Here is a 54,891-nt window from a genome sequence, read left to right on the forward strand (position 1 = left end):
CGAGCGTGATGCGCGCCGGCCCGACCGCCACATTAACATCGACACCGGCGAGTTTCTCGATGGCGGTCTCCGCTTCCGCCCGAAGCCGCTCGGAGCCGATCCCGGAAGCTCCGACCAGATAGACAATGACCGCGGCCAGCAACACGAACGCGACCATGCCGGCGAACACGCGCGAAAGGATGCGGAAGCCGCGGCCGATCGACGCCTGGCCGAGTGGTGGAACGCGGCACGCGGATGGCAAAGCCCCCAGGTCGGTGATCTCGTCACGCCTGAACCGGATCTTCTCGTGCTGCGGTTGCTCCTGATCCACGCAATCTTCCGTTGTACAAATTCGCTCGTGGACGAATCCCCGGTCGACACTATATCGGTGTGGCGTCGCGCGTAACCTCAAACAAGGGCATCGATATGGCTGACCTCGACGTGGGCGATCTTGCGCCGCAATTCGATTTGCCCCGGGATGGCGGCGGCTCGCTCAGCCTGGCCGCATCTGCCGGCAAACCCGTGGTGCTCTACTTCTATCCACAGGACGACACAACAAGCTGCACCCAGGAAGCGATCAGCTTTTCACAGCTGAAACCGCAATTCGAGAAGGCAGGCGCTGTGGTGATCGGTCTGTCACCAGACAACGTCAAGAAGCACGACAAGTTCAAATCGAAATACAACCTCACCGTCGACCTCGCCGCCGACGAGGAGCGCAAGGTGATCGAGGCCTACCATCTGTGGGTCGAGAAATCGATGTATGGCCGCAAATATATGGGCGTCGAGCGAGCGACGTTCCTGATCGGCCGTGACGGTCGGATCGCCAGGATTTGGCGCAAGGTCCGGGTCAAGGGCCATGCCGAGGAAGTGCTGGAAGCCGTTCGCGCGCTTTGAGCGTGGCCAAGGCCCATACGAGCCGTCGTTACTGGTCGGGCGTTTGCGCCTTCGGCTGCCGCTGTGCCTGCCAGGATTTCGTGACATGGACCGCACGATCGGCCAGCGCGGCGAGATGGCCGCGCAGACCGCGCGCGCCGATCATCGACGACAGCCTGACTGATTGCGTGGCGAAGCGCCGCTTGAAATCCTCGCCGCCGCAGAGAAAATCGACTTTGGCAAGGCCACGGTCGAGCGACCACTGGATATAATCCATCATCAGCACCATGCCCGGCGAGGCTCGCTCATATTCGGGATCATAGGTGGTGACGAAAGCCATCATCGTGCCGTGCTGCTCGAAATTGATCGAGACGGCGATGATCGTGTTGTCGAGTTCCAGCACGAAGACGCGCAACAGCCCGAGTTCGGCCAGCACCGAAACCAGCGCGGCGAGAACGGGCGAGCCCTCGTCGAACAGGTCCGAGGCGCGGCCATGCCGGGCGAGCCAGAGGCGCTTCAGCACCGCGACGCGTGCGAGCACCGGCTCGCGTGGGTCATCCGCATCGAGCAGGCGCAAACGCAGTGCACCGGCTTCTTCCATGAACTTGCGGCCACGACGGTAGTTCTGTCGGGCTTTCTTGGACAGCGCCTCGAACCATTCCGCCCCACTTTGCCAGGGGCCGACGACACGGTAGCTGATTTCACTGCGGTTGTTGGGGCGAAGCGCCTTGCCATGGCGCGAGGCCGGATCCAGCAGCGCTCGGACACTGGCATTCGGCAGCAGGCGGTTGAGATAGACGAGGTCGAAGCCGCCCTGGTCAAAGACATGCTGCCAGAGGCGGGAGATCACCTGCGGATCGCTTTCGGGCGCAACCAGCGCGTCGCCATAGTCGCTGTGATCCTTCGCCGCCCATTCGAGCAAGCGGATGCCGGAGCGCTTGAACGTGGCGAGCGCGATCACGCCGTCGAGCCGCTCGCCATTCCAGGCAAGCCCGATCCTGAGCGTGCGCCGCTCCTGATGCGGGGTGGTGCGCCACCAGGCTGCGATCCAGTCCGGGTGCTGGAAGACAAGCCCGCCGGCTCGCTGCCAGAGCGCGGTCCAGGCCGGTGCGATCTCGGCCAGCCGCGCCGCCGATGTCACGACTTCGAAGGTGCGTGTCCGCGGGATCGCCAGCACGAAGGGACCGTTCATGGCCGTGTCCCTTCCGATGATCGCGAGGTCCTTGGCTTTGCGGGCCGGATGCGCCTGGCAATATGCCCCCACATCCGCTTCAACGGCATCACATAAAGGCCGGCGAGGGACTGGTAGTCGCGCACATTGCGGTCAACCAGTCCGAACTTGAAGTCCTCATCGGGTTTCGGCACGCACAATGTTCCGAAGAGTCGGTCCCAGAACGAGAAGAGCAGCCCGAAATTCTTGTCGTAGTGGCGCGGATCGGTGCTGTGATGCAGCTGGTGCCAATGCGGACACAGGACCACATTGTTGAGCGGGCCGAACGAAATCTTGAAATGCGTGTGCCTGACGAAATCCATCATCAGGATGTTGCGCATGACATAGACGTTGACGCCAAAGACGGTCAGTTCGGCAAGGTTCAGTGAAATCAGCGACCAGATGCCGAAGCAGATGCCGACGACGAGGCCATCCCAGGCGCGATTTATCAGCTCGTCGAGCGGGTGGACCCGGTCCTTGGTGATCCCGACCATCACCTCGGCCGAGTGATGCACCTTGTGCAATTCCCAGAGCACCGGATAGCGGTGCTGGGCGACGTGATAGAGATAGTAGGAAATATCGTAGGCGAGCAGCATGGTGATGGTGAAGATCAGCACCGTCACCGGGCCTGCCGGTCCCTCGACCAGCGGCGGCTGGAACTGGAAGAGTGTCGAAAACAGCCAGGTGGTTGCGTAGCCCACCGCCGAAACGAAGACTATTCCGGCGGGTAGCATCAGGAAGGGCATCAGGGCTTTCTTCGTGACCCAGAACAGCAGGTCGGCCCTCGCCGAGGGATGGGTAATGACCTCGTGCGGGATGACGAATTCGAAGAACTCCTTCCAGCTCTTCTCCTCGACCGTGCGCCAATAGGCGACAAGCGCACTGACAAAAGCAGTCAGCAGCAAAAGCCCGGTCGCCAGCAAACTGGTGCCCGAGATCTTGTCGAGGATCTTGCCAGCCAGATCGCCCAGCATTCCTGCCGCCATAGTGTGTCCCAAACCCCGGTACCGCTTCTAATCGAAAACCGTCAATTAAAAGCAATCGAAGACAGTTAAGGAAACCTAGACCTCGATCGCGACCGACAGGCCGCTTCGCTGGCAGCAGATTGGCGCTCATCGCCAATGATTTCACGGCATTACGCACGCTTCCTTGGCCATTTTCATACAACCCTCTACGCGCGCCGCGTGCTTTCGGCGTCGGGCGATCGATCCGGCAAGCCTTTGTTAACCCTAATAATGTGTAATCCAAGTTGTCGTGGTGTCGTAAACGAAAGCTTGGTCCCGTGAACGCAACCGGTCAGTCCGCAGTCTTCGGCAGGCGCAAGGAACCCCACACGGTCATCATCGCCCGCGGCAACGAGATCAGGCATTTCACGATCCGGCCTTGGCTCGCGGCATTCATCGGCTCAGCACTCGCCGCCATTGCCATCGGCTACCTCCTGGCCACCTCCTATCTCGTGCTGCGCGACGACCTGATCGGCGCCACCACCGCGCGCCAGGCGCGCATGCAGCAGGCCTACGAAGACCGCATCTCGGCGCTCCGCGCCCAGGTCGACCGCATCACCAGCCGCCAGTTGCTCGACCAGCAGTTGATGGAAAACAAGGTCAGCGAACTGATTGAACGCCAGACACAGCTCAGCCAGCGCCATGGCCGTCTCGGACCATTGCTCGAGCGCGCCGAGAACGAGGTGGGAGCAGCGCCCGCCGAGGATCCCGCGGCCGCCAAACCGGACAAGCACGCCGAGGTGACTGGCAGCATCAGCCAGCCCGCGCGGAATTACGCGGTCGCGAGCCTTGGCGCCGACCTGGGTGCTGCCGATGCCAGGCCGTTCTCCTTGTGGTCGACCCGCACCGATCCGCTGCCCAGCGATACAGCCGCCGATCGTGCCGACAAGCTGTTCGTCTCGATCAACCAGTCGCTGAAATCCATCGAGAACGAACAACTCACCCGCATCAGCACGCTTGCCGACAATGCCTACAAGAGCGCCGATGCCATCCAGGAGGCGCTGCAGGCGGCCGGACTGCCGGTCGACAGCGATTTCGGCAAGAACGAAAGCGATATCGGCGGCCCGCTGATCCCACTCGACAGTTCGATGATCTTCGACAGCAAGGTCAAGGAACTGGACGAAGCCCTGGACACGCTCGACCAGTTGAAGAAGGAAGCGCGCCAGCTGCCGCTTGCCAACCCCGCCCCCGGCCACTCCGTCACCAGCCCGTTCGGCGTGCGCACCGATCCCATCCTCGGCACAGCAGCATTGCATTCGGGCATGGATTTCAGGGCGCCCATCGGCACGGCGGCCAAGGTCACGGCGCCCGGCATCGTCACCAAGGCCGGCTGGAACGGCGGCTATGGCCGCATGGTGGAGGTCGACCACGGCAATGGCTTTGCGACCCGCTACGGGCATCTCAGCGAAATCGACGTGACCGTGGGCGAGAAGCTGGACGCGGGCGCCATCATCGGCAAGACCGGCAGCAGCGGCCGCTCGACGGGTCCGCATCTGCACTATGAAGTGCGCCACAATGGCGAAGCGATCGATCCCTTGCGCTTCCTCACCGTCGGCAAGAAGGTGGCCCAGTACCTCTGAGGCGCGCCAGTCCTGACCTGATTGGCACCCAATAGCTCTCGAATAGATCTTCCTGCTTTGATTTCCAGGTGAGCGATCGCCATCCGTGCGGGGCTTTCGGACGCCTGTTTCGCCTTTCTTGCCCCCAGCAGACGCATCATCCCCACGCGCCGGCAAGGCGACTGGTCCACGGCCTTAGGCCAGTCTAGGCCCGGTGCGGCTTGCAGCCTTCCTGGGCGTGATGTTGCTCTCGAATTATTTTTGAATTCCATTTGACTGAATAAATCTTTGGTGCGAACCTTGCGTCAATCGGGAGCGCAAGGCATGGCATTGCGGGGGACCAATCAAGAGTTCGGGCGGCCATACAACCGGCGCATCGTGCTCGAATCCATCCGCCTGCATGGGCCGATCGCCCGCGGCGAAATCGCCAGCCGCGTCGGGCTGACCGTCCAGACCGTATCGACCATCGTTCGCGAACTGGAAGAACAGGGCTACATCCTCTCCCTGCGCGAGGAGCCCAGGGGGCGCGGCCTGCCGCCGGCGACGCTGCGCATCAATCCCGAGGGCGGCTATGCCGTCGGCATCCATATCACCCCACTCGGTATCGATGCCGCTTTGATCAATCTGAGCGGCGACGTGATCGAGAGCATTTACCGCAAGGCCCCGAGCGCGACGCCCGACCATGCCTTCGAGCTGATCGGTGCGATGGTGATTGAATTGACCGGATTACGGGCCGGCGGACGGGTGCTTGGGGTCGGCCTGGCCCTGCCCGGACCGTTCGGCGTCGAATCCATGAGCTTCGTAGGCCCGACGACCATGACCGGCTGGAAGGATGTAGCGCTGCGCGAGCGGCTGGCAGCCTCGACCGGACTGCCGGCCTTCTTCGAAACCGATATGGTTGCGGCGGCCATGGGCGAGCGGCTCTACGGCCTCGGCGCTCAATTCTCCGACTATTACTATCTCTATTTCGGTGTTGGCCTCGGCGGCGTGATGGTTCATGACGGTTCCGTGCAGCGCGGCGCCTGGGGCAATGCCGGCGAGGTCGGACACATCCCTGTCGTTCCGGGCGGCGAGGCATGTCCCTGCGGCAACCGGGGTTGCCTCGAAAGATACCTCTCGCTCGAGGCGCTTCGGCGCTGGAACGGCACGGAGACCGACTGGGTCGCGGAAGTCGCGCCGATCTTTCACAATGCCGTCGCCGTCATCGAGAACCTCTTCGACCCCGAAACGGTCATCCTCGGCGGGCTGGCGTCCACCGACCTGCTCGAACGGCTGGCCGGGTCGACCGGCGGCCTGCACAACTCCGTCTCGGCGCGCAAGGACCGCATCGCGCCCCGGCTGATGGTCGCACGCGGCGGGCAACATTCGGTGTTGCGCGGCGCCGCCGCGCTTGCGGTCTCGGGAGTGCTGTCGCCGCGCTTCGGCCAGATGTTCGCCGCCGAGCGCGAGCGCGGCCGCGATCCTCTGACGGCCAAGGAGGTTGCCTGATGAGCGAACCGCTGCTGGTGCTCGACAACGTCACCAAGAACTATGGCGCGATCGAAGCGCTGAAGGGGATCAGCTTCTCCATCGGCAAGGGCGAGGTCGTGGCGTTGCTGGGTGACAACGGCGCCGGCAAATCCACGCTGGTCAAGATCATATCAGGCGGACTGGAGCCGACCTCGGGCCGCATGCTGTTCGAAGGCAAGGAGTTTCTCGCGAGGTCGCCGGCCGAGGCCAAGGCGGCGGGCATCGAAACCGTCTACCAAGACCTGTCGCTCTGCACCAATGTCGACGTGGTGGCGAATTTCTTCATGGGCCGCGAGATCACCAGGAAGGTGCTCGGCATTCCTGTGCTCGACGAGCGCGCCATGGAGGCAGTCGTCTCCAAGGCGCTGGCCAGTGCCGGCACCCGCATTCCGTCGCTGCGCACCAATGTCGAGCATCTCTCGGGCGGCCAGCGGCAAGCCATCGAACTCAACCGTTTTGTCCACTGGGGCGGCAAGCTGGTGCTGCTCGACGAGCCTTTCGCGGCGCTGGGCGTCGAGCAGACGCGGCGAGGTCTCGACATGATCCGCCAGGTGGCGAGCCAGGGCATCGGCGTCGTCATCATCACCCACATCATGCAGCAAGCTTTTCAGGTCGCCGACCGGATCGTGGTGATCCGGCAAGGCGTCGTGGCGGGCGATGTCGCCAGAAACAAAACAAGTCCCGATGCGGTGATCAACATGATCACCGGGGAGACGCTTGCCGGTGCCGGACCGGCGAGCTGAGGGACACAAAGAGGGGTCCGGCTCAACAGGAGCGAACGACATGAAGCGAATACTTCTTGCTGTCTTCGGTATCCTGGCACTGGCCGTTGCCACGCTCACGCCGGCATTCGCCCAGTCCAAGGGGACCGTCTACTATCTGGTGCCGACATTGCTCGATGAATTCCAGACCGGCTCGGTCACCGCGCTGGAGCTGTTCCTGAAGCAGGTCGGCTACGACATAAAGACGCTGAACGCCGACAACAAGACCGACGCGCAGCAGTCGCAGATGAACGACGTCATCGCGCTGAAGCCGGCGGCGATCATCCTGGCGGCGGTCGATTTCAATGCGTTGAAGCCGTCGATAGAGGCCGCGCGCGCCGCCGGCATCCCGGTGGTCGAGTTCGACCGCCAGATCACCTCGACGCCTTCCGACTTCACCTCGGTGGCGGGTACGGTCGAGATCGGCCATATCGCCGCGGACCAGGCCGAAAAACTGCTGAAAGCCAAGAACGGCTCCGTGAAGGGCAAGGTGCTGCAGGTGCTCGGCGATCCCGGCGATCCCTATACGCTCGACATCCAGAAGGGTTTCGAGGAGAAGATGAAGGCGTTCCCGGACGTCAAGATCATCTCGCTGCCGGCCATGCAGTGGGAGGCCAGCAATGCCGGCACCATCGTCGCCGACCAGATGCTGGCAAACCCCGACATCGACCTGATCTTCAGCCATGCCGCGCATCTCTCGGTCGCCGCCGTCGCCTCGCTCGAGGCCGCCGGCAAGAAGCCGGGCGACGTCATGCTGATGAGCTCGAACGGCGCTCCGGTCGGCCTCGACCTGATCCGAAAGGGCTGGCTCAATGTCGAAGTCGAACAGCCGCTCTACGCACAGGCCGCGGCCGTCGCCATGTTCATGGACAAGGTCGTCAAGAAGCAGGAGATCAAGCCCGGCGACTATGACGTGCTTGGCCTGAAGTCGGTCGTGACCAAGGAAGCTTGGGGTCCGAACATCAAGATCCCGGGTGCGGCCATCACCAAGGAAAACGTCGACAATCCGGCCTTCTGGGGCAACCAGAAGCCGCCGACGGACACCGTCAAATCGGTCGAATAGACCGTCGCGCAAGCCGCTCCGGGCCACTCAGGCCCGGAGCCACTCCGCCGCAATTCCAATCCGCGCAAGATCGTCACCGAAATCGAATTTTCGGGGTCATGCGCCAGCCGGATCAGTCCATGACCCTCCGCACCCGCCAAGCCCTGGAGTTCGCCCTCGACAACCTCGTCTGGTTCATGCTGGTCTTCGTGCTGGTGGTCTTTTCCATCTTCATCCCGAACTATTTCCAGCTCGGCATCTTCGCCAACATCATCGAGGCATCGAGCGTACTCGGGGTCATGTCGATCGGCCTGGCGCTGGTCATCATCGCCGGCCACATGGATCTGTCGGTCGAATCCGTCGCCGCACTCAGCGCCATGGCGGTCGGCATCCTGTTCTGCTCGTCGGGCATCGGCCTTGGCGTTCAACTGCATCCCGAATGGCTGATGGTCCCGGTATCGCTGCTGCTGGCGCTGACGGTGGGCGGCCTGATCGGCGCCTTCAACGGGTTTCTGGTCGTCAGGGTCAAGATGAGCGCCTTCATCATCACACTGGCGTCCTACATCTGGGTGCGCGGCCTGGTGCTGGTGATTTCGGGCGGCCGCTCGGCGCAGGATCTTGCACCGGCGATCCGCTGGTTCGGCATCCAGCGGCTGATCGGCCTGCCGCTCACCGCCTGGATCGCCATCGCCTGCTTCGTCGTCTTCTCGCTGATCATGGCCAAGACACCGTTTGGCAGGCACCTGGTGATGATCGGCGGCAACGAGACAGCAACGTTCCGGGCCGGTATCCGGGTGAACCGCAACCTCATCATCGCCTTCGTGCTTGCCGGCGCCATTGCCGGCCTTGCCGGCTGGCTGCTGGCCATCCGCACCTCGGGCGCCACCGCAAATCTCGGCGTCGGCCTTCTGTTCAACGCCTTTGCCGCGGTCGTCATCGGCGGTGTCAGCCTGAAGGGCGGTGTCGGCACCCTGCCCGGCGTCTACGCCGGCGTGCTTCTGCTCTCGGCCATCAACACGGCGATCAATCTCATGGGGCTACCGGCCAATTTCACCCAGGTCATCCACGGACTGCTGGTGCTGGCGGCCGTGCTGCTCGACGCATTCAAGCAAACCATTCGCCAGAGACTGGCATGACAGGACCGCTCGCATGACTGGACGATTGAAAGACAAGGTGGCGCTGATCATCGGCACCGCGCGCGGCATCGGCAAGGGCATCGCACTGCGCTTTGCCGAAGAAGGCGCAAGGCTGGTGGTGGCCGACAGCGAGGCTGAGTCCGGGCAAGCGACCGCGGATGAACTCGGCGTCCCCTTCATCGGCACCGACATTTCGCAAATGCGCGACGCCGAGGCCGCGGTGGCATTGGCGCTGAAGCAATACGGCCGCCTCGACATCATCGTGCAGAATGCCGGGATCTATCCCTGGCAATTGATCGAGAACACCAGCACCGACGACTGGGATCGGGTGATGGCCGTCAATCTGCGCGGCACCTTCAATGCCACCCGCGCAGCCCTGGTGCCGATGAAGGCGCAGCGCTCCGGACGCATGCTCTACACCTCCTCCATCACCGGGCCGCATGTCACCAGCCCCGGACACGGCCATTATTCGGCGACAAAGGCAGGCATCAACGGCTTCATCCGGGCAGCGGCGCTGGAATTCTCCGGCTACGGCATTACCGTCAACGGTGTCGAACCCGGCAACATCCTGACCGAAGCCATCCAGCAGCATCGCGGCGCCGCCTATATCAAGAACATGGAGGATTCGATCCCGCTCGGCCGGCTCGGCAGTCCGCGCGATGTCGCCAATGCCTTCCTGTTCCTTGCCTCGGACGACGCCAGCTACATCACCGGCACGACCATTGTCGTCGATGGCGGGCAATTGCTGCCCGAGGGCAAGGATTTCCGGATGGTGCCGCCTTGAGAACTCAGGTCTTTCGGGCGACGCGGAGAGATCAACTCAGAGGAGGCGTCAGCACGCTCGCCCGTTGTGGCCCGCCTCCTCGGATCCATGAAAAACCCGCCACGGGGGCGACCCGCGACGGGCTTTTGGAGTGGCTACATCCCGGGGGGAATCGACCGCTGATAGTATTGTGTACCGCGTGACCATTTCAGCCTATGGTGTGATCGCGGAAGACGGGGCCAGCCATCACCTGTTATTGCGCCGAAAAGCCCTCGCACCCTTGCCGAGCGACCTGGCAGCCTCGTCGGCGTCCTGCCAGCCTTTCAGCTTGATCGTCTTGCCCGTGCCCAGCACGGAGGACAAAAAGAACTGCTCGATCTCCCGGCGCAAATCCTGCGGCAAATGGTCGGCAGCGACGGGCTTGTCCGGCGCATCCTCCTTACGCGGGCAGAAAATATAACGATCGTTGCGGATGACCGCCCCATCAGGGTCTTTCTGCTTCACCCGCAATGCACCGAGCAGATCGCATTTGATGACCACGCCGGGTGCTGTCGCGGCCTGGTGGATCACCATCCCGTCGAGCGGATCACCATCCTCCCCGACGGTGGAAGGTACGAACCCCCAATCATAAGGGTATGTGTTGCCGATCGGCAGCGGCCTTGAATATTGAAAGACGCCCGTCTTGGGGTCGTAGGCGAGCTTGGCGGCTGCTCCGCGCGGCGTTTCGACGACAACGCGAAACAGCTTCCGCGACTTCGCAGGGAGTTTCAGGAAGTTTGTCATGGCTTGTGCATCCAGTGCCCAGATCGCAGTAGCACGCGCGAACAGGCAAAAGGTTCCCGCGTGGCCAACCGACGAACGGAACCTGGCGCCGATACAGATGTTCAACATAGGCGTTGAAGGGGAGAGTGCGATGGCTAAGGTTTCGCCGCATACGCTGAAAGGTATCGGCTATGTGGTCTCGATGGTAAGCGTCATTTTGCTGGCGGTGGTCAGCTGGAAAAGTGCCTCGCAAGACCCGCTGCTTGCGGCATGCCTGTTTGGCGGCGCCGCCACATCGATCGCGGGCATGTGCTGCCGCTGGACATCCTATGCTATCGAAAAGCGGCGGAACAAAATGTAGCGCCCCGGCCTTGTTCAGTCGATCTCGCGGGCAGCCTTGCCCCTGGTGGCACGCCGCACAAAACAAGGCCACTGAAATGGCTGATCAGGCGCGCCGATACGCAAACAGCATCCTGCCCAAGCTGCGCAGCCGAGCTTGGCCTTCACTCCATAACGATATCAAGCAAAGCCGCCTTCTTCGTGACGAGGGCTTTCAGATCCGCGTCAGAACGGTCGGTTCTCGTTCTCTGACGAAGCACTTCGACAAATTCGGCCATCGATAGAAAGGCACGGGGGTCATGCTCCGTGAGCATCGTATCGACCGCCTTGGCCACGTCGACGGTATCCGGTCCAACTGTCGTCTTCATTTGCCACCTCCGCGCAAGGTCGCCTTAGCGGTCAAGAAACTTCGAAGCCCCTGCTAACGTTCCCATCGGCGAAATCGCAACCTGCGAAAAGCCTGTTTACGGGAAGACGGCAGGGTCGGGAGGACGGGCGGAAGACCGCATGCATGGGAATTGAAAACGCACCTGGAAGGGCCAAATCGCATTTTCAAGACGACGCGGGATGGTGGGCGATGACGGGCTCGAACCGCCGACATCTTCGGTGTAAACGAAGCGCTCTACCAACTGAGCTAATCGCCCGCTCCGGCGCGGACCTTTAAGCGGTCGGGACCGGCTTCGCAAGGCCAAATGAACAGGTGACGCCCTGTCCGCAGGCCCGATTTGCGAACAAAACGCCGGCTGTCAAAAAACCTTCTCCAGTTTGTTGTTATGATGGTTTGGTGCGCTTGACACCCGGTGGCGAACCCCTTATCCAGCGCCCCAACGACGAACACGGCTGACACGTGCTCGTCAATGCGCGGGTGTAGCTCAGTTGGTTAGAGTGCCGGCCTGTCACGCCGGAGGTCGCGGGTTCGAGCCCCGTCACTCGCGCCATTTCCCTCAAGGATCGCAATCCTTGGCACAGGGAAATGCCGACATGAATTGTCAGAATCCACTTTCAGAAATGAAGTGCCAAGACGCGGGCTTTTGCGCCCTGCCGCTGTCGATGATCATTCGTCGCCGCCGCGCGAATCGTTGGCGGCAGACTGTTTCGCAGCCGGCTTCAAAAATTCAGCCACGCCCGCGCGGCAATCTGGCAAACGCGACGCCACTCCAATAGGCTGAAAAGCAGCTCCTGGAACGACTCGGGCTTGAGCCGCGTTTGACGTTGTGAATCCCACTTGCGGATTTGCCCACAAAGCGCTGGATTCATTTCGCAGGTAGCGGAGTTGCACTAGTAGGCTGCCTGAACGGCATGGAGGACTTATCGTGTCAATCGCACCAAACATTCCTATGCGCACATTATTCACGCTCATGTACCTGGGCGGCGCGGCGACGGTCGCTACCGCCCTTTTCCCGGCGACCGCGTCGGCCGACCGGTTGCAGCAATGCGCGCGCGAGGGCGGGCTCTGCCGTCTGCCGTACCCCGCCGAAGTGGTCTACGGCGCCCGGGGCCGCACGACCTCGCGCTATTTCGAGCGAGACGCGGTGCCGTGTTCAAATCGCGTTTTTGGCGACCCGGCGCCGGGCATCCCAAAGTCGTGTTTCATCGTGATGCGCGGCCGAGACCAGTCGGATGACAATTACGACGAACCCCGCCGCGAGAGATGGGCAGCCTGTGCCGATGAAGGCGATTACTGCGATTTCTATGGCCGCAAGGTGGTCAGGTACGGGGCACGCGGCCAATTCACGCAGGACGTGTTCCGCAACGGCGTCCAATGCGACAATGATACGTTCGGCGATCCCGCTCCCGGTCGCGAAAAGCGCTGCTACGTCAGGCAATAGCTGATCGGGCTATCGCTGGATGGACATCCAGGGCAGTTTGTCGTTTCACGGACGCGGCGAACTGCCCTGACTCTTTGTTTTGGCGCAATTCCCAGGGGAAAGCGCTACGCACTTTTCATGGGATTGCCCGGGGATTGGAACAGCCTGATGGTCCGGCTGGCCCGCGTGCCTCACCCCTTCGCCAGCAGTGCCTCGACCTCTTGCAGCGTCGGCATCGACGGCGCGGTGCCGGGTCGCGTCACCGAGATGCCGGCGACAGCGCAGGCGAAGCGCACCGCCTGCAGCGGGTCCACGCCTCGCGACAGCGCCGCGGCGAAGCCGCCGTTGAAGGCGTCGCCCGCGCCGGTGGTTTCGACCACCGGCCCGGCGCTGATGGCGGGGACATGCTCGGAGCGTCCCTTCGAGTGCAGAAGCGCGCCCTTGTCGCCGAGCGTGACGATGACCGTGCCGACGCCCTTTTCGAGCAGCTTGCCGGCAGCGGCCCGCGCCTCATCGACCGAAGAAACCTTCAGTCCGGTCAATTCCTCCGTCTCGGTCTCGTTCGGCGTGAGATAGTCGCAGAGCGCGTAGATTCGGTCGGGAAGCTTTGCCGCGGGAGCAGGGTTCAAGATGGTCGTCACCCCTGCCCCGCGCGCGATCTCCAGCGCCCGCATCGCGGCATCGATCGGCTGTTCGAGCTGGGTTACGAAGACGCCGGCACCACGAATCAAGGCGGCATTGGCCTCGATATCGGCCGGCGAGATCAGCATGGCCGCACCCGGGCTGACGATGATGGCGTTGTTGCCGCTGCCCTCCTCGACGAAGATGTAGGCAGCGCCCGTATAGCTGTCCGGCGTGTCGATGACGGCGCTTTTCACGCCGCCATCCTGCCAGGTCCGCTTGGCCATGTCGGCAAAGGCATCCACGCCAAGGCGGGTCAGGAAAGTGGTGTCGGCGCCGAGCTTGCCTGCGGCCACCGCCTGATTCGATCCCTTGCCGCCCGGGCCCAGCTTGAACGAATTGCCGAGGATAGTCTCGCCCATGCGCGGCTGGCGATCGGCGCGATAGGCGGTATCGGCGACGAAGACGCCCAATATGACGACAGGCTTTACGGCTGCCATATCACTACTCCGCATCCGGCGGTATGACGCCCTTGCGGAAGGCGAAGCAACCGTAAAAACGGCGTTCGCCGGTCTGGATGACGCAATAGGCCTGCTTGGCACGCTCGTAGAAGGCGTAGCGCTCGACCGGCAGCATCGGCCAGGACTTGCCCTCGGCGGCGTCGATTTCCTTTTGCACTTCCTTCTGCACGGACGGAATCTCGTCCGGCTTGCCGACGATTTCCATGCGCGCGGCCGCGTCGTCGACGAACGTATCCAGCGGATAAAGCGACAGCACTGCCTTCACCACTTCCGCGGCCGACGCATCGATGCGCAGCAGCCGGCCGAGTGCCGTCTGGCGCGCCACCGAATCGGAGGGGAAGTTGGTGTCGGCGATGATCAGGTCATCGCCATGGCCCATCGCCCGCAATGCCTGGAGCACGTCGGCATTGAGCAGCGGATTGATGCCTTTGAGCATGATGGTCCTCGTGAAGTCCGTTTGAGATCAGAGACGCTTGCCGGTCTCGGCATCGAAAAGATGAATCTGGTCGAGCCTGGGCTTCAGGGTCAGCGTGTCGCCGGGCTTGAAGTCGTGGCGCTCGCGAAACAGCGCCACCATCTCGCGGTCGCCAAAGCGCAGGAACACAAGCGTTTCCGAGCCGGTCGGTTCGACCACCGAAATCTTCGCCGGCACGCCATCGGGATGAATTTCCAGATGCTCCGGGCGCACGCCATAGACGACGGCCTGCCCGTCCTGCGCGGCATTGTCGGCAATCGGAAACAATGTGCCTGATATGTCGACGCCGGGCTTGCCGCCCTTGCGCACAACACCCTTGAGCAGGTTCATCGACGGCGAGCCGATGAAGCCGGCGACGAAGAGATTGGCCGGCCGGTCGAACAGCTCCAGCGGCGCGCCGACCTGCTCGATGCGTCCGTCGCGCATGACGACGATCTTGTCGGCCATGGTCATGGCCTCGATCTGGTCGTGGGTGACGTAGATCGTGGTGGTCTTCAGCCGCTGGTGCAATTCCTTGATCTCGGTGCGCATCTGCACGCGCAGCTTGGCGTCGAGGTTCGAGAGCGGCTCATCGAACAGGAACACCTGCGGATTGCGTACGATGGCGCGGCCCATCGCGACGCGCTGGCGCTGGCCGCCGGAGAGCTGCCGGGGATAGCGCTTCAGATAGGGGTTGAGGTCGAGGATGTCGGCAGCGCGCTTGACCCGCTCGGCGACCACGGCCGGATCGGTTTTCCGCAGCTTGAGGGCAAAGGCCATGTTCTGCTCGACCGTCTTGTGCGGGTAGAGCGCGTAGTTCTGGAACACCATGGCGATGTCGCGCTTTGCCGGCGGCAGATGGTTGACGACGCGGTCGCCGATGGCGATCGTGCCGCCGGAAACGGTCTCCAGCCCGGCCACCATCCTGAGCAGCGTGGACTTGCCGCAACCCGAGGGGCCGACCAGCACCACGAACTGTCCGTCAGCGATGTCGACGCTGACTTCGTGCAGAACCTTGACGGTTCCAAACGCCTTGGCCACCTTGCTGATCGCGACTTGAGCCATCTCTCCCCCATCGGCTCCAACTGGCCGTAGGCGCAGAAGCTAACCAACACGCCCTGTCAGGGCAAGTCGGTCTCTTGTAGACAAAACCGTTCTCGTTGACACGGCGTTTGGTTGCGAGAATAGTGGCAGGCGCTGGTCTAAATGTCGTTACCTGATCCGCAATCGGAACCTAAAATCGACGCAGGGTGGGGTCCTGCCTAATTCGTTTCCGAGCCGGGAGAATCGTTGGCGCTCCAACGTCCGACAGGTTGGCCACATCCATCACACCGATGTTTTGGGAGGAATTGCGATGAGAACAGGTCTTTACGAGAAACTGGTTCGTGCCGGCGCCACCAGGCGCGATATATTGAAGGGTGCGGCCAGCATGGCCGCGATCGCGGCGGCATCCGGCGCAGGGCTCGGCGCCTTGACGCGTCCGGCGTCCGCCGCAAGCGAACTGCGGTCGAAGATCCTGCAGATTCCCGGCGTTGGCAAAGGTCAGCCGACGGATGCCGATTTCCAGAAGGTCGGCGAACTCTGCCTCGAGGCGACCAAGGCCAATGTCAAGGAAGGCGAATTCGCCGGCGTCGAGCTGACCTTCATGGGCCTCAACAACCAGAACCTGCACAATGTGCTGTTCCGCGGCTTCCTGAAGCCGTGGGAGGCCTATACCGGCGCCAAGATCAGCTGGATCGACCTGGCGCAGGCCGACTACAACGCCCGGCTGCAGCAATCGATCGCCACCGGCACCGTCGACTTCGACATCATCGAAATGGGCGCGCCCTTCGAAGGCGATGTCTGCGGCAAGGGCCTGACCTCGGAGATGCCCGACTGGGTCAAGAAGCAGATCGATTTCGACGATCTGGTCAACTATCTGAAGCCGCCGGTCGGCACCTGGGACGGCAAGCAGTATCGCGTCACCATCGACGGCGACACGCACAATTTCAACTACCGCACCGACGTGTTCGCCGATGCCGACCTCGCCAAGCAGTGGAAGGATGGCGGCGGTGAAGGCGAATGGGGCGTACCGAAGACCTGGCAGCAGGTGCAGGCCGTCACCAAGTTCCTCAAGGGCAAGAAATTCAAGGGCCAGGACGTTTACGGCTATCTGGACGCGCCCAAGCCATGGGGCGGTTTCGGCTTCTACTTCCTCGGCAGCCGCGCCACCGCCTACGCCAAGCATCCCGACGACAAGGCATGGCTGTTCGACGCCGACACGATGAAGCCGCGCATCAACAATCCGGCCTGGGTGCGCGCCATCCAGGACGTGATCGACGCGCTGCCGTCGGAACCGGCGGACCAGATCAACGCCGACCCGAACACCACAGGCTTCCAGCAGTTCCTGGCCGGCACCGGTTCGATGATCCCCTGGTGGGGCGACATCGGCTCCAACGTCAAGACCAACGATTCGTCGGTCATCGGCGACGTCACCGGCTTCTCGATCCTGCCGGGCTCGGACGATGTGTACAATTCCAAGACCGGCAAATGGGAGAAGCTCGCCAGCGGGCCGAACTATTCGCCGAACTGCGCCTATCTGGGCTGGGGCGTCTATGTCATGGCCCGCGTCGACAAGGACGAGAAGAAGAAAAAGGCGGCATGGTCCGCCGCCGCCCATCTCGGCGGCAAGGACCTGTCGATCTGGACGGCGATGTATCCGTCCGGCTTCCAGCCCTACCGCAATTCGCATTTCGACATTCCGGAATGGGTGGCGGCCGGCTACGACGAGGCCTTCATCACCTCGTATCTGAAGTCGGAAGGCGACAGCTACAACCATCCGAACGCGGCGATCGAGCCGCGCATCCCCGGCATCTTCCAGTATTACAGCGCCGCCGAGGACATTCTCGCCAACACTTTCGCCGGCAAGATGAAGGCACAGGAAGGCGCCGATGCCATCGCCGCCGCTTGGGAAAAGCTCACCGACCAGATCGGTCGCGAAAAGCAGGTCAAGCTCTACAAGGCCTCGCTCGGCCTGGCCTGATCGCAGCGTGAACCCGGGGTCCGGCGACGAAAGCCGCCGGACCCTGTCTTGACCGGCACCGCCGGTCGCGAAGTGCCTACTGCAACTGGATGAGACGCTTGGCTGACCAGATTTTGCCCACCAATGATTGGCCGGCAAACGCCGTCCCATCCGACCTGATACCGCCAGGCCGCAAACGCTTGGGCTGGGCGGTGATGACCGCTGCAACGCTCGGCCTGCTGGCAACGATCCTTGTCCAGATCCTCTACAAGAGCGAGGTCGATACGATCGGCTTCGACACATGGCGTCCCGTGGTCTACGCCTATGTGCTGTGGGGCGTGGCGCTCGGCATCGGCCAGGTGCTGACGCGCGGCGAGGACGGCCAGCGCGCGCTGTTCCTGCTGCCGGCGCTGCTGTTCACCATCGCCATGGTGATCTTCCCGACACTGTTCGGCTTCTACATCGCGCTCACAGACTGGAACCTCTCCTCCTTCAGCGGCCGCAGGTTCAACGGGCTCGACAATTTCTGGCAGATGCTGGGCGATCCCTACTATCGCAACGCGCTGTTCAACATGGTGCTCTACGTGCTCGCCGTGCTGGTCGAATATGTCATAGCCTTCGGGCTGGCGCTGCTGCTCAACGCGCAGATCCGGGCGCGCAAATTCTTTCGCGTCGTCTTCCTGATGCCGCTGATGCTGTCGCCGGTCGCTGTGTCCTGGATGATCGGCAAATCGCTGATGGAGTATCGCTTCGGACCCGCGGCAACACTGGCGCGCCATCTCGGCTGGGACAATCCCGCCTTCTTCTCCGATCCCATCATCGCCCGCATATCGATCATGATACTGGATGCATGGACCTTCATCCCGTTCATGATGATCATGCTGCTCGCCGGCCTGCAGGCGATGTCGCGCGAGGTGCTGGAGGCCGCGCGCGTCGACGGCGCGACTACCTGGCAGACCTTCTGGCAGGTCACCTTCCCGCTGATGTTGCCGGTTTCGGTGACGGCGGTGATCCTGCGCATCATCTTCAAGCTGAAGCTGGCCGACATCATCATCACGGTGACTTCGGGCGGCCCCGGCGGCGCCACCGATTCCGTCTCCAGCTTCATCTATCGCGAATACCGCGACCGCTCCAATGTCGGCTACGGCACCATGCTGGCGATGGCCTATCTGGTCATCATCGTCGTGTTCGTGACCTGGCTGTTGAAACTCGCCAACCGCTTCGTGCGCAACGTCAATTGAGTGGCCGGATCATGAGCGTTCAGACCACCGAATACACCGTCTCCGAAATCCGTTCTCCGGCGAGCTTCATCACCAGCCGCGTCTTCATCTATGGCGCGCTGGTGTTCTGGGCCTTGATCTGCCTGTTTCCGATCTACTGGACGATAACGACCTCGTTCAAATCGGCGGTCGATGTCACGCAAGGCCATCTGATCCCCTTCGTCGACTTCCAGCCGGACTGGAAAGGCTGGCGTTCGCTCGGGCTGTCGCCGGATTCGATCTTCCAGACCTCCACGGTGCGCGATGAGTTCTTCAAGCGCTTCATGAACTCGGTCATCACCTCGGTCGGCGCATCGAGCCTCGCCATCGTCATCGGCAGCCTCGCCGCCTACGGCCTCACGCGCTACCGCTACAAGTTCGCCTGGTTCAAGAACGAGGACATCTCCTTCTTCTTCCTGTCGCAGTTGATCCTGCCGCCGGTGGTGCTCGCCCTGCCCTTCCTGGTGCTGTACCGCGAAGTCGGCCTGCTCGACACGCGCATCGGGCTGGTCCTGCTCTACACGCTGATGGTGCTGCCGATCGTCATCTGGATCATGCGCGACCAGTTCAACTCCATCCCGGTCGAGCTGGAAGAAGCAGCGCTCGTCGACGGCCTGTCGATCTGGGGGGCGTTCTTCCGCATCGTCATGCCGATCGCGCTGCCGGGCATGGTCGCCGCCTTCATCCTGGCGATGGTGCTGTGCTGGAACGAATATTTCTTCGCTGCCCTTCTGACCTCGACCGATGCCAAGACCATTCCTGTCATGGTGGCGAGCCAGACCGGCTCGCAAGGCATCAACTGGTGGTCGATGGCAGCCCTTGCCACCGCCGCGATCGCGCCGCTGGCGGTCATCGGCATCGCGCTGGAACGCTATCTCATCATGGGCATGACGGCGGGAGCCGTGAAGTAGGCCGCCCTGTCTTCCCTTCTCCCCTTGTGGGAGAAGGTGGCCGAGCGAAGCTCGGTCGGATGAGGGGTGTTGGCAGGATCACAACACTGAAGATATAAGCGCTTAAAATCACTCTATATTTTGACGCCGCATTTCGTCCAGCACCCCTCATCCGGCTCGGCGCTGCGCGCCGATCCACCTTCTCCCACAAAAAGGGGGAGAAGGTCGAACCGCGCTAGGCCTTCAGGATAGCGCGCAGGTGATCCATGATCATCGCGACGCCCTTGTTCCCAAGTTCCGCCGATGCATCCTTGGCGCTCGCCGTGTACCAGCCGGTATTGTCGGCGAAGCGGGCGGCGTCGACCGCCTCCGGACACAGCGCCAGCATCAGTGACGTCTCGCCGATGCCGGCATGGTCGAACGGATATTTGCCATTCATGGCGGCCGGCATCAGCGGATGGACCTGCACCCAGTTGAAGAAATTTTCACCGGCGGCATGTCCGGCATAATAGTCGGCCATGTCCTTCGAGCCCCACCAGCCCTCGCCGCGTTGCTTCTCGAGGAAGCGGAAGATCGCCTGGCGGCCGGCGGTCTTGAAGGCGAGGTCGGTCGGCATGCCGGCGGCGAAATTCTCGGTCTGGTGGTGGATGATGGCGTGGATGTTGCGGAAACCGATACGCAGCAGGCTGTAGAACAGTTCCTCGCCGAACGGCGCCAGCTGGTTGCCGCCGACCTGCACCGAGCCGGAACCTTCCGGCGGCGCCACTGCGTAGCTCGCGGCGCCGTAGTAGAAGGGGGGCAGGATGACGACATCCCTCTCCTTCTCGAACAGTTCCAGCGTCTTGATGACGGCCAGCGTATCCATGCCGACGGCCATGTGCTCGCCATGGTACTCGAGCACGCCGAGCGGCAGGGCGGCCGGCCAATTCTCGGCAATCGCCTTGCGGATCTGGTGCGGCAGCATCAGTTCATAGTGCATGATCTATTCCATATTGGTATGGCGGGCACGCATGGCCTGGGGCGAAGCACCGATCAGGGATTTGAGCTTCAGCACCATCACCTCGAACAGCAGGAACAGCGCGCCTTCGAACACCGAGCCCATCGGCAGGACCGAAGTCCTTTGCGGCCCCTGGTCATTGGCCATGGTCTGGGCCGGAATGAGCAGCGTGGCATCGGCCAACCCCGCCGCGCTGCCGCCGGCCTGGGCGGTGAGCAGCAGATTGGTCGCGCCGGCATCGCGCGCGACGCGCATCAAGGTCAGCACCGTCGAGGTTTCTCCCGGTCCCGAACTGGCCAGGAAGACGCCACCAGGCCCCAAGGGCGGCGTGGTCATGTCGCCGACCACCGAGACCGGCAGGCCGAGATGATAGAGCCGCATGGCGAAACCCTTGACCTGCAACGCCTCGCGGCCGCAGCCATAGACGACGATCTGTCTGGCTTCGGCCAGCAGCTTGCAGGCAGCGCCGATCTGGCTGTCATCCACGCGCGCCAGCACGCCGCCGAGTTCGTCGAGCGCGGTCTTGAACAGATTTTCGTCCCGGTCGCTCACGACAAACCCACCCTCGAAATCCTCCTCGGACTTTTTCACGAACACCTTGATTTCATTCATGCTAGCAACCGCGAAAATGCGTGTCCAACGCCGCGCAGCGCTTTTGCCTGGTCGCAGGCATGATAGTGTCATGTCAGATAAATCAGCTCACACAGATCAACCCCGGGAAAATTGCAGGACATGAAGACACGGCATTTCGACCGCATCGGCAATGGCGGCCTCACCTTTACGGAGCTCGGCTTCGGCACGGCACCGCTCGGCAATCTCTACCGCGCCGTTTCGGACGAGGATGCCAAGGCCACGCTCGACGCCGCCTGGGCGACAGGCTGCCGCTACTACGACACCGCGCCGCTCTACGGGCTTGGCCTGTCGGAAACACGCCTCAACCCCTTCCTGCGGGGCAAGAAGCGCGACGACTATGTGCTGTCGAGCAAGGTCGGCCGCCTCATGCGCGCCTGCCCGCCGGAGCAGCGCACGGCCATCGGCAAGTTCTTCGACACGCCATCACGCCAGGAGGTCTACGACTACAGCTATGACGGCGTCATGCGTTCGTTCGAAGCCTCGCTCGAGCGGCTCGGCGTCGACAGGATCGACATACTGTTCGTGCACGATGTCGACATCTTCACCCATGGCAGCAAGGAGGCGTCCGACCGGCGCATCGAAGAATTCATGCGCTCGGGCTACTATGGACTCCTGTCGCTGCGCGACCAGGGCGCGATCAAGGCGTTCGGCGGCGGCATCAACGAATGGCAGGTTGCCCAGACATTGGCCGAGCGCGGCGATTTCGACCTGTTCCTGCTGGCCGGGCGCTACACGCTGCTGGAACAGGAGGCGCTGACATCCTTCCTGCCCCTTTGCCAGAAGCGCGGCATCGGTATCGTCCTTGGCGGCCCTTACAATTCCGGCATCCTGGCGACAGGACCGAAGCCCGGCGCCTACTACAACTATTCCGAGGCGCCGAAGGACATTCTCGAGCGGGTCGCCGGCATCGAGGCTGTCTGCAAACGCCATGGCGTCAGGCTGATCGAGGCGGCGCTGCAGTTTCCGCTGCTGCATCCCTCGGTCGTTTCGGTGATCCCCGGAGGCCAGCGGCCGAGCGAAGTCGAAAGCAACCGGGCACTGCTCGACGCGAAACTGCCGGCAGCGCTGTGGGCCGACCTCAAGAAGGAGGGCTTGATGCGCGACGACGCGCCGACCGCATAGGAGCGTTGCCGCCTCTAATTCGGGCCAAAAAAAGAAAAGCCTGGCAAGCGCGGCTTTTCTGGTCGCGTGTACCGGCGTCGGGCACAAAAAAAGAAAAGCCTGGCAAGCGCGGCTTTTCTGGTCGCGTGTACCGGCATTGGGCACAAAAAATGAAAAGCCGGGCAAGCCCGGCTTTTCTGTCTCTGAAAAGAAAAAACGCTTAGTTGACTGCGTCCTTCAGGCCTTTGCCGGCCGAGAACTTCGGCACGGTGCGCGCCGGGATCTTCACTTCGGCGCCGGTCTGCGGGTTGCGGCCGGTCGAGGCGGCACGCTTTGACACGGTGAAATTGCCAAAGCCGACAAGCCGGACATCGCCGCCCTTCTTCAGTTCGCCGGTGATGACGGAAAATACCGCATCGACCGCCGACTGCGCGTCACCCTTCGAAATGCTCGCGGCGTCGGCGACAGCGGACACCAGTTCGTTCTTGTTCATAAAAATTCCCTTCCATGAGAACACCGGAACTAACGACTCATCCGGCAGGAAACGGACTTTAGAAAGAAGCGTTGCCGCAACCAAGTCGAAAAGCCTGGAAAAAATGGAAAAAAGCCCGGAAATCCGGGGTTTTTCACATGAAAAAGCCGGGCACGAGGCCCGGCTTTCCGTTTGTGCACTGCAACCTTAGAAGGAATCTAATGTGCAAGCGACTTTCCAGCATCGTCGGCACTGTCGGTCGTGGCCGGCGGATTGACCGGTTCGACCCATTCGATCGGCTCCGGCATACGCACCAGTGCGTGGCGCAACACCTCGCCGACGCGCGAGACCGGAATGATCTCCATGCCGTTCTTCACATTGTCCGGAATCTCCGCCAGATCCTTGGCATTGTCTTCCGGGATCAGCACCTTCTTGATGCCGCCGCGCAGAGCGGCGAGCAGCTTCTCCTTGAGGCCGCCGATCGGCAAGATGCGGCCGCGAAGCGTTATCTCGCCAGTCATCGCCACATCGGCCCGGACCGGAATGCCCGTCAGCACCGACACAATGGCTGTAGCCATGGCAGCACCCGCGGACGGACCATCCTTCGGCGTGGCGCCTTCCGGCAAGTGCACGTGGATGTCGCGCTTGTCGAACAGCGGCGGCTCGATGCCGAAATCGAGAGCTCTTGAGCGGACATAGGAGGCCGCCGCCGAGATCGATTCCTTCATCACGTCGCGCAGATTGCCGGTCACCGTCATGCGGCCCTTGCCGGGCATCATGACACCTTCGACCGTCAGCAATTCGCCGCCGACTTCCGTCCAGGCAAGACCGGTGACGACACCGACCTGATCGTCGGCCTCGACCTGACCGAAGCGATAGCGCTGGACACCGAGGTAGTCGGCGAGGTTCGCCGCCGTGATGCTCACCGTCTTCTTCTTCGTCTTCAGGATCTCGGTCACGGCCTTGCGCCCGAGCTTCATCAGCTCGCGCTCCAGGCTTCTGACACCCGCTTCACGCGTGTAGGTCTGGATGATGGCACGGATCGCATCCTCGCCGACGGAGAACTCCTTCGGCTGCAGCGCGTGATCGCGGATCACCTTCGGCATCAGGTGCCGCTTGGCGATCTCGATCTTTTCGTCCTCGGTGTAGCCGGCGATACGGATGATCTCCATGCGGTCCATCAAGGGCGCAGGGATGTTCAGCGTATTGGCCGTCGTCACGAACATCACGCTCGACAGGTCGTATTCGACCTCGAGGTAATGGTCCATGAACGTCGAGTTCTGTTCGGGATCGAGCACCTCGAGCAGCGCCGACGACGGATCACCACGGAAGTCCTGGCCCATCTTGTCGATCTCGTCGAGCAGGAAGAGCGGGTTGGACTTCTTCGCCTTCTTCATCGACTGGATGACCTTGCCGGGCATCGAACCGATATAGGTGCGCCGATGGCCACGGATCTCGGCTTCGTCACGCACGCCGCCGAGCGCCATGCGGATGAACTCGCGACCGGTCGCCTTGGCGATCGACTTGCCGAGCGAGGTCTTGCCGACGCCGGGAGGGCCGACGAGGCACAGGATCGGCCCCTTCAGCTTCTTCTGGCGGCTCTGCACGGCCAGATACTCGACGATGCGGTCCTTGACCTTGTCGAGACCGAAGTGATCGGTGTCGAGCACGTTCTGGGCGTAGGCCAGGTCCTGCTTGACCTTGGAGTTCTTGCCCCACGGGATCGACAGCAGCCAATCGAGGTAGTTTCGCACGACGGTCGATTCCGCCGACATCGGCGACATCGTCCGCAGCTTCTTCAACTCGGCTTCCGCTTTTTCGCGGGCCTCCTTGGAGAGCTTGGTCTTCTTGATGCGCGCCTCGATCTCGGCGGCCTCGTCGCGGCCGTCCTCGCCCTCGCCGAGCTCCTTCTGGATCGCCTTCATCTGCTCGTTGAGGTAGTATTCGCGCTGCGTCTTCTCCATCTGGCGCTTGACGCGCGAACGGATGCGCTTCTCCACCTGCAGGACGGAGATTTCGGCTTCCATGAAGCCCATCGCCTTTTCCAGCCGCTCCTTGACCGAGAGCGTGGCCAGCATTTCCTGCTTTTCAGGGATCTTGATGGCGAGATGCGAGGCAACCGTATCGGCGAGCTTGGAATAGTCGTCGATCTGGCTGGCGGCACCCACCACTTCAGGCGAGATCTTCTTGTTCAGCTTGACGTAGTTCTCGAAGTCAGTGACGACCGAGCGGGCCAGCGCCTCAACCTCGACCTCCTCCTCTTCCGGCTCGACCAACGCGGTGGCGCGGGCCTCGTGGAAATCGGGACGGTCGGTGAACGAAACGATCTTGGCACGCGAAGCACCTTCGACCAGGACCTTGACGGTGCCGTCGGGCAGCTTCAGCAATTGCAGCACATTGGCGAGCGTGCCGATGTCGAAGATCGCATCGGGCTCGGGATCGTCATCGGCAGCATTCATCTGGGTGGCAAGCAGGATCTGCTTTTCCTGACCCATCACCTCTTCCAGCGCCTTGATCGACTTTTCGCGCCCGACAAAGAGCGGAACGATCATGTGCGGGAACACCACGATGTCGCGCAGTGGGAGGACTGCGAAGACGCCGTCGCTGGGAGCCTTGGATATTTTGGCCATTGTCCAACCTTTCATGTCGCGGTCGCCATCAGGCCAACCGCGAATCTTATATTAACGACCGGGGATCGTTCCGCCTACCACCGTTTGTGACGGGAGTTTTACAGCACAGAAATCGGGCACCTCGGCCTTCTCGTGTTAGGTGGATGCAGGCAGGGCAAAGATCAAGAGTTAACATCGCCTGCAATCCACTCCATCACTGAGGTCGCGTTCCCTACACAGCAAAACGGCGCCGCGACGGCGCCGTTCCACAAAAATATGCGGCGACGTGCCATGTCAGGCGCTGACGTTGCCCTTCTTTTCCTTCTGTTCGGAGTAGATGTAGAGCGGCCGGGCGCTGCCGGTCACCACTTCTTCCGAAATCACCACTTCGCGCACGCCTTCGAGCGCGGGCAGTTCGAACATGGTGTCGAGCAGGATCGCTTCCATGATCGAACGCAGGCCGCGCGCGCCGGTCTTGCGCTCGATAGCGCGCTTGGCGATCGCCGACAGCGCGTTCTCGTGGAAGGTCAGGTCGACATTTTCCATCTCGAACAGCCGCTGGTACTGCTTGACCAGCGCGTTCTTCGGCTCGGTCAGGATCTGGATCAGCGCCGGCTCGTCGAGGTCCTCCAGCGTCGCCAGAACGGGCAGACGGCCGACGAATTCCGGAATGAGGCCGAACTTCAGCAGATCCTCGGGCTCGACCTGGCGGAAGATGTCACCGGTGCGGCGGTCCTCCGGCGAGGCGACCGTGGCGCCGAAACCGATCGAGGTCTTGCGGCCGCGATCCGAGATGATCTTGTCCAGGCCGGCAAAGGCGCCACCGCAGATGAACAGGATGTTGGCGGTGTCGACCTGCAGGAATTCCTGCTGCGGATGCTTGCGGCCGCCCTGCGGCGGCACGGAAGCGACGGTGCCTTCCATGATCTTCAGCAGCGCCTGCTGCACGCCCTCGCCCGACACGTCGCGGGTTATCGAGGGATTGTCGGACTTGCGCGAAATCTTGTCGATCTCGTCGATGTAGACGATGCCGCGCTGGGCCCGCTCGACATTGTAGTCGGCCGACTGCAGGAGCTTCAGGATGATGTTCTCGACGTCCTCGCCGACATAACCGGCTTCGGTCAGCGTCGTGGCGTCGGCCATGGTGAAGGGCACGTCGATGATGCGGGCCAGCGTCTGCGCGAGCAGCGTCTTGCCGCAACCGGTCGGGCCGATCAGCAGGATGTTGGATTTGGCCAGCTCGACATCGTTGTTCTTGCCGGCATGCGCGAGGCGCTTGTAGTGGTTGTGGACGGCCACCGACAGCACGCGCTTGGCGTAGGGCTGGCCGATGACATAGTCGTCGAGAACCTTGAGGATCTCCTGCGGTGTCGGCACGCCCTCGCGCGACTTCACCATCGAGGTCTTGTTCTCCTCGCGGATGATGTCCATGCAGAGTTCGACGCATTCGTCGCAGATGAAGACCGTCGGGCCGGCGATCAGCTTGCGCACCTCATGCTGGCTTTTGCCGCAAAACGAGCAATAAAGCGTGTTCTTCGAGTCACCGCTGTTGTTGCCGACCTTGCTCATTTTCCTGTCCTTTCATCGCCGCCCGCCGATGGTCTGGCTGAAAGGGCGCATACTCTATTTATCGCGGGAATCCGCCGCCGCCAGTGTCCCGGCTCCCGCAACGTATTCCGTACGAAACACAAATCAGAAAACGTGGCAATGATTCGCAGCAACCCCACACAAAGCTAAGCCGTCGAAAATCAACATAGCCTTAACGTAGGCAATCCCGACCGTCGAGGGAACAGCCAATTGTGGCCGAAATGCCGCAAGACGCGCCAAAAGCGCGTGATGGTGTCATCCAACTGCCACCAAGCCCTTATGCCACGGCGCTTTCAACCGGCTCGCGCGACGAAATGACCTTGTCGATGAGGCCGAAATCCTTGGCTTCGTCGGCGGTCATGAAATGGTCGCGGTCGAGCGTGCGTTCGATCTCCTCGTAGCTCTTGCCGGTGTGCTTGACATAGACCTCGTTGAGACGGCGCTTCAGCTTGACGATATCCATGGCATGGCGCTCGATGTCGGAGGCCTGGCCCTGGAAGCCGCCGGACGGCTGATGAACCATGATGCGGGCGTTCGGCGTGGCGAAGCGCATGTCCTTATGGCCGGCGGTCAAAAGCAGCGAGCCCATCGAGGCCGCCTGGCCGATGCAGAGCGTCGACACGGCCGGCTTGATGAACTGCATGGTGTCGTAGATCGCCATGCCCGAAGTGACCACGCCACCCGGCGAATTGATGTAGAGGTTGATTTCCTTCTTCGGATTTTCGGCTTCGAGGAACAGGAGCTGCGCGCAGACCAGCGTCGCCATGCCGTCCTCGACCGGACCGGTGATGAAAATGATGCGCTCCTTGAGGAGGCGCGAGAAGATGTCGTAGGCCCGCTCGCCGCGATTGGTCTGTTCGACCACCATCGGAACGAGGTTCATGTAGGTTTCGACGGGGTTTTTCATCAGTTATCTCTTATCTCGCGGTGGGATTCCGGCGCCGGGAATGCTGGCAGATCGGGCAGAATCGGTTCTGGATCGTTGTTCCGTAGATAGGATGCCGGCTCATCCTTGTGCAAGGCCGACCCGTCCTAGCCATCTGGGTAAGTCGAATCAAGCTTTACGGCCAAGGATTCGCATCGCTGACGCTTGCGCCGGTCCAGGGCAGACGGTACCGGCCCGCAACGTAGCAGTTTCTTAACCGCGTCACTTAACGAAATGCGCCAAAAACGCTTTTCTGGGCGGCGTCTTTCCCTACAATTCAACGTTGAACTTGTGCCTGCGGTTCAAACAGGGGGAGTGTCATGTTCAGGAGAAGCGCATCCTTCGCCATTGCCGGGCTGGCCATGCTCGGCACGACTTCGCAGACGGCGGCCGGCGGCCGCGCGGTGGAATGCTACGAACCGGTCCGCACGCCTGACCTCTACGACACGGTCTATGAAGACGTGATGGTCAGCCCGCCGGGCCAGCAGGTCGACTACACCCCGCCCATCTACGGCACACGCGAACGCGTGGTGATGACCGTTCCGGCGCAGGTGACCTACGAAATCGTGCCCGCCGTCACCCGCACCGTCTACCACACGGTGGGGGTCGACGACGGCGGCTATTCCTGGGAATGGCGCGTCATCCATGGCCGCAAGGTGCTGTGCAAGGTCTGGCACAAGGCGCGCTACGGGCGCGTCGCCGAGACGGTGGTGATCCAGCCTGAACGTACGCGGCGGGTCGTCATCCCGGCGCAATATGATCGGATCGCCGAGGAAGTCCTGGTGCAGCCGGAGCAAAGGCGCGTCATCGATGTCCCTGCCTCCTACCAGACCGTCGCGCGGCGCGTGCTGGTCCGCGAAGGGTCGTCGGGCTGGCGGCGCGTGCATATTCCGAGGCACTGCCAGGAATAGCTGCCTTCACGCCGATCACGGCCACCAAATAGTTCCTAATGATGAGAGGTTGTTGGATTTCGACCGGAACGATAGCCTGCGCCCCGGCAGCATTTCGGCGGGGCTGAGAACATGCGCGACCTGGAAGTTTCCAATCAAGAACTATCAGATCTTGCGGACGAAGCCATGGGGCTCGCCAAAAGCTATTGGGCGTCTCTTGAGGGGCGTCGGACGTACCCGTTGACCAGCGGCAAACACACGACCGAACTCTTCTCGCGACCTTGGCTCGAGAACGGTCGAGGTCGAGAAGTCTTGCAGGACTTCAAGTCGATCTCGGAGCACGTGCGACCTTCCACAGGCAGATTCTTCGGTTACGTCGTCGGCTCGGGCGAGCCGGTCGGCGCGCTGGGAGAGTTGCTCGCTGCGGCGCTCAATCAGAATGTGACCTCGTGGCGATCGGCGCCGGCGGCGACATCGATCGAACGCGCCGTTGTCGGATGGCTGGCGGAGGCTGTTGGCTGCGCCGGATTTAGCGGCAGCCTGTGCGGCGGCGGCTCGACGGCCAACCTCATGGCCTTGGCGATGGCGAGGGAAGCGAAGTTGCCCGCCAACGAAACAGGTGCACGGCCCTGCGTGGTCTATGCTTCCGAACAAGCGCACATGTCCATTCCCAAGGCCGTCGCTCTGCTCGGCATCGGCAGAAAAAACCTTCGCCTGATCCCTGTCGACGACAAATTCAGAATGCGACCGGATGCTCTCCAGGCAGCAATTGTTGCCGACCGCGAGGCCGGGAACATGCCCATCGCCATCGTGGCCACCGTCGGCACCATCGTCTCCGGCGCGATCGATCGCCTCCCCGAAATTGCGGACATCGCCGGCAGGGAAGCGCTCTGGATGCATGTCGATGGTGCCTATGGAGGACTGGCGGCCCTGGCGGTGCCGGAAAAGTTCCAGGGGTTGTCTTCAGCCGATTCGCTGTCGCTCGATGCGCATAAATGGCTCTATCAGCCACTCGATTGCGGCTGTCTGCTTTATCGCCACCCAGAGATCGCGCGAACGACCTTTTCGCACAGCGACGACTACGTCAGGATACTGAGCGATGACCCTACCGAAGCATTTGCCTTCTTCGAGGAGTCGATCGAACTCTCTCGACGCTTCCGTGCGTTGAAGCTCTGGATGTCGCTGCAGTACCACGGACGCCGCGCCTATCGCGAAGCCATCACGCGCGATCTCCGCCATGCGCAGATGCTCGCCCAGGCAATCGCGTCGCAGCCGGAGCTGGAACAGCTTGCGCCGGTATCGCTAAGCGCCGTCTGTTTCCGCCACCGCTCGAAGGACAACGAAGCCATCCTGCGCCGCGTGATCGCGCGCGGCCGGGTGTATCTGTCGAACGCGACGATCAACGGTCACTTCGCGCTACGGGCGTGTTTCGTCAATCACAGAACGACCCCAGATGATGTGCGGGCGATTGTGTCCGAAGTCATGGCCGCCGCCGACGCGCTCAATCGCTAAGCCGCCGCGAGTCTTCGACCTGGTGCGGTTCAGGCCACCTCCGCCCGGAGCCACGCCTTCAGGCCGGCGATGTCGCCATCGCCAACGGCGACGGCTACGCGCCTGCCGACCGCGGCACCGAACTTGTAGCCATGGCCAGAGCAGGCCGAGACAACAAGGCACTTGCCCTTCGCATGCGCCATGAATTTCTCATCGGCGGTGAAGGTGTAGGCGCAGGTGACCACCTCGGTCACCTCATATTCCTGGATGCGGGCGATCGGCGGCGAAAACAGGTTGCGGATCGCCTCGCCCTCGCCCGGCACAGGCTGACGGTTCCAGTCGGCGTCGCTCGTCGGCACCTTGTGCAGACCTGAGCCGAATTTCATGCCGGCACCGCCGGAGGGCGGAATGACGTAGCCATCGACAGCGCCGCCGACGTCGAGGACGACCGGTGCCGCCTCCCAGGCCGCCTTCAGCTCGGCCGGCGGTTCGACATAGGCAAGGGCTGTTCGATAGGTCTTCAGTTCGCCGCCCAGTTCCGGAAGCAGCTTCAGCACCCAGGCGCCAGCGGCGACGACGACGCGGTCGGCCTGCATGGCTTCGCCGCTTTCGAGCACGATGCGGCCAGTGTCGGAGTCGATCGCGGTCACCTTGCTGTGTTCGTAGACATTGGCGCCGTTGGTACGCAGCCAGGCGGCAAGGCCGGAAGCGATCTTGCGGCAGTGGAGCGCGCCGCCCTCCGGCGAATAATAGGCATAGCGGAACGTGCCCGGCTCGAGGAAAGGCCAGCGCGTGACCGCGGCGTCGGGTTCGAACAGTTCGAACGGAAAATTCCCCTCCTCCAGGCCCTCGCGGTATTCCTCGGCCTCGTCGCCCGGTTCGCGCGAAATGCAGACGAATCCGCGCGCATCGAGGTGGCTTTCGCCGAGATCGGCCCACATCTCGTCCCAGGCCTCATAGGCTTCGGTGATCAGCCGCCCGTAGCCGGTTCCGGTGCGGTAGGCGCGACGGATGATGCGGTGATGGTCGCCGGACGCGGCCAGCGGGTTGGGGATCGGCCCCTGCTCGACGATCGACACGCTGTGGCCGGCCTTGACCAGCGACCATGCCGTGGAGAGACCGGCAATCCCCGCGCCGACAACGATCACGTTCATCCGCTCAGACCTTCCGCGCGCATTGGCTGGCTCAATTCATTGGAGTGCGGGCGCCAACATACGGTCTGGAATGCGGCTGGCAAGCCGCGCTATGGGTCTGGCATGACCAATTCGACACTCCCCTATCTTGCCTTCGATCCAGCCACTCGCCGGCTGCGTCTCGACCCGCACGAGCCGGCTTTCTTCCTGAACCCGTATGTGGCTTACGCCGTCCTGCACGGCGTCTCGAACGCCTTCTTCTGGGAGGAATTCGGCTTCTGGTGCTTTGGCGGCTTCGACGATGTCAACCGGCTGCTGCGCGACCGCCGCTTCGGCCGCCAGAACCCGGCCGGCATTCCCGACAGCCGGGGTGTCGGCCAGGACCGCAGCCATCTCAAGGCGTTCGACGGCATTGAAGCCAACTCCATGCTCGAATTGGAACCGCCCGTGCACACGCGGCTGAGAACCTTGGTCAACCGGGCCTTCGTCTCGCGCCAGGTCGAGCGGCTGCGGCCACGGGTCGAGGCGCTCGCCAACGAATTGATCGACCGCTTTGACCCGGCCGGACCGGTCGACCTTTTGCCTGCCTTCGCTTCTCCCCTGCCGATCACCATCATCGCCGAAATGCTCGGCGTGCCGGTCAAGATGGGCCCGCAACTTCTCGACTGGTCCCATCAAATGGTCGCCATGTACATTCATGGCCGCACGCGCGAGACCGAGGAGACGGCCAACCGCGCCGCGGGTGAATTTGCCGATTTCCTGCGCGGCTACGTCACCGAGCGGCGCAACAATCCCGGCGACGACCTCCTGTCGCTGCTGATTTCGGCACAGGAGGACGGCCAGAGGCTGTCCGAGGACGAAATGGTGTCCTCGGCAATCCTGCTGCTCAATGCCGGCCATGAAGCGACCGTGCATCAGACCGGCAACGCGGTGCGCTCGATCCTGGCGCAAGGCGGCGATCCCAGCCGCTTCTTCACCTCGGCGGAAGCGACCGCCGCAACTGTCGAGGAATGCCTTCGCTTCGACGCGCCGCTGCATATGTTCACGCGCTACGCCTACCAGGAAATCGAGATTGCACCCGGCATCATCGTGCAGCCGGGCCAGACCATCGGGCTTTTGCTCGGCATGGCCAATCATGATCCGCACGCTTTTGCCGAACCGCAGGCCTTCCGGCCGGACCGGAGCGACCAGAAGAACGTGTCCTTCGGCGCCGGCATCCATTTCTGCATCGGCGCGCCGCTGGCCCGGCTCGAACTGCAGGTGTCGTTGAGGACTTTGTTCGAGCGGCACCCGCGGTTGCATCTTGCCGAAACCCCGCGCTTCCGCGACACTTACCACTTCCATGGGCTGGAAACGCTCGCCGTCGGCTTCTGAACGATCGCGGGCGAGACTGTTTTGGAGACCGGCGACGGCGTTCGCATTGGCGTAGCTGTGCGCCTGGCTGGGGACCACAGCACTCGCCCACGCCGATATCGAAGTCCAGGACGCCAATCTGCTGACGGCGCATGACAAAGCGTCGGAAGCCTGCCCCAGCCAGTTTCCGGCGAAGTGATCACAGCTTGATTACATACTCCTTGCGAGTCGTTTCAAGCACTTCCCAGCTGCCCTTGAAGCCCGGCCTCAGCACGAAACTGTCACCGGCCTTGACGGTGCGCGCTTCGCCCCCGTCTTCCGAGATCACCGAAACGCCGGACAGGATGTGGCAGAACTCCCATTCGTCATAGACGATACGCCATTTGCCGGGGGTCGCTTCCCAGATGCCCGCATAGAGGCCGCCGTCCCGCTCCTCGACGTTCCAGGTGCGGAATTTTGGATCGCCCGAGATCAGGCGATCCGGCGCGGGCGCGCCGGATTCGGGTTCGACGCTCTTGGTGTCGACCGAAAGGAAAGCGGCCATCAGCAATCAGACCTTGGCGAGTGCCTGTTCGAGGTCGGCGACGATATCAGTGACATCCTCGATGCCGATCGAAAGCCGCACGGTGTCCGGGCCGGCGCCGGCCTTGACCTTCTGCTCGTCGGAAAGCTGGCGGTGCGTGGTCGACGCCGGATGGATGACCAGCGACTTGGTGTCGCCGACATTGGCCAGGTGCGAGAACAGTTCCAGCGCCTCGACGAATTTGACCCCAGCCTCGTAGCCGCCCTTGAGGCCGAAGGTGAACACGGCGCCTGCGCCGAGCGGCGAGTATTTCTTCTGCAGCGCATTGTTCTTGTCGCTGGGCAGGCCGGGATAATTCACCCAGGCGACCTTGGGGTGGTTGGACAGCCAGCCGGCAACCGTGACCGCATTGTCGCAATGACGCTGCATGCGCAGCGGCAAGGTCTCCAGGCCGGTCAGGATAAGGAAGGCGTTGAAGGGCGAGATCGCCGGGCCGAGGTCGCGCAGGCCAAGCACGCGCGCGGCGATGGCGAAGGCGAAATTGCCGAAAGTTTCGTGCAGGACGAGGCCGCCATATTCGGGGCGCGGTTCCGACAGCATCGGATATTTGCCCGACTTCGACCAGTCGAAGGTGCCACCATCGACAATGACGCCGCCGATCGAATTGCCGTGGCCGCCGATGAACTTGGTCAGCGAATGCACGACGATATCGGCGCCGTGCTCGATCGGACGGATCAGATAGGGCGAGGCCAGCGTGTTGTCGACGATCAGCGGCAGACCGTGCCTGCGGGCGATGTCGCCGATCTTCTCGATGTCGACGAAAGTGCCGCCAGGATTGGCCAGGCTCTCGATGAAGATCGCCTTGGTCCTGTCGTCGATCTGGCTTTCGAAGGTCGAGATGTCGTTGGTGTCGGCCCAACGGACTTCCCAGCCGTAATTCTTGAAGGCATGGCCGAACTGGTTGATCGAACCGCCATAGAGCCTTGTTGCGGCGACGAAATTGTCGCCCGGCTGCATCAGATTGTGGAACACGATGACCTGCGCGGCGTGGCCGGATGCGACTGCAAGGGCAGCAGTGCCACCCTCGAGTGCCGCAACGCGCTCTTCAAGCACGGCCTGCGTCGGGTTCATGATACGGGTATAGATGTTGCCAAACGCCTTCAGGCCGAACAGGGACGCGGCGTGGTCGGCATCATCGAAGACGAAGGAGGTCGTCTGGTAGATCGGCGTGGCGCGCGCGCCGGTGGCCGGATCGGGCTTGGCGCCGGCATGGACGGCGAGCGTGTTGAAACCGGGCGTACGGGTCACTTAAAACCTCCCTCAAGAACTTCTCAGAATTCGCTGGGCATTCTTGGCGAAGCCCGGCTCGGAATGCAAAGAAGAAAATACCCTTCGGCGTGGGACCTTCGACCAAGCCGCAGGAAAATACGACGCCAGCCGGAATAATTTTGCGCTTCTCGCCCGCGGCCTATTTCTGGCGCACGCCGAAACTCTGAAACCCCTGGCGCATCAGTGGTTTTTTGGACGACAGCACGCCGGAATTGACGCCGGTCCAGCCGATCTCGCCGGAGAGCTTGCCGTATTCGATCTTCGGACAGCGGTTCATCACCACCTTGATGCCGGCCGCTTCGGCGCGAGCGGCGGCCTCGTCATGGCGCACACCGAGCTGCATCCAGACGACTTTCGGCAAGGGATCGAGCCGCAACACCTCGTCGACAATGCCCGGCACCGCGGTCGCGGCGCGGAAGATGTCGACCATATCGATCGGCTCCGGAATATCGGCCAGCCTGGCATAGGTCGTCCGGGCGAGAATTTCCTTTCCGGCCTGGCCAGGATTGACCGGAAACACCGAAAAGCCCTTGGCCAGCAGGTATTTCAGGACGAAATAGCTCGGCCTGACGTCATTGGCCGACGCGCCGACCATAGCGATGGTCTTCACCGAATTGAGGATGCCGGCGATGTAGGTGTTGTCGTAGCTATCGTGATTCATGCCTCGTCCTCATACAACGCCTCGGCGAGAAAACCATCCGGGTCGTTGCTGAAATCGCGCAACAGGCGGAAGTGGTCCGTATCACGAAAGTCGGCGGGCTCGAGCCCGAACCGGCTGATGCGGAACAGCCGCGCGCCGGGACAAGCCATCAACAATGGCGAGTGCGTCGCCATGATCACCTGCGCGGTGCCGGATTGGTCCATGCGCCGCAGCATCTTCAGCAGTTCGATCTGGCGCGACGGGGAAAGGGCGCTTTCCGGCTCGTCGAGAATGTAGATGCCTTGCCTGCGGCAGCGTTCCTCGAAGAAACGGATAAACCCCTCGCCATGCGACCAGGACAGGAAATCCGGCGGCGGTGGCTTGAACGGGTCTTCCAGAGCCGCCTGGTCGAGGTAACGAGCCACCGAATAGAAGGATTCAGCGCGAAAGAACCAGCCGGCGGTTACCTTCGGCAGCCAGTGGCCGCGCAAAGTGTCTGCCAATGCCGCGCCGCTCTTGTCGATGGCACCGGAATGGTCAACAGGCCTGTACCCCTTGCCGCCGCCGGCCTCGTCATAGCCGGCCAAAGCACCAATCGCTTCCAGCAGCGTCGATTTGCCGGTGCCGTTCTCGCCGACGATGATGGTGATCGGCGTGGTGAATTCGAGTTCGAATTCGCGGCCGCGAAACAGCGGCAGGTTCCAGGGGTACTTGTCCCAGTCGGACACTCGCTGTTTATCGAGCAGGACACGCTTGAGGTATGGCGCCTTGAGCCGCGTCAGCTGTTTGCGATAGGCCATCAAGCAGGCAGCGAAATCGTGCCGTCCGCCGCGATCGGAAAGGCCGGATTGCATGCGACTTCCCAGACATGCCCGTCCGCATCGGCGAAATAGCCGTACCAGCCACCCCAGAAGGCGCGGCCTGCCGGCTTGACGATGCGGCCGCCGGCCTTTTCCGCCGTGGCGAGCAACTCGTCGACTTCGACGTCGGAGCGGGTGTTGTAGGCGAGGTAGACGGCGGACGGCGCCTTGGCGAATACGATGCCGGAATCCGCCTCGGCGCTGGCGCGCGGGAACAGGCCGAGAATGACGCCACCCATCTGGAAGAAGGCGACACCGTCGGTGATGCCGGCATGCCGTTTCAGCCCCATGGTTTCGTAGAAGCGCACGGCGCGGTCGAGGTCATCCGTTGCAATCGTGACGATGGAGATGCGCGGCTCCACGGCTACTCGTCCGTCCATTCCGGCTTGCGCTTGCCGATGAAGGCTCCGATGCCTTCTTCCGCGTCGCGCGCCAGCATGTTCTCGACCATGACGCGGCCGGTACAGGCATAGGCGTCCGCCAGGCCCATTTCGGCCTGCGCGTAAAAGGCCTCCTTGCCGGTCTTGACCACCAAAGATGATTTGGAAGCAATGGTTTGCGCGTATTTGCTGACGATCTGATTCAGGTATTCGCGCGGCACGACACGGTTGACCAGGCCGAATTCCTTGGCGGTTGCCGCGTCGATCGTCTCGCCGGTCAACAGCATCTCCATCGCCTGCTTGCGCGAGACGTTGCGCGACAGAGCCACCATAGGCGTCGAGCAGAACAGGCCGATATTGACGCCCGGTGTGCAGAAGGTCGCCTCATTCGAGGCGATCGCCAGGTCGCAACTGGCGACAAGCTGCAGGCCGGCGGCGGTCGCCAGGCCGTCGACTTCGGCGATGACCGGCACGGGATGGCGCACGATAGCCTGCATCAGTTGGGCGCAAGCGGCGAATGTCTCTTCGAAGAAAGCCTTGCCGCGATCGGCATCGGCGCGGCGCGCAGTCATTTCCTTGAGATCATGGCCGGCGCAGAACACCTTTCCGGCCGCCGACAGGATGATGACACGAACCGCCTTGTCGGCCTTGGCGCGGTCGAGTTCGGCCGTCAGCGCCGCCATCACCACGAGCGACAAAGCGTTGGCTGGCGGATTGGCGAGCGTGAGGCGCAGCACGCCCTTGTCCAGCCTGGTCGTGACCGGCCCTTCGACAGCGACAGGCTTGATGGCAAGGATTTCGGCCATGGCTAAGGTCTCCGCGATTCCGGTCGGGCTTATGGACTATCTAATATCGGATTGGCCTTCGTCCAACACCCATCGCTTACGCCAGAAGGCCGAAGGTGTTGCCAGCAATGCCTTGCCGCGCTCATACAGGCTTGGCGTAAAAGCGAGAGACCGACATGCCTGCCCAGACCAATCTCAAGCCGGTGCTGACCGCAGCTCAAGTCAATGTGCTGATGGAAACCGTCTATCCTCAGCTCAACGACCAGTTCAAATATTATGAGGCCATCGACGTTTTCCCAGGCGGCTGCACCGTACGGCTCAATGCCGGCGAGCGGCATTTGCGTCCCGGCGGCACGGTATCCGGTCCGTCGCTGTTCACGCTGGCCGACATTGGCGGCTATGTATGCGTGCTTTCCCATGCCGGGCCGGATGCGCTGTCGGTTACGATCAACCTCGACATCAACTTCGTGCGCAAGGCCGAGGCCGGGCCGATCGATGGCCATTGCCGGATCCTAAAGCTCGGAAAGAGCCTGATGGTGTTCGACATCGACATCGTCGCCGGCCCGGAGGGACAAACAATCGCGCACGCCACGGGCACCTATTCGATCCCGCCGAAGCGCACCGGCGATGTGGTAAAATAATACCTTTTTACTATGCCATTGTTTTTACTGCTGTTTCTTCGCTAGATGGCTTTTTGATCGACTTGACGCGCAATTCCCCCTCACCTATAAGCCGTCACGAAGCAGCGGCCCGCAAAGGCCGCCGTTTTGTTATTGGCGGCGGGCAAGCGCCTCATCGCCAATCCAAGCAACAAGAAACGCCTTCTCTTTGAAGGTCAAAACCGAGAGCAGAAAACATGACAACCTTTTCGCAGAAGCCTGCGGATGTGGTGAAGAAGTGGATCCTGATCGACGCCGAGGGTCTCGTCGTCGGCCGTCTCGCCACTGTCATCGCCAATCATCTTCGCGGCAAGCACAAGCCGACCTTCACCCCGCATGTCGACGACGGCGACAATGTCATCGTCATCAATGCCGACAAGGTGGTGTTCACCGGCAAGAAGTTCACCGACAAGGTCTATTACTGGCACACCGGCCACCCCGGTGGCATCAAGGAGCGCACCGCGCGCCAGCTGCTCGAGGGCCGTTTCCCCGAGCGTGTCGTCGAGAAGGCCGTTGAGCGCATGGTCCCGCGTGGTCCGCTCGGCCGTCGCCAGATGAAGAACCTGCGCGTCTATGCAGGCGCCGAGCATCCGCATGTCGCCCAGCAGCCAGAAGTCCTCGACGTGGCCAAGCTGAATTCCAAGAACAAGAAGGTCGCATAAGATGGCTGAGCTTTCCTCGCTCGCAGAACTGGGCGCCGCCACGGGCAACACCAATACCCAGCCGGCAGCCCCCGTCCACGTCCAGAAGCTCGACAAGTCGGGCCGCGCCTATGCCACCGGCAAGCGCAAGAACGCCATTGCGCGCGTCTGGGTGAAGCCGGGTTCCGGCAAGATCGTCGTCAACGACAAGGAATTCGCGACCTATTTCGCGCGTCCGGTCCTGCAGATGATCCTCAACCAGCCGATCATCGCTTCCAACCGTTCGGGCCAGTACGACATCGTCGCCACCGTCGTCGGCGGCGGCCTCTCCGGCCAGGCCGGTGCGGTGCGTCACGGCATCTCCAAGGCGCTGACCTACTACGAGCCGGCGCTGCGCGCCGTGCTCAAGAAGGGCGGCTTCCTGACCCGCGACAGCCGCGTCGTCGAGCGCAAGAAGTACGGCAAGGCGAAGGCCCGCCGCAGCTTCCAGTTCTCGAAGCGCTAAGCGCTCCGCAGTTTGGACAATCGAAAAGGCCGCCTCCGGGCGGCCTTTTTGCGTTGCGCATCCCTATCCTGCGGAATGGTCCGCGTTGCGGATGAACAGGGAACGCGCAGAGCGCCGCGCCGGCCACCGCAAGCGCCGAGGCGAGGAAGGCAATCTGCATGCCCTGGATCGTGCCCAACCCCAAAGGCGGAGCCGAACAGCGCGACACCAATCGCCCCACCTGACTGGCGCACGGTATTGAGCACGCCCGAGGCTGTTCCCGACATCGCCGTCGGCACGGACGACAGCAGCGCCGTGGTCATGGCGGGCACGGCGAGACCAATGGCGACCGGCAGGGACAGCAGCCCTCACAGACGGCGCCGGTCAGCGAAAACAGCGTCAGCACGACAAGCCCTTGCCCAGTCCAGTCGATCGGCGGCTTCCCGGCAATTCGCGCCGCCTCATGCCCCCTCCCCAATAGCATATGACAACACTGTAGCCGTCCGGGCGCGGCATTCGATAGATGCAAGCCGTGTTGCACATCCGGAAAATGTCAGGCTCGGCAAATTTGCTGAGGCCCGTCGCGCGCGGCGCGGCACCATGCTACGAAACGGGACCGGCCTTTTCGGTCCAAAGGATATTTGGATAGGTAGTTCTTAGGGAAGGTCGCAGATGTCACCCGAACCGATCAAATTCACCGACGGCGCGGCTTACGAGCGCTTCATGGCTCCCTGGAGCCGATCCGCCGGGGCTTTGTTCCTCGACTGGCTGGCGCCGGGCTCCGGACGGGCCTGGGTTGATGTCGGTGCCGGCAACGGCGCGTTCACTGAGCTCATTCTAGCGAAGTCCGCCCCTTCGTCCGTTTGCGCGATCGATCCCTCCGACGCACAGATTGCGACTGCTCGGCAAAAAATCTCGGCAAAGCAGGTCGAGCTGTTGATTGGCGATGCGATGGCCCTTCCCTACGACGCCAACCGCTTCGACGTCGCTGTGATGGCGCTGGTGCTGTTCTTCGTCCCCGACCCGCGCAAGGGCGCCTCGGAAATGCTCCGCGTCACCAAGCCCGGCGGCATTGTCGCGTCCTACACCTGGGACGTCATGCGCGGCGGCACCCCTACGCAGCATTTGTGGGAGGAGATGGACGCGATGGGCAAACCGGCCGCACGTCCGCCGAGCGCGGAGGTCTCGCGTTTCGCGGCGCTGAAGGCGCTTTGGGCGGAGCTCGGCATCCGCGATGTCGAGACGCGCGAGCTTGTCGTCGAGCGCGCCTTCGCTGACTTCGACGATTATTGGCTATCCATGGTCGTGAGCAGCCCGAGCGGAATCGTCGGGAAGCTGTCGGATGCGGAGAGCGCGGAGCTGAAACGCCGACTAAAGGACAGACTGCCGGCAAGCGCCACGGGAGCGATCACGGTTCACGCCTGGTCGACGGCGATCAAGGGGCGAAAGGCCGCTTAATGCGCGGCGCCTTACGTCGCCGCTTTCTTCTTCCTTCTTCGCCTTCGGCTTGCCGGCTTCGATGCGACCGGCGCTTCCAGCGTGCCCTAGATCGAGGACAGGCGGCCGGACGTGAACGTGTAGATGCCCGCACGCCGGCCGGTCGTCCAGGTGACCACAGCGACGCGCCGGCCGGCACCGTCACAGGAGAGATTGACGTTCGAGGGCGCGCCGATGCCGCGCACCACGTCGCATTCGATGTGGCCGAGCCCGACCGTGCCGCCCATGGCCGCGGGCGCCGTCGTCGATGTAAACGACCGCTAATTCCGCCGCTGCCACCGGCCCCGTTCGTCGGCCTGCCAATAGGTGAACCTCAAATCCGCGCGTCTTGCAATCCGTCCAGGTGCTGCGGGCCAAGGCAAGTGCGTCCGGATCGCCGCCGTTGAACAGCAGCACCATGCGCTCGTAGCTCTGGCTCAATTGATGCTGGCGGTCGCGGCAGGCTCGAGGCGTTCGCCCGTCCCGGCATAAGGCACGCGATAGCCGTTCGCCGCCAGCCAGGCGATGGCCGCTTTCGGTTCGTCGGTCTGGATGATGGTGGCGCCACGATCGGCCCAGAAGCCCCAGGCTTCGCGTGGCAGGCTGGCCTGGACCGCCAATTCGTCGCCACGGCCGCCAGCGAGGAAGCCACCCGGCTTGTTGACGATGGCATAGGTGTCGGCCCAGATGTGCCAGTTGCCCCGCACCGCGGCCGCGCGCATGCGGGTGCTGAACAGCGGTCCACCGGTTTCGGTCAGCGTCTCGGCGCCGGCCCGCCAGTTGATCAGCTCGATCGCGCGCGGCGAGAAGGCGTGGTCGACCGTCCCGGCGAAACCGGCGTCATGGACCGCGTCATCGGCGATGATCGGCATGAACTGGACGCCGCCGCCGATCGCGGCCATGGCCGCCTTCACCGTGGCAATCCTGGTCTGGTTCCAGAGATTCTCCTTGACGATGACCTGGTCGGCCATGCCGAGATCGCGCGCCACCGCGATCATGCCCGGGAGGTCACCGACTTCGAGCTTGTTGTCGAGATTGATGAGGATCCTGTCCCTGGCCGCCAGCAGCATCTCGCGCAGCGTCGAAACCCTCTCGTCGGTGACGGCGCGGGTGCCCTCGATCACCAAGCGGCAGGTCTTCAGTTCGGCCAGCGTGTATTTCGCCACCTCGCCCCTGCAGGTCGTGGTGCGCTCGAGCCAGCTGTCATGCATGACGACGAACTCACCGTCCTTCGAGCGCCTGATGTCGACCTCGACAATCTCGGCGCCCATGGCGATCGAGCCCTCGACGGCGGCGAGCGAATTTTCCGCATAGAGCGTCTTGCCGGCCTGCATGCTGCCGGCGCGGTGCGCGGCGATCATGACGTGGTCGCGCCACTGGTTGGCATGCTCGAAGCGGTCGAGAATCTGCCTGGCGCGGGTTTCGCTGGCCAACGCCTGACCAGAGGAAGCCGCAAGTGCCGCGGAAAGCAGAAGACTCAGACAGATGGTCCGCATCCAGAATCGCTCCTTGCCGGATCGAAGCCGGGATAGGCGATGCCCGTGACATCTGGGTGAACGAAGCCGGCTAGCAGATTCTCAGGAAAGGTGGCGTCAGATGCGTTTCGAGAGCCGGCGGAACCTTGTCATCGCCGGAATTTCGATGAAGCGCCAAGTGATCCACGATGCGGCGATGGTGGCGACGAGCATGACGACGATTGCCACCGTTCCGGCCCAGCCGGTGCCGAAGCCCGTCGCCGGCGACCCGCGCAGCATGATGTCGCCGACGAGGCCGAGGCCAAGCTTGTGCTCGACGAGCCCGGCAACGTTGATCAGGCGCGCCTGCACGAAGATGTGGACCATGTAGATGGAATAGGACAGCGCGCCGAGCGTCAGCATGAACGGCGCCCGCAGCAAGGCGGAAATCCAGCCGCCCTCATGGGCAAAGAGAAACAGCGCCAGCGCGAACACCAGGGGTGCCGCGATGCCGAAATCATTGCTGCCCGCCAGTGAGACGAAAAGCACGATGACCGCCACCATGACGATTTCGGCAAGGGTCCAGCTCAGCCGCGGGCCGCTTCTGGCGAGGAGCTGTCGCGCCCCTGCAATGGAATCATGCTGAAACCAGGCCAGTAAGGCCCCGAGCGAGAAGCCGTAGAGGCAGCGGATGAAGCCGAAATCGTAGGATACATCCATATGATGTATGGAGAAGCCAAGCAGAAAAAGCGGCGCGGTGATGGCGGCGGCGACAAGCCATATCCAGGCACGCGCGCCGGCGATGAAGACCACGCCGGCGAACAGCAGGTAGGCGAAGAACTCCGCCGAAATGCTCCAGCTTGGCGCATTCCAGGTCAGGTGATCCTCGAAGCCCATCCCTTGCAGCAGGAGCAGATTGGCAAGCAGGCTCTTCAAATCGAAACCGCCGGTGAAGGGGGCAGCGCCGGTGCCATGCAGTTGCGGCAGCATCAGGCGCAGCAGTTCGAAGCCCGCAAAGGCGGCGAGCATGATGAGATGCAGCGGATAGATGCGGCCGAACCGCACCAGCGCGAACCGGGCGACCTCTGCCGGCTGGCCCAGCCGATCGGCATAGCTGCCGGCGATGACAAAGCCGGAAAGGACGAAGAAGAAATCGACGAAAAGATAGGACGAACCGATGAAGGCGCTCTGCGAGATCGCGGAAGCGGTCGGGAAATGAAACAGCGCCACAAGCAGCGCGCAGATGCCGCGCCACGAATCGAGAACCTGGAAGCGCTCGCCGGCTATCGTACCGGCATGGGTCGACACCACGGCATCGGACGGATTAAGAAACGCGGCCTGCGTCATGATGATACAAATCCTGTCTTGCCGTGGCACCCGGGCGGCGCCGTTTCGTCTCCCCAGGCCGTGACTGGCATCTTCCATGCCGGTTCTGTAGTTGTTGCACCCGATGAAAACGAGGACCAGTAATGGCGACCAAGAACATCGACCATGCCTTCACCGCCCGCTCCAAAACGGGTGGCGCCCTTGAGCCGACCTATTCCGGCGCGCTGTCGTTCATGCGGCGCAAATACACCAAGGACGTGAAGGGCGCGGACGCAGTGGTATGGGGCATTCCCTTCGACGCCGCCGTCACCAACCGGCCCGGCGCCCGTTTCGGGCCGCAGGCGATTCGCCGCGCATCGGCGATCCTCGACAATGACCCGCAATATCCATTTTCGCGCGATCTGTTCGAACATCTCGCGGTCGTCGATTACGGCGACTGCCTGCTCGACTCCGGCAATCACCAGAAAACGCCGGGCACGATCGAGCGCGAAGCGGCGAAGATCCTGAAATCAGGCGCCTTTCTTTTGACGCTGGGCGGCGACCATTTCGTCACCTGGCCGCTCCTCAAGGCACATGCCGCCATCCACGGACCGCTCGCTTTGGTGCAGTTCGACGCGCATCAGGATACCTGGGAGGATGACGGCAAACGCATCGACCACGGATCCTTTGTCGGCCGTGCGGTCAAGGAAGGCATCATCGATCCGGACCGTTCAATCCAGATCGGCATCCGCACCCACGCCCCTGATACGTTCGGCATCAAGATCCTCTACGGCCACGAAATCGAGGAGATGCGCGCCTCCGACATCGCCTACGCCATCGTCGACCGCACCGGCGGCAAGAAGACCTACCTCACCTTCGACATCGACTGCCTCGACCCGGCCTATGCGCCCGGAACCGGCACGCCGGTGGCCGGCGGACCGTCCTCGGCGAAGATCCTGTCGACGCTGCGCCAGCTCAACCAGGTCGATATTGTCGGCGCCGATGTCGTGGAGGTTGCGCCGGCCTACGATCACGCCGATATAACGGCGATCGCCGGCTCGATGGTGGCCATGCAGTATCTCGGCCTGCTGGCCGAACGAAAGGCACGGCAGGATGAGATGAACAACGGCAATCACAACGGTGCCGCGGTGAATCACGGTAACGGCATATAGTCTCGGAATATCAGGGAATTTGATCAGGTCATGAAACCGAAAATCTTCATCGACGGCGAGCACGGTACCACCGGCCTCCAGATCCGGGCGCTGCTTGCCGAGCGAGGCGACCTGGAGATCATTTCAATCCCCACCGAGCGCCGCAAGGAAACGGCGGCGCGCGCCGAATTCCTCAATGCCGCCGATATCGCGATCCTGTGCCTGCCGGACGATGCGGCGAAGGAGAGCGTCTCGCTGATCGCCAACGACACCACCAAGGTCATCGATGCGTCGACCGCGCATCGTGTCGCCGAAGGCTGGGCCTATGGCTTCGCCGAGATGGACAAGGATCAGGCGAAAACCATCGCCACGGCCAAGCGCGTCGCCAATCCCGGCTGCTGGCCGCAGGGACCGATCGCCACGCTGAGGCCACTGGTCACATCAGGCCTGCTGCCGGCGGATTTCCCCATCACCGTCAACGGCATTTCCGGCTATTCGGGCGGCGGACGCCCGATGATCGAGGACTATGTCGCCAAGGGCGAGGACGCCTCGGAGTTCCAGCCCTATGGCCTGACCCTGCAGCACAAACACGTGCCGGAACTGCGGGCCTATGCAAAACTATCACATGACCCGATCATGCAGCCGGCGGTCGGCAATTTCGCCCAAGGCATGATCACAGTGGTGCCGCTGCAACTGGGCGGCCTCGAGCATGTGCCGACAGGCGCGGAGCTTCATGCCGCCATTGCCGACCATTTCGCCGCCATCAAGGGCGGCGTGGTCGAGGTGGCGCCGTATGCACATCTGGAGCGCATGCCGGAGATCGATCCCGAGATATACAACGGCACCAACCGCATGAAGGTCTACGTCTTTGCCAACGACAAACGCGCGCAGGCGCTGCTGCTGGCGGTCTATGACAATCTCGGCAAGGGTGCCTCGGGTGCAGCCGTCCAGAACATGGACCTGATGCTCGGCCTTTGATGGACGCACCAGCCTTTCCGGCGCGCTGGAAAGTCAGCGCGCCGGACCTCATTGCCGAAACCTTTTCGAGCCGTATCTGGAAGGTTGTTCGCGACGACGGCTCGCCGGCCGTCGTCAAGGCGCTCAAGCCTTTCGACGATGTCGCCGACGAGCTGCGCGGCGAGCATTTCCTCGCCTGGCGGCGCGGCGAAGGCGCGGTGCGCCTGCTTGGCCGCGACGGCCACCGCATATTGCTCGAATATGGCGGCGACACCCTGCTTACGCGGGTTCTCGATGAACAGGGCGACAATGCCGCGACCGCGATCGCGGCCGAGGTGATGACGAAACTGTTTTCACCATCGCAACACCCTTACCCGCCCGAGTTGCAGCCGCTCAGGGAGAGGTACGCCAGCCTGTTCAGGAAAGCCGCAACCGACAAAGACGCGGGTCATGCCAGCATCTATGTCGAGGCTGCGTCGACCGCCGGACGGCTGCTGGATAATCCGCACGATATCAGGCCCTTGCATGGCGATCTCCACCACGACAACATCCTGCACGGGCCGCGCGGCTGGCTGGTGATCGATCCGAAAGGTGTGCTCGGCGATCCCGGCTTCGACGCCGCCAACATGTTCTACAACCCGCTCGACCGGGACGATCTTTGCCTCGATCCGGAGCGGATCGCGCATATGGCCGAAGTCTTTGCCAGGACACTGGGCCGGGCACCGCCAGCCATCCTCGACCACGCCATCGCCTGTGGTTGCCTGTCGGCCGCGTGGCACCGCGAGGACGACAATGCGGTCGAGGAGAACCGCGAACTGTCGATCGCCGGGACGCTCCGGGCAGTGCGGCTCACCTTCTGAGCGCCGCAGTCACATAGCGTTAGACGTAGCGAGGCAGTTCGACTGCAAAGTAGACTATTGCAGCTGCCAAGAGACCAAAGAGAATGTATCTGCGTTTCATCGGTGGCCGTGTCGGCAGTGGATAGGCGCCCTTGGTGCCGCGCCAATGCGCGGCGGCAAAGCCCAGCACGATCAGTGCAAAAGCTTGATGGGTCAGTGCCATATGCAGCGGCACCTGCATCAGCAGCGTACCGACGCCGATCGAGGCCTGCACCAGCACCAGCACAAACAACAGCGTCGCGCGGCGGGCATGGGTCGAGCCGGGCAGCCGACGACGCGTGGCGATCATGTGCCAGAGCGCGACGGTGAAGACCGTATAGGCGCCGAGCCTATGGATGAACTGCACCGTCTTCGGGCTCTCGAAGAAATTGCGCCACGCCGGCTCGAGGATCAGCAAATCACCCGGGATGATCTTGCCGTCCATCAGCGGCCAGGTGTTGTAGCTCAGGCCGGCGTCGAGCCCGGCGACCAGGCCGCCGAGATAGATCTGGATTAGCGCCAGAAGCACGATGAAGCCGGCCAGACGCTGCGTCGAGCGATCGGCGGCGGGCTCCGAATGCGGCGCCAGGCCACGCGCGACGACCATGGTGGCGGTAAAGATCAGCGCCGCCAGCGTCAGGTGCGTCGCCAGCCGATACTGGCTCACGGACACACGGTCGACCAGGCCTGAGGCCACCATCCACCAGCCGATAGCGCCCTGCAGGCCGCCGAGAAGCAGAATGCCGACCAACTTTGGCCCCAGGCCGCGCTCGATACGGCGGCTCCCCCAGAAGAGCAGCAGCGGCAAGGCGAAAACCAAGCCGACGCTGCGCGCCAAGAGACGGTGCGCCCACTCCCACCAGAAGATCGACTTGAACGCCTCGATGCTCATGCCCTTGTTGAGCTCGGTGTATTGCGGGATCTGCTGGTAGCGCTGGAATTCCTCCTGCCACTCGGCGTCGTTGAGCGGCGGGATGATACCGTGGATCGGTTGCCATTCGGTGATCGACAGGCCGGACTCCGTAAGCCGCGTGGCGCCGCCGACCACCACCAGGGCAAACAGCACCAGAAGCACGACATAAAGCCAGCCACGCACAAGCGCGCGGTTGTGCAGGTCGCGGTCGCGGGCGACGTATGGCGCGGCGGCTGATACGGCAGCCATGATCTTGTCCCGTCCGGTTGAGGTGGCGGATTGGTGAACCATCGCATTCGTGCTGGCAAGACCATGCAGCGCGGCACGCCGTCGCGCCCGATGTCGCGGGTTGCGCCTGTCCGGCGTTCGGCCTAAGCGGTAGCGATCAACGAGGCCGAGCCATGCCCATTCGCCTGAAAAAGCTGATCGGAATGTTCCTGCTGGTGGCACTGGTCATCATCTATGCCCTGGTCGCATCGATCGTTGCCGTCGCCCGTCTGTCGGAATCGGGCGCGCTGGTGCACTTCCTGTTCTTCCTGTTCAGCGGCCTGCTCTGGGTGCTGCCGGCGATGGGCATCATCAAGTGGTTGATGCTGGAACCGCGGGCGAAGCGCTGAAACGGGCTGGCTCGGTTTGCAGAGGCATAGACGGCTGGATCAACGCGCACGGCGGATTGACGACAAACCCCGGTCAGACGGTGACGACCATCTTGCCGGCATTGGCGAGCGGCGTCGTCACGCCCGACAGCATGGTGCGGATATGGGCGAGGTTCTGGTACCGGCCATTGATCGAAATGCGCGGCAAGGCATGCAGGAAGCCGGCATGTTCGGCGCGCAGCACGCCATGGCGGGTCGTCACGGCGGAGACATAGCCGGCGTCGCGGGCAAAGCCGACTTCTCGGCAGCCGACCGCGCTTGCATAGCCATAGGGATAGGCGAAATGGAGTGGTTCGCTGCCAAGCTCTGCTCGCAACATGTCCTTCACAGCGTCGATCTCGCGCCGCGCATCGGCCTCGGAGAGCCGCTTCAGATTGCTGTGATTGATCGTATGGGCGCCGATCGTGACCAGCGGATGCGCGGCGACGGTGCGGATCTCATCCCAGTTCATCAGCGTCCGCAGGCGCGAGGCATCCGCGTCGACGCCATTTGAGCTGGCGAGATCGCGCAGCACGGTGCGCAGATCTTCCTCGCGAACCTCGGTGGCGAGGTAGGCGTGCAACCGGGTTATGGCCTGGCTTTTCCGGGACGAGGTCGCGCAATCGATCACCGCCGGACCATTCGAGGTCGACAAAGTCAGGCGGTCGGACGCGTTGACGATATCCTCGGCCACATCCCACCACAGATCGGCGGTGCCGTCGATCAGCCCTGGCGCCACATAGATGGTCACCGGCGCGCCGTGCTTCTCCAGCACCGGCAGGGCCTCGGTCATGTTGTCGCGATAGGCATCGTCGGCGGTGATGGTGGCGAACCGGCCGCCCTTGCCGCCTGCCTTGATGCGCTCCACGGCCTCGTCCATCGAGACGAAAACATAGCCGTCCGCCTTCATGTCGGCGATCACGGCGTCGAGGAAACTGGGCGCGATGTTGAGGTGCCGGTTGACGCTGTCGGGCTTTTCCGGTGTCGCCGTCACGCGGTGCAGCATCAGGATGGCGCCGATGCCGCCGACAAACGGCCTGGCCAGCGGTGCGAGGCCGGTATAACGGGCGACGTTGAGCGCCAGCTTCCGGATTGCCTCCCCACCGTCGATCATTCATTCACCTTTTGCGCCTAGGCTGATCCAAGCACGGAATACGCCTGAGCGCGCCCCAAATCGGGATCAATACGCCTTAAGGATTGAGGTATGGTTGACGCAATGGCGTCATTTGACGGCAATCGGCTCGCGGCGACCGAGGCTTCGCCACGCGCCCTGCCGAAGGACGCCGCCGGGCCATCGGTCTCCGTTGCAGCAGCCGACGGGCTCGCGGCCTATGCAGGGTTCTGCCGCTCGGCGATTTATGCGCCGGCACAGGGCGCGACATGGATCCTGAACTGGGCCGCGCAGTTCGAGCCCGATCTGTTGGTGGCGACGCTCACTCTTGGAGGCAGGCCGGTTTTCGCGCTGGCGCTGGAAGTTGTCAGCCAGGGGCCGTTCCGGGTCGCCCGTTTCATGGGTGGCCGCCATGCCAATGGCAATTTCTCGGCCGCTGACCCGCAATGGCTGGCCAGGGCGGAGAGCGCGGCCGTCGGATCAGTGTTTCGGGCCATCGCCAAGGCTCGGCCCGACATCGATCTCATCGCGCTGGAACGATTGCTGCCCGATCTCGATGGCATCGCCAATCCGCTCGCATCGCTCGATCATTTCGCCAGCCCCAATCTTTCGCTGGCCATCGACCTTGGCGGGGGCTTCGAGGCGCTGCTGCTGCGCGCTAGCGGCAAGCGCAAACGCAAGAAACATCGGTCGCAGATGCGCAAATTCGACGCCGTCGGCAGCCATCGGCGCATCGAGGCGCGCAGCCCCGACGAGGTGGAGCGATTGCTCGACGCCTTCTTCGAGATGAAGGAGCTCCGCTTTCGCAGGATGGGCATTGCCAATGTCTTCGGCGGCGACCAGACGCGCGCCTTCTTCCGGGCGCTGTTCACGCAGGCCCTGGCCGAGGACACGCCCTCGTTCGTGCTGCATGGCTTGGAGGTTGCCGGCAAGCTGCGCGCCATCACTGGATCGAGCCGCTGCGGCAAGCGCCTGATCTGCGAGTTCGGCGCGATCGCCGAGGACGATCTCTCGCACAGCAGTCCCGGCGATTTCCTGTTCTTCGACAACATCCAGGAAGCCTGCGAGACGGGTTTCGCCGTCTATGATTTCTCCGTCGGCGACGAACCCTACAAGCGGCAGTGGTGCGATGTCGAAACCAGGCATTTCGAGGTGCTGGTCCCACTGACGCTGAAGGGCCGCGCGCTGGCGCAGACGCTTCGCCAGGGCGCGCGGTTGAAGGCTTTCGTCAAGAACAGCCCGACGATCTGGAAACTGACCAAGATGCTGCGCCGCAAGGCAGCCGGACAGGCAGCGCAAGCCGCCACGGACGACGAAAACTAGCCGTCAGAAATTGAGAGCCTCGCGAAGCGCCGGACCCGCCCTGACGCGCAGATCGAGATCGGCCTCGATATGGTCGATATGATGCAGCATCAGCTGGCTGGCCCGTTCGCAATCGCTGCTCTCCAGCGCTCCGACAATTTCCGTGTGCTCGCTGTGCCCGCAGGCTGACACGCCAGACCGCCCGTAAAGCGCGATGACAAGCGAGGAGCGCGCGACCAGTTCCTCCATGAAGCGCTGCAGGATGCCGTTGCCGGCGACCGAAGCAAGCAGCAGATGGAAATCGCCGGACGCCTTGATCTCGGAACGCCGCGCGGTCGGACCGCGTTCGGCAATGAAGCGGCCCTCCTCGTCGAGTTGCGCCCTGAAGGCCGCGATGTCGGCGGCGGTGACGCGCCCGCAGGCGGCAACGGCAATGCCGGGCTCGATCAGCCGGCGCGAGGCGAACACCTGGCGGGCCTCCTCGGGCGAGGGGTTGGCGACGAACGCGCCGCGGTTGCGCTCCGTGCGCACCAGGCCTTCGAAGGACAACATCTGCAGGGCCGCGCGCGCCACGGTGCGCGAGACATCGAACAGCGTGCCAACCTCGCCCTCGGACAGCTTGGTGCCCGGCGCCAGCCGGCGGTCGACGATGGCGTCGCGCAGATTGTCGCGGATCGCCTGTGCGCGATCCTGATTGGCGCTGTCGGTGGAATAGATTTGATCGGCAATATTCATGGCGATGATGTTCCCGCACCCTTCTAACGCGACTCGCCGTCTGCGCACGAGAGGCAAAGTGAACACAAAGCCGGAAAAGATTGCATACGATTTTTGTGCAGATCGCGCACAATAGCCCATAATTTGTGCAATGCACAAGACAGCCCGCCAGACAGGCAACCGCAGGCAGGCCTGATTTTCCAGACAATTCAAATGCTTGGCCAGTCACCCCGATATTGGCACGCATGATGCATTGGTTAATGCGACCAAACGGGGAAGCCTGAATGTCCAAAGCCGCCGAGATCGACATCGTGTCCGTTTCGAAAGTCTATGGAACGACGACCGCCGTCGAGGATATCAGCCTGAAGATACCGGCGGGCACCTATTGCTGCCTGCTCGGCCCCTCCGGCTGCGGCAAGACCTCGACGCTGCGCATGATCGCCGGCCACGAAAGCATCTCGTCCGGCGATATCAGGCTCGGCAACGCCGTCGTTACCGACCTGCCGCCGGCCAAGCGCGGCACGGCGATGATGTTCCAGTCCTATGCGCTGTTTCCGCATCTCGACCTCATCGACAATGTCGCCTTCAGCTTGAAGATGAAGCGCGTCGACAAGGAAAAGCGCCGCGCCAAGGCGCTCGACATGCTGAAGCTGATGCAGATGGAGGCCTATGCGACGCGCCGCCCGGCGCAGCTTTCCGGCGGCCAGCAGCAGCGCGTCGCGCTCGCCCGCGCCCTGATCACCGATCCGGAAGCACTGCTGCTCGACGAGCCGCTTTCGGCGCTCGATCCGTTCCTGAAGATCCGCATGCGCGCCGAGCTGAAGAGATTGCAGATGTCGCTCGGCATCACCTTCGTGCACGTCACCCACAGCCAGGAGGAGGCGATGGCGCTTGCCGACCTGATCGTGGTGATGAATGACGGCCGTATCGAACAGGCGGCGCCGCCGCGCGACGTGTTCGAGCGGCCGGCCACGGCCTTCGTCGCGCGCTTCATGGGCGACCACAACGTCATCTCCGGCCGGGTCACCGGCAGCCGAGACGGCATGGTCGTCTTCGACGTCAATGGTGGCGGCACGCTCGCCGCCAGCGGCAAGCCGCAGCAGGCGGGCGCCTCGATCGACATCGCCATCCGCACCGACCATGTGCGCATCGGCGCGGCACCCGCGCCCGGGCTCGGCTTCACCGGCATCGTCGCCAACATCGAATATCGCGGCGCCACCGTGAAGCTCTCCGCCACCGGTGCCGGCATCGACGATTTCACCGTCATCATCGACGATTCCGAGTTCTTCGCCAGACCCGTCGCCATTGGCGACGCCGTACCGCTCGCCTGGGATGCCGAGGATGCGATCGTCCTCGGCCGCCTTCATTCATGACATCAACCAAGCAAAACAAGACAGGGGAATAGACATGACAGACACAATGCAACCCAAGACTGGCATCTCGCGCCGCTCGCTGCTCAAGACGGGTGCGGCCGCCGTCGGCCTCGCCGCCGGATCGGGCGTCATCACCGGCTTCCCGACCATCTGGGCGCAGTCCAACATCACGCTGCGGCAGTTCGGCACCGGCGTGTCGAACCTCAACGCCATCGCCGACAAGTGCAAGGCCGACCTCGGCATCACACTGGAGATGACGGCGACCGATTCCGACGCCGCCGCCCAGCGCGCCGTGACCCAGCCCGACAGCTACGACATCGCCGATATCGAATACTGGATCTGCAAGAAGGTGTTCCCCACCGGCGTGCTGCAGCCGATGGATGTCAGCAAGCTGAAATATTACGACGAGCTGGTGCCGCTGTTCAAAACCGGCAAGCTCACCCCCGACAGCGTGATCGCGCAGGGCACCGCGCCGCACACGGTGGGTTATGTCGAGGCGCAGGACTCCAAGACCTTCGCCAAGGCGCCGACCAACTGGTTCACCATGGTGCCGACCATCTACAACGCCGACACGCTGGGCATCCGTCCCGACCTCGTCGGCCGCGACATCACCAGCTGGGCCGACATCATGGACCCGGCCTTCAAGGGCAAGACAGCCATCCTCAACATCCCGTCCATCGGCATCATGGATGCCGCCATGATCATGGAAGCCAGCGGCAACATCAAATATGCCGACAAGGGCAACATGACCAAGGACGAGATCGACAAGACGATCGACTTCCTGATCAAGGCCAAGCAGGGCGGCCAGTTCCGCGCCTTCTGGAAGTCCTTCGACGAGAGCGTCAACCTGATGGCGTCGGGCGAAGTCGTCATCCAGTCCATGTGGTCGCCGGCAGTGGCCGCCGTGCGCTCCAAGGGCATCGCCTGCCGCTTCCAGCCACTCAAGGAAGGCTACCGCTCATGGGGCGGCGGTCTCGGCCTTGCCGCCCACCTCAAGGGCGCCGAACTCGACGCCGCCTATGAATACATCAACTGGTACACGTCGGGCTGGGTCGGCGGCTACCTCAACCGCCAGGGTTACTACTCGGCCAACATGGTCTCGGCCAAGAAGTTCATGACCGAGGACGAGTGGGGCTACTGGATCGAGGGCAAGCCGGCCAAGGGCGAGATCAAGGCGCCCGACGGCACCGTCATGGAAAAGGCCGGCGCCGTGCGCGATGGCGGCTCCTTCGAAGAGCGCATGGGCAAGGTCGCCTGCTGGAACTCGGTGATGGACGAGGACCGCTACATGGTGAAGCGCTGGAACGAGTTCATCGCGGCGTAAGGCTGCGCCTCTCCTCTTCCCCTTCTCCTGCTGGAGAAGGGGAAGGCAGCTCCGCCCGGACAGCACCCGCACCGAGAGCCTAGATGACAGTCGCCCTCGAACGTCCCACCATAGCCGCCAGTCCCATCAGGCGTCGCCGTCGCTTTTCGCTCGGCGCCGTCACGCCCTATCTGCAGTCGGCTCCGCTGGCGCTGATCCTCGGCGCGTTCCTGCTTTTGCCCATCATCATGATCGTCGTCGTGTCCTTCTGGGATTACGACTTCGCCGCCATGTATCCGGATTTCCTGACAACCAACTATTCCGACGTGCTGGGCTCCTGGGTCACCTGGAAGACCTATCTCAATACCATCAAATTCGCGGCCATCGTCTGGGCGCTGACCTTGTTCATCGGCTTCTGGGTCGCCTATTTCCTCGCCTTCCACATTCGCACCACCGCCATGCAGATGGTGCTGTTCCTGGTCTGCACCGTGCCGTTCCTGACCTCCAACATCATCCGCATGATCTCGTGGATCCCGGTGCTCGGCCGCAATGGGCTGATCAACTCGACGCTGGTGCATATGGGCCTGGTGCCAAAACCCATCGAATGGCTGCTCTATTCCGAATTCGCGGTCGTGCTCGCCATGGTGCACCTCTACACGCTGTTCATGGTGACGCCGATCTTCAATACGCTGATGCGCATCGACCGCTCACTGGTCGAGGCCGCCCGCGACGCAGGCGCCTCCGGCTGGCAGGTGCTCTGGAACGTCATCATTCCTCTGGCCAAGCCCGGCATGGCGATCGGCACCATCTTCGTCGTCACGCTGGTGATGGCCGATTTCTCCACCGTGCAGGTGATGTCGGGCGGCCAGAGCGCGTCCGTGGCGCTGATGATGAAGAACCAGATGTCGCTGCTGCAATATCCGGCCGCCGCTGCCAACGCCGTGGTGCTTTTGGTGCTAGTGCTCTTGATGGTCGCCGGCATCCTGCGCATCGTCGATATCCGCCGGGAGCTTTGACGTGAGCCACGAGAAACGCACCCTCGAATTTTATGTGCTGGCGGCCTTCTTCGCGCTGTTCGTGCTGTTCCTCTACGGCCCGCTGTCGGCGATCCTGATCCTGTCGTTCCAGGGCGAGACCGGGGGCCTCACCTTCCCGCTCAACGGCGTGTCGCTGCACTGGTTCGCTAATCTGTTCGAGCGCCAGTCGGTCGGCGATTTCGGCGGCAGCTTCAAGCGCTCGCTGGTGCTGGGGCTGATGGTGATGGTCGTCACCGTCATCGTGTCGCTGCTGGCGGGCCTTGCCTTCCGCCGCAAGTTTCGCGGTGCCACCGCCCTGT

55 protein-coding genes, 2 tRNA genes and 2 pseudogenes (2 of these 59 running past the window's edge) are annotated in these 54,891 nt (G+C 62.8%); 30 read left to right on the top strand and 29 right to left on the bottom strand.

Annotation, left to right across the window (positions count from 1 at the left end):
* Window positions 1-310, bottom strand: the start of a protein-coding gene (locus FJV80_RS08510; RefSeq protein ID WP_142876113.1) for a DUF3971 domain-containing protein. The gene continues 3,065 nt to the left of window position 1, outside the view; only the first 310 of its 3,375 coding nucleotides appear in the window; it begins with the start codon at window positions 308-310; the stop codon falls past the left edge of the window.
* Between the two features lie 95 nt (window positions 311-405).
* Between FJV80_RS08510 and FJV80_RS08515 the strand changes: the two genes are divergently transcribed.
* Window positions 406-873: a peroxiredoxin gene (locus tag FJV80_RS08515; RefSeq protein WP_095770889.1), complete on the top strand. Its 468-nt coding sequence runs from the start codon at window positions 406-408 to the stop codon at window positions 871-873.
* Between the two features lie 28 nt (window positions 874-901).
* On the opposite strand, the gene FJV80_RS08520 is transcribed toward FJV80_RS08515, so the two are convergent.
* Together FJV80_RS08520 and FJV80_RS08525 are read right to left on the bottom strand one after the other, a co-directional pair.
* Window positions 902-2,044 (bottom strand): GNAT family N-acetyltransferase, encoded by a 1,143-nt coding sequence (locus FJV80_RS08520; protein ID WP_246688930.1) that lies wholly within the window; start codon window positions 2,042-2,044, stop codon window positions 902-904.
* Window positions 2,041-3,036, bottom strand: a complete 996-nt coding sequence (locus FJV80_RS08525; protein ID WP_142876151.1) for a sterol desaturase family protein — start codon at window positions 3,034-3,036, stop codon at window positions 2,041-2,043. The genes FJV80_RS08520 and FJV80_RS08525 overlap by 4 nt, the downstream gene beginning before the upstream one ends.
* Window positions 3,037-3,344: 308 nt before the next feature.
* On the opposite strand from FJV80_RS08525, the gene FJV80_RS08530 reads away from it, so the two are divergent.
* The 6 genes from FJV80_RS08530 (at window position 3,345) to FJV80_RS08555 (ending at window position 9,857) form a co-directional block, all read left to right on the top strand.
* Window positions 3,345-4,646 (top strand): M23 family metallopeptidase, encoded by a 1,302-nt coding sequence (locus tag FJV80_RS08530; RefSeq protein ID WP_142876115.1) that lies wholly within the window; start codon window positions 3,345-3,347, stop codon window positions 4,644-4,646.
* A gap of 303 nt (window positions 4,647-4,949) precedes the next feature.
* The gene (locus FJV80_RS08535) at window positions 4,950-6,113 is read left to right on the top strand and encodes an ROK family transcriptional regulator (RefSeq protein WP_095791571.1); all 1,164 of its coding nucleotides are present in this window, start codon (window positions 4,950-4,952) and stop codon (window positions 6,111-6,113) included.
* Window positions 6,113-6,877 (top strand): ATP-binding cassette domain-containing protein, encoded by a 765-nt coding sequence (locus FJV80_RS08540; RefSeq protein WP_095770383.1) that lies wholly within the window; start codon window positions 6,113-6,115, stop codon window positions 6,875-6,877. The genes FJV80_RS08535 and FJV80_RS08540 overlap by 1 nt, the downstream gene beginning before the upstream one ends.
* Before the next feature lie 40 nt (window positions 6,878-6,917).
* Window positions 6,918-7,958: a sugar ABC transporter substrate-binding protein gene (locus tag FJV80_RS08545; RefSeq protein ID WP_095770384.1), complete on the top strand. Its 1,041-nt coding sequence runs from the start codon at window positions 6,918-6,920 to the stop codon at window positions 7,956-7,958.
* 119 nt (window positions 7,959-8,077) lie between these two features.
* Window positions 8,078-9,073, top strand: coding sequence for an ABC transporter permease (locus FJV80_RS08550; protein ID WP_095770890.1), 996 nt, complete (start codon window positions 8,078-8,080; stop codon window positions 9,071-9,073).
* Window positions 9,074-9,086: 13 nt separating this feature from the next.
* Window positions 9,087-9,857 carry an SDR family oxidoreductase gene (locus tag FJV80_RS08555; RefSeq protein WP_142876116.1) on the top strand — a complete coding sequence of 257 codons (771 nt, stop codon included), beginning with the start codon at window positions 9,087-9,089 and terminating at the stop codon, window positions 9,855-9,857.
* A gap of 225 nt (window positions 9,858-10,082) precedes the next feature.
* Here FJV80_RS08555 and FJV80_RS08560 read toward each other — a convergent pair whose 3' ends face one another.
* Complete coding sequence (locus FJV80_RS08560) at window positions 10,083-10,619, bottom strand: inorganic diphosphatase (protein ID WP_095770891.1); 537 nt, start codon at window positions 10,617-10,619, stop codon at window positions 10,083-10,085.
* Between FJV80_RS08560 and FJV80_RS08565 the strand changes: the two genes are divergently transcribed.
* Complete coding sequence (locus tag FJV80_RS08565) at window positions 10,618-10,959, top strand: hypothetical protein (protein WP_142876117.1); 342 nt, start codon at window positions 10,618-10,620, stop codon at window positions 10,957-10,959. The genes FJV80_RS08560 and FJV80_RS08565 overlap by 2 nt on opposite strands.
* 142 nt (window positions 10,960-11,101) lie before the next feature.
* Here FJV80_RS08565 and FJV80_RS08570 read toward each other — a convergent pair whose 3' ends face one another.
* Both FJV80_RS08570 and FJV80_RS08575 read right to left on the bottom strand, forming a co-directional pair.
* On the bottom strand, window positions 11,102-11,305 hold the full coding sequence (locus FJV80_RS08570) for a hypothetical protein (RefSeq protein ID WP_142876118.1): 204 nt from the start codon (window positions 11,303-11,305) through the stop codon (window positions 11,102-11,104).
* Window positions 11,306-11,505: 200 nt separating this feature from the next.
* Window positions 11,506-11,581 (bottom strand) — tRNA-Val (locus tag FJV80_RS08575).
* A 217-nt stretch (window positions 11,582-11,798) separates the two neighbouring features.
* Here FJV80_RS08575 and FJV80_RS08580 point away from each other — a divergent pair.
* Together FJV80_RS08580 and FJV80_RS08585 are read left to right on the top strand one after the other, a co-directional pair.
* A tRNA-Asp gene (locus FJV80_RS08580) sits at window positions 11,799-11,875 on the top strand.
* A 399-nt stretch (window positions 11,876-12,274) separates the two neighbouring features.
* Window positions 12,275-12,766: a hypothetical protein gene (locus tag FJV80_RS08585; protein WP_245317952.1), complete on the top strand. Its 492-nt coding sequence runs from the start codon at window positions 12,275-12,277 to the stop codon at window positions 12,764-12,766.
* A gap of 170 nt (window positions 12,767-12,936) precedes the next feature.
* Here the strand turns inward: FJV80_RS08585 and rbsK are convergent, their stop codons facing one another.
* The 3 genes from rbsK to ugpC are packed head-to-tail and all read right to left on the bottom strand — an operon-like array spanning window position 12,937 to window position 15,406.
* On the bottom strand, window positions 12,937-13,866 hold the full coding sequence (gene rbsK / locus FJV80_RS08590) for a ribokinase (RefSeq protein ID WP_095791574.1): 930 nt from the start codon (window positions 13,864-13,866) through the stop codon (window positions 12,937-12,939).
* A 4-nt stretch (window positions 13,867-13,870) separates the two neighbouring features.
* Window positions 13,871-14,323, bottom strand: coding sequence for an RbsD/FucU family protein (locus FJV80_RS08595; RefSeq protein WP_010915661.1), 453 nt, complete (start codon window positions 14,321-14,323; stop codon window positions 13,871-13,873).
* 27 nt (window positions 14,324-14,350) lie between these two features.
* Window positions 14,351-15,406, bottom strand: a complete 1,056-nt coding sequence (gene ugpC, locus FJV80_RS08600; RefSeq protein WP_095770391.1) for a sn-glycerol-3-phosphate ABC transporter ATP-binding protein UgpC — start codon at window positions 15,404-15,406, stop codon at window positions 14,351-14,353.
* 289 nt (window positions 15,407-15,695) lie between these two features.
* Here ugpC and FJV80_RS08605 point away from each other — a divergent pair, with 289 nt between their 5' ends.
* The 3 genes from FJV80_RS08605 to FJV80_RS08615 all read left to right on the top strand — a co-directional run bounded on the left by FJV80_RS08605 (window position 15,696) and on the right by FJV80_RS08615 (window position 19,512).
* Window positions 15,696-17,363: a sugar ABC transporter substrate-binding protein gene (locus FJV80_RS08605; RefSeq protein WP_095770392.1), complete on the top strand. Its 1,668-nt coding sequence runs from the start codon at window positions 15,696-15,698 to the stop codon at window positions 17,361-17,363.
* 89 nt (window positions 17,364-17,452) lie between these two features.
* A complete protein-coding gene (locus FJV80_RS08610; RefSeq protein WP_142876119.1) occupies window positions 17,453-18,583 on the top strand; it encodes a sugar ABC transporter permease in 1,131 nt (376 codons plus the stop codon).
* Window positions 18,584-18,594: 11 nt separating this feature from the next.
* Entirely contained in the window at window positions 18,595-19,512 is a 918-nt protein-coding gene (locus FJV80_RS08615; protein ID WP_010915657.1) for a carbohydrate ABC transporter permease, read from the top strand.
* A gap of 214 nt (window positions 19,513-19,726) precedes the next feature.
* Here the strand turns inward: FJV80_RS08615 and FJV80_RS08620 are convergent, their stop codons facing one another.
* Both FJV80_RS08620 and FJV80_RS08625 read right to left on the bottom strand, forming a co-directional pair.
* The gene (locus FJV80_RS08620) at window positions 19,727-20,470 is read right to left on the bottom strand and encodes a creatininase family protein (RefSeq protein ID WP_142876120.1); all 744 of its coding nucleotides are present in this window, start codon (window positions 20,468-20,470) and stop codon (window positions 19,727-19,729) included.
* A gap of 3 nt (window positions 20,471-20,473) precedes the next feature.
* A complete protein-coding gene (locus FJV80_RS08625; RefSeq protein ID WP_246688931.1) occupies window positions 20,474-21,100 on the bottom strand; it encodes an SIS domain-containing protein in 627 nt (208 codons plus the stop codon).
* A gap of 120 nt (window positions 21,101-21,220) precedes the next feature.
* Here FJV80_RS08625 and FJV80_RS08630 point away from each other — a divergent pair, with 120 nt between their 5' ends.
* Window positions 21,221-22,243, top strand: a complete 1,023-nt coding sequence (locus FJV80_RS08630; protein WP_095770396.1) for an aldo/keto reductase — start codon at window positions 21,221-21,223, stop codon at window positions 22,241-22,243.
* Between the two features lie 199 nt (window positions 22,244-22,442).
* Here the strand turns inward: FJV80_RS08630 and FJV80_RS08635 are convergent, their stop codons facing one another.
* The 4 genes from FJV80_RS08635 to clpP form a co-directional block, all read right to left on the bottom strand.
* Complete coding sequence (locus tag FJV80_RS08635) at window positions 22,443-22,715, bottom strand: HU family DNA-binding protein (protein WP_006201846.1); 273 nt, start codon at window positions 22,713-22,715, stop codon at window positions 22,443-22,445.
* 197 nt (window positions 22,716-22,912) lie between these two features.
* A complete protein-coding gene (lon, locus tag FJV80_RS08640; RefSeq protein ID WP_027046751.1) occupies window positions 22,913-25,324 on the bottom strand; it encodes an endopeptidase La in 2,412 nt (803 codons plus the stop codon).
* 273 nt (window positions 25,325-25,597) lie between these two features.
* Window positions 25,598-26,872, bottom strand: coding sequence for an ATP-dependent Clp protease ATP-binding subunit ClpX (gene clpX / locus FJV80_RS08645; RefSeq protein WP_010915651.1), 1,275 nt, complete (start codon window positions 26,870-26,872; stop codon window positions 25,598-25,600).
* A 295-nt stretch (window positions 26,873-27,167) separates the two neighbouring features.
* Window positions 27,168-27,797 carry an ATP-dependent Clp endopeptidase proteolytic subunit ClpP gene (gene clpP, locus FJV80_RS08650; protein WP_095770397.1) on the bottom strand — a complete coding sequence of 210 codons (630 nt, stop codon included), beginning with the start codon at window positions 27,795-27,797 and terminating at the stop codon, window positions 27,168-27,170.
* A gap of 338 nt (window positions 27,798-28,135) precedes the next feature.
* Between clpP and FJV80_RS08655 the strand changes: the two genes are divergently transcribed.
* Together FJV80_RS08655 and FJV80_RS08660 are read left to right on the top strand one after the other, a co-directional pair.
* Complete coding sequence (locus FJV80_RS08655) at window positions 28,136-28,726, top strand: hypothetical protein (protein WP_142876121.1); 591 nt, start codon at window positions 28,136-28,138, stop codon at window positions 28,724-28,726.
* A gap of 111 nt (window positions 28,727-28,837) precedes the next feature.
* Window positions 28,838-30,217 (top strand): pyridoxal-dependent decarboxylase, encoded by a 1,380-nt coding sequence (locus FJV80_RS08660; protein ID WP_142876122.1) that lies wholly within the window; start codon window positions 28,838-28,840, stop codon window positions 30,215-30,217.
* A gap of 29 nt (window positions 30,218-30,246) precedes the next feature.
* Here the strand turns inward: FJV80_RS08660 and FJV80_RS08665 are convergent, their stop codons facing one another.
* Entirely contained in the window at window positions 30,247-31,350 is a 1,104-nt protein-coding gene (locus FJV80_RS08665) for an FAD-dependent oxidoreductase (protein WP_142876123.1), read from the bottom strand.
* Window positions 31,351-31,452: 102 nt separating this feature from the next.
* Between FJV80_RS08665 and FJV80_RS08670 the strand changes: the two genes are divergently transcribed.
* Window positions 31,453-32,703 (top strand): cytochrome P450, encoded by a 1,251-nt coding sequence (locus FJV80_RS08670; protein WP_142876124.1) that lies wholly within the window; start codon window positions 31,453-31,455, stop codon window positions 32,701-32,703.
* Window positions 32,704-32,881: 178 nt separating this feature from the next.
* Here FJV80_RS08670 and FJV80_RS08675 read toward each other — a convergent pair whose 3' ends face one another.
* From FJV80_RS08675 to FJV80_RS08700, 6 genes are all read right to left on the bottom strand, one after another.
* Window positions 32,882-33,226, bottom strand: a complete 345-nt coding sequence (locus tag FJV80_RS08675) for a cupin domain-containing protein (protein WP_179295890.1) — start codon at window positions 33,224-33,226, stop codon at window positions 32,882-32,884.
* 6 nt (window positions 33,227-33,232) lie between these two features.
* The gene (locus tag FJV80_RS08680; protein ID WP_095791579.1) at window positions 33,233-34,513 is read right to left on the bottom strand and encodes an O-acetylhomoserine aminocarboxypropyltransferase; all 1,281 of its coding nucleotides are present in this window, start codon (window positions 34,511-34,513) and stop codon (window positions 33,233-33,235) included.
* A 160-nt stretch (window positions 34,514-34,673) separates the two neighbouring features.
* Window positions 34,674-35,195 (bottom strand): CoA-binding protein, encoded by a 522-nt coding sequence (locus FJV80_RS08685; RefSeq protein WP_142876125.1) that lies wholly within the window; start codon window positions 35,193-35,195, stop codon window positions 34,674-34,676.
* A complete protein-coding gene (locus tag FJV80_RS08690; protein WP_142876126.1) occupies window positions 35,192-35,974 on the bottom strand; it encodes an AAA family ATPase in 783 nt (260 codons plus the stop codon). The genes FJV80_RS08685 and FJV80_RS08690 overlap by 4 nt, the downstream gene beginning before the upstream one ends.
* On the bottom strand, window positions 35,974-36,396 hold the full coding sequence (locus tag FJV80_RS08695; protein ID WP_142876152.1) for a VOC family protein: 423 nt from the start codon (window positions 36,394-36,396) through the stop codon (window positions 35,974-35,976). Before FJV80_RS08695 ends, FJV80_RS08690 begins: the two co-directional genes overlap by 1 nt.
* Before the next feature lie 2 nt (window positions 36,397-36,398).
* Complete coding sequence (locus tag FJV80_RS08700; protein WP_142876127.1) at window positions 36,399-37,220, bottom strand: enoyl-CoA hydratase; 822 nt, start codon at window positions 37,218-37,220, stop codon at window positions 36,399-36,401.
* 155 nt (window positions 37,221-37,375) lie between these two features.
* Here FJV80_RS08700 and FJV80_RS08705 point away from each other — a divergent pair, with 155 nt between their 5' ends.
* The 4 genes from FJV80_RS08705 to FJV80_RS08720 all read left to right on the top strand — a co-directional run bounded on the left by FJV80_RS08705 (window position 37,376) and on the right by FJV80_RS08720 (window position 40,441).
* Window positions 37,376-37,840 (top strand): PaaI family thioesterase, encoded by a 465-nt coding sequence (locus tag FJV80_RS08705; RefSeq protein WP_095770407.1) that lies wholly within the window; start codon window positions 37,376-37,378, stop codon window positions 37,838-37,840.
* Window positions 37,841-38,055: 215 nt separating this feature from the next.
* Window positions 38,056-38,520 carry a 50S ribosomal protein L13 gene (gene rplM, locus FJV80_RS08710; RefSeq protein ID WP_010915638.1) on the top strand — a complete coding sequence of 155 codons (465 nt, stop codon included), beginning with the start codon at window positions 38,056-38,058 and terminating at the stop codon, window positions 38,518-38,520.
* A 1-nt stretch (window position 38,521) separates the two neighbouring features.
* Complete coding sequence (gene rpsI, locus FJV80_RS08715; RefSeq protein ID WP_027028580.1) at window positions 38,522-39,004, top strand: 30S ribosomal protein S9; 483 nt, start codon at window positions 38,522-38,524, stop codon at window positions 39,002-39,004.
* Window positions 39,005-39,736: 732 nt separating this feature from the next.
* The gene (locus FJV80_RS08720) at window positions 39,737-40,441 is read left to right on the top strand and encodes a class I SAM-dependent methyltransferase (protein ID WP_245317958.1); all 705 of its coding nucleotides are present in this window, start codon (window positions 39,737-39,739) and stop codon (window positions 40,439-40,441) included.
* Between the two features lie 11 nt (window positions 40,442-40,452).
* Here the strand turns inward: FJV80_RS08720 and FJV80_RS08725 are convergent.
* From FJV80_RS08725 to FJV80_RS08740, 4 genes and pseudogenes are all read right to left on the bottom strand, one after another.
* Window positions 40,453-40,728: pseudogene (locus tag FJV80_RS08725) on the bottom strand (hypothetical protein); the annotation flags it as partial.
* Window positions 40,729-40,740: 12 nt separating this feature from the next.
* A pseudogene (locus FJV80_RS34965) lies at window positions 40,741-40,897 on the bottom strand (DNA polymerase III subunit chi); the annotation flags it as partial.
* The gene (locus FJV80_RS08735; protein ID WP_142876128.1) at window positions 40,897-41,955 is read right to left on the bottom strand and encodes a glycerophosphodiester phosphodiesterase family protein; all 1,059 of its coding nucleotides are present in this window, start codon (window positions 41,953-41,955) and stop codon (window positions 40,897-40,899) included. The gene FJV80_RS08735 and the pseudogene FJV80_RS34965, both read right to left, overlap by 1 nt.
* A 96-nt stretch (window positions 41,956-42,051) precedes the next feature.
* The gene (locus tag FJV80_RS08740) at window positions 42,052-43,260 is read right to left on the bottom strand and encodes an acyltransferase (protein WP_142876129.1); all 1,209 of its coding nucleotides are present in this window, start codon (window positions 43,258-43,260) and stop codon (window positions 42,052-42,054) included.
* A gap of 122 nt (window positions 43,261-43,382) precedes the next feature.
* On the opposite strand from FJV80_RS08740, the gene speB reads away from it, so the two are divergent.
* Genes speB through FJV80_RS08755 form a run of 3 tightly spaced genes read left to right on the top strand, consistent with a single transcriptional unit; the run spans window position 43,383 to window position 46,186 of the window.
* The gene (gene speB / locus FJV80_RS08745) at window positions 43,383-44,390 is read left to right on the top strand and encodes an agmatinase (protein WP_095770411.1); all 1,008 of its coding nucleotides are present in this window, start codon (window positions 43,383-43,385) and stop codon (window positions 44,388-44,390) included.
* Window positions 44,391-44,420: 30 nt separating this feature from the next.
* Window positions 44,421-45,347 (top strand): N-acetyl-gamma-glutamyl-phosphate reductase, encoded by a 927-nt coding sequence (gene argC / locus FJV80_RS08750; protein ID WP_142876130.1) that lies wholly within the window; start codon window positions 44,421-44,423, stop codon window positions 45,345-45,347.
* Window positions 45,344-46,186: an aminoglycoside phosphotransferase family protein gene (locus tag FJV80_RS08755; RefSeq protein ID WP_210251481.1), complete on the top strand. Its 843-nt coding sequence runs from the start codon at window positions 45,344-45,346 to the stop codon at window positions 46,184-46,186. Before argC ends, FJV80_RS08755 begins: the two co-directional genes overlap by 4 nt.
* A 19-nt stretch (window positions 46,187-46,205) precedes the next feature.
* On the opposite strand, the gene FJV80_RS08760 is transcribed toward FJV80_RS08755, so the two are convergent.
* Window positions 46,206-47,366, bottom strand: a complete 1,161-nt coding sequence (locus FJV80_RS08760; RefSeq protein ID WP_246688932.1) for a COX15/CtaA family protein — start codon at window positions 47,364-47,366, stop codon at window positions 46,206-46,208.
* A 152-nt stretch (window positions 47,367-47,518) separates the two neighbouring features.
* On the opposite strand from FJV80_RS08760, the gene FJV80_RS08765 reads away from it, so the two are divergent.
* The gene (locus tag FJV80_RS08765) at window positions 47,519-47,734 is read left to right on the top strand and encodes a DUF2842 domain-containing protein (protein ID WP_095788069.1); all 216 of its coding nucleotides are present in this window, start codon (window positions 47,519-47,521) and stop codon (window positions 47,732-47,734) included.
* A gap of 73 nt (window positions 47,735-47,807) precedes the next feature.
* Here FJV80_RS08765 and FJV80_RS08770 read toward each other — a convergent pair whose 3' ends face one another.
* Entirely contained in the window at window positions 47,808-48,866 is a 1,059-nt protein-coding gene (locus FJV80_RS08770) for a polysaccharide deacetylase family protein (RefSeq protein WP_142876132.1), read from the bottom strand.
* 90 nt (window positions 48,867-48,956) lie between these two features.
* Here FJV80_RS08770 and FJV80_RS08775 point away from each other — a divergent pair, with 90 nt between their 5' ends.
* Entirely contained in the window at window positions 48,957-50,186 is a 1,230-nt protein-coding gene (locus tag FJV80_RS08775) for a GNAT family N-acetyltransferase (protein ID WP_142876133.1), read from the top strand.
* A 3-nt stretch (window positions 50,187-50,189) separates the two neighbouring features.
* Here the strand turns inward: FJV80_RS08775 and FJV80_RS08780 are convergent, their stop codons facing one another.
* Entirely contained in the window at window positions 50,190-50,900 is a 711-nt protein-coding gene (locus tag FJV80_RS08780; protein ID WP_142876134.1) for a GntR family transcriptional regulator, read from the bottom strand.
* A 263-nt stretch (window positions 50,901-51,163) separates the two neighbouring features.
* Here FJV80_RS08780 and FJV80_RS08785 point away from each other — a divergent pair, with 263 nt between their 5' ends.
* The 4 genes from FJV80_RS08785 to FJV80_RS08800 all read left to right on the top strand — a co-directional run.
* On the top strand, window positions 51,164-52,252 hold the full coding sequence (locus FJV80_RS08785) for an ABC transporter ATP-binding protein (RefSeq protein WP_095791589.1): 1,089 nt from the start codon (window positions 51,164-51,166) through the stop codon (window positions 52,250-52,252).
* A gap of 34 nt (window positions 52,253-52,286) precedes the next feature.
* Window positions 52,287-53,576, top strand: coding sequence for a PotD/PotF family extracellular solute-binding protein (locus FJV80_RS08790; protein WP_095770419.1), 1,290 nt, complete (start codon window positions 52,287-52,289; stop codon window positions 53,574-53,576).
* 83 nt (window positions 53,577-53,659) lie between these two features.
* The gene (locus FJV80_RS08795) at window positions 53,660-54,571 is read left to right on the top strand and encodes an ABC transporter permease (RefSeq protein WP_069091951.1); all 912 of its coding nucleotides are present in this window, start codon (window positions 53,660-53,662) and stop codon (window positions 54,569-54,571) included.
* A gap of 1 nt (window position 54,572) precedes the next feature.
* On the top strand, window positions 54,573-54,891 hold the beginning of the coding sequence (locus FJV80_RS08800) for an ABC transporter permease (protein ID WP_142876135.1). 500 nt of this gene lie beyond the right edge of the window; 319 of the gene's 819 nt are visible here — the first part of the coding sequence; it begins with the start codon at window positions 54,573-54,575; the stop codon falls past the right edge of the window.

Source organism: Mesorhizobium sp. WSM4310 (genome assembly GCF_007003935.1).
Classification (GTDB): domain Bacteria; phylum Pseudomonadota; class Alphaproteobacteria; order Rhizobiales; family Rhizobiaceae; genus Mesorhizobium.

What these genes read in the sequence shown, in the direction of transcription:
- FJV80_RS08545 (WP_095770384.1), top strand. Translation starts at nt 6,918, where the DNA reads ATGAAGCGAATACTTCTTGCTGTCTTCGGTATCCTGGCACTGGCCGTT.
- FJV80_RS08605 (WP_095770392.1), top strand. Translation starts at nt 15,696, where the DNA reads ATGAGAACAGGTCTTTACGAGAAACTGGTTCGTGCCGGCGCCACCAGG.
- FJV80_RS08775 (WP_142876133.1), top strand. Translation starts at nt 48,957, where the DNA reads ATGGTTGACGCAATGGCGTCATTTGACGGCAATCGGCTCGCGGCGACC.
- FJV80_RS08765 (WP_095788069.1), top strand. Translation starts at nt 47,519, where the DNA reads ATGCCCATTCGCCTGAAAAAGCTGATCGGAATGTTCCTGCTGGTGGCA.
- FJV80_RS08760 (WP_246688932.1), bottom strand. Translation starts at nt 47,366, where the DNA reads ATGGCTGCCGTATCAGCCGCCGCGCCATACGTCGCCCGCGACCGCGAC.
- FJV80_RS08735 (WP_142876128.1), bottom strand. Translation starts at nt 41,955, where the DNA reads ATGCGGACCATCTGTCTGAGTCTTCTGCTTTCCGCGGCACTTGCGGCT.
- FJV80_RS08610 (WP_142876119.1), top strand. Translation starts at nt 17,453, where the DNA reads ATGAGACGCTTGGCTGACCAGATTTTGCCCACCAATGATTGGCCGGCA.
- FJV80_RS08560 (WP_095770891.1), bottom strand. Translation starts at nt 10,619, where the DNA reads ATGACAAACTTCCTGAAACTCCCTGCGAAGTCGCGGAAGCTGTTTCGC.
- FJV80_RS08675 (WP_179295890.1), bottom strand. Translation starts at nt 33,226, where the DNA reads ATGGCCGCTTTCCTTTCGGTCGACACCAAGAGCGTCGAACCCGAATCC.
- FJV80_RS08595 (WP_010915661.1), bottom strand. Translation starts at nt 14,323, where the DNA reads ATGCTCAAAGGCATCAATCCGCTGCTCAATGCCGACGTGCTCCAGGCA.
- rplM (WP_010915638.1), top strand. Translation starts at nt 38,056, where the DNA reads ATGACAACCTTTTCGCAGAAGCCTGCGGATGTGGTGAAGAAGTGGATC.
- clpP (WP_095770397.1), bottom strand. Translation starts at nt 27,797, where the DNA reads ATGAAAAACCCCGTCGAAACCTACATGAACCTCGTTCCGATGGTGGTC.
- FJV80_RS08790 (WP_095770419.1), top strand. Translation starts at nt 52,287, where the DNA reads ATGACAGACACAATGCAACCCAAGACTGGCATCTCGCGCCGCTCGCTG.
- FJV80_RS08525 (WP_142876151.1), bottom strand. Translation starts at nt 3,036, where the DNA reads ATGCTGGGCGATCTGGCTGGCAAGATCCTCGACAAGATCTCGGGCACC.
- FJV80_RS08620 (WP_142876120.1), bottom strand. Translation starts at nt 20,470, where the DNA reads ATGCACTATGAACTGATGCTGCCGCACCAGATCCGCAAGGCGATTGCC.
- FJV80_RS08515 (WP_095770889.1), top strand. Translation starts at nt 406, where the DNA reads ATGGCTGACCTCGACGTGGGCGATCTTGCGCCGCAATTCGATTTGCCC.
- FJV80_RS08665 (WP_142876123.1), bottom strand. Translation starts at nt 31,350, where the DNA reads ATGAACGTGATCGTTGTCGGCGCGGGGATTGCCGGTCTCTCCACGGCA.
- FJV80_RS08705 (WP_095770407.1), top strand. Translation starts at nt 37,376, where the DNA reads ATGCCTGCCCAGACCAATCTCAAGCCGGTGCTGACCGCAGCTCAAGTC.
- speB (WP_095770411.1), top strand. Translation starts at nt 43,383, where the DNA reads ATGGCGACCAAGAACATCGACCATGCCTTCACCGCCCGCTCCAAAACG.
- lon (WP_027046751.1), bottom strand. Translation starts at nt 25,324, where the DNA reads ATGGCCAAAATATCCAAGGCTCCCAGCGACGGCGTCTTCGCAGTCCTC.
- FJV80_RS08565 (WP_142876117.1), top strand. Translation starts at nt 10,618, where the DNA reads ATGGCTTGTGCATCCAGTGCCCAGATCGCAGTAGCACGCGCGAACAGG.
- FJV80_RS08795 (WP_069091951.1), top strand. Translation starts at nt 53,660, where the DNA reads ATGACAGTCGCCCTCGAACGTCCCACCATAGCCGCCAGTCCCATCAGG.
- FJV80_RS08670 (WP_142876124.1), top strand. Translation starts at nt 31,453, where the DNA reads ATGACCAATTCGACACTCCCCTATCTTGCCTTCGATCCAGCCACTCGC.
- FJV80_RS08570 (WP_142876118.1), bottom strand. Translation starts at nt 11,305, where the DNA reads ATGAAGACGACAGTTGGACCGGATACCGTCGACGTGGCCAAGGCGGTC.
- FJV80_RS08540 (WP_095770383.1), top strand. Translation starts at nt 6,113, where the DNA reads ATGAGCGAACCGCTGCTGGTGCTCGACAACGTCACCAAGAACTATGGC.
- FJV80_RS08785 (WP_095791589.1), top strand. Translation starts at nt 51,164, where the DNA reads ATGTCCAAAGCCGCCGAGATCGACATCGTGTCCGTTTCGAAAGTCTAT.
- FJV80_RS08615 (WP_010915657.1), top strand. Translation starts at nt 18,595, where the DNA reads ATGAGCGTTCAGACCACCGAATACACCGTCTCCGAAATCCGTTCTCCG.
- FJV80_RS08780 (WP_142876134.1), bottom strand. Translation starts at nt 50,900, where the DNA reads ATGAATATTGCCGATCAAATCTATTCCACCGACAGCGCCAATCAGGAT.
- FJV80_RS08770 (WP_142876132.1), bottom strand. Translation starts at nt 48,866, where the DNA reads ATGATCGACGGTGGGGAGGCAATCCGGAAGCTGGCGCTCAACGTCGCC.
- FJV80_RS08520 (WP_246688930.1), bottom strand. Translation starts at nt 2,044, where the DNA reads ATGAACGGTCCCTTCGTGCTGGCGATCCCGCGGACACGCACCTTCGAA.
- FJV80_RS08700 (WP_142876127.1), bottom strand. Translation starts at nt 37,220, where the DNA reads ATGGCCGAAATCCTTGCCATCAAGCCTGTCGCTGTCGAAGGGCCGGTC.
- FJV80_RS08625 (WP_246688931.1), bottom strand. Translation starts at nt 21,100, where the DNA reads ATGAATGAAATCAAGGTGTTCGTGAAAAAGTCCGAGGAGGATTTCGAG.
- rpsI (WP_027028580.1), top strand. Translation starts at nt 38,522, where the DNA reads ATGGCTGAGCTTTCCTCGCTCGCAGAACTGGGCGCCGCCACGGGCAAC.
- FJV80_RS08535 (WP_095791571.1), top strand. Translation starts at nt 4,950, where the DNA reads ATGGCATTGCGGGGGACCAATCAAGAGTTCGGGCGGCCATACAACCGG.
- FJV80_RS08635 (WP_006201846.1), bottom strand. Translation starts at nt 22,715, where the DNA reads ATGAACAAGAACGAACTGGTGTCCGCTGTCGCCGACGCCGCGAGCATT.
- rbsK (WP_095791574.1), bottom strand. Translation starts at nt 13,866, where the DNA reads ATGGCAGCCGTAAAGCCTGTCGTCATATTGGGCGTCTTCGTCGCCGAT.
- FJV80_RS08685 (WP_142876125.1), bottom strand. Translation starts at nt 35,195, where the DNA reads ATGAATCACGATAGCTACGACAACACCTACATCGCCGGCATCCTCAAT.
- FJV80_RS08655 (WP_142876121.1), top strand. Translation starts at nt 28,136, where the DNA reads ATGTTCAGGAGAAGCGCATCCTTCGCCATTGCCGGGCTGGCCATGCTC.
- FJV80_RS08690 (WP_142876126.1), bottom strand. Translation starts at nt 35,974, where the DNA reads ATGGCCTATCGCAAACAGCTGACGCGGCTCAAGGCGCCATACCTCAAG.
- FJV80_RS08630 (WP_095770396.1), top strand. Translation starts at nt 21,221, where the DNA reads ATGAAGACACGGCATTTCGACCGCATCGGCAATGGCGGCCTCACCTTT.
- FJV80_RS08550 (WP_095770890.1), top strand. Translation starts at nt 8,078, where the DNA reads ATGACCCTCCGCACCCGCCAAGCCCTGGAGTTCGCCCTCGACAACCTC.
- argC (WP_142876130.1), top strand. Translation starts at nt 44,421, where the DNA reads ATGAAACCGAAAATCTTCATCGACGGCGAGCACGGTACCACCGGCCTC.
- FJV80_RS08740 (WP_142876129.1), bottom strand. Translation starts at nt 43,260, where the DNA reads ATGACGCAGGCCGCGTTTCTTAATCCGTCCGATGCCGTGGTGTCGACC.
- ugpC (WP_095770391.1), bottom strand. Translation starts at nt 15,406, where the DNA reads ATGGCTCAAGTCGCGATCAGCAAGGTGGCCAAGGCGTTTGGAACCGTC.
- FJV80_RS08660 (WP_142876122.1), top strand. Translation starts at nt 28,838, where the DNA reads ATGCGCGACCTGGAAGTTTCCAATCAAGAACTATCAGATCTTGCGGAC.
- FJV80_RS08585 (WP_245317952.1), top strand. Translation starts at nt 12,275, where the DNA reads ATGCGCACATTATTCACGCTCATGTACCTGGGCGGCGCGGCGACGGTC.
- FJV80_RS08555 (WP_142876116.1), top strand. Translation starts at nt 9,087, where the DNA reads ATGACTGGACGATTGAAAGACAAGGTGGCGCTGATCATCGGCACCGCG.
- clpX (WP_010915651.1), bottom strand. Translation starts at nt 26,872, where the DNA reads ATGAGCAAGGTCGGCAACAACAGCGGTGACTCGAAGAACACGCTTTAT.